This is a genomic window from Arthrobacter sp. H-02-3 (genome assembly GCF_003097355.1).
GTDB classification, from domain to species: domain Bacteria; phylum Actinomycetota; class Actinomycetes; order Actinomycetales; family Micrococcaceae; genus Arthrobacter; species Arthrobacter humicola.
The window spans coordinates 1-57,671 of the sequence record NZ_PYUI01000016.1 but is presented as its reverse complement, the minus strand read 5'-3'; the positions used below and the strand labels follow the sequence as shown (position 1 = coordinate 57,671).

Here is a 57,671-nt window from a genome sequence, read left to right as displayed (position 1 = left end):
AGCGCGGGAATGTCTGCCGACCAGAATTTCATCTGGACTACGCAAGCAGCGGCCACGTCCATCCACTCGGTCCCGCCGCAGGGCGCCATCGCGAACGTCACGATTGTCTATCATTGCAATGTCCAGGTGCTCTGGTGGCTGGAGCCGGGCGACGCCCGAAGGGTGACCGCGGCCCTTTGGGTCAACGGCTCGGCCCCACAGCCCAACTACACCATCGGGCCGAATCAGCCGACGCCTCCGCGGGCCTCACCACCGACGCCGACGCCGACCCCACAGCCAACCGCACAGCCGGCCCCCCAGCCGACCCTACAGCCAACCTCGCAGCCGGCCCCTCAACCGACGTCTCAACCGACGTCTCAGCCCACCCCGCCGCCGGCCTCGCAACCGGCATCTCAGCCACCGGCACACTCTGCCTCGCAACAGGCGTCGCTGCCGGCGTCGCTGAAACCCGCACAGCCTCCACAGCCCGCACAGCCGCTGGCCCCGGAACCGGCACTCCCGCCGACGTCCCAGCCAAGCACACAGCCTCCGGCCGTGCCGACCACGCCACCGACACCGGAACCGACTGCGGAACCAACGTCCCAGCCGAGCACACCGCCGACATCACAACCGACGTCACAACCGACGTCGGATCCGACGCCGGAACCAACCTCAGGAGCGACGACGCGGCCGACGTCTCCGCCGACCTCCCTGCACACGCCCCGGCCAACCCCGTGAGGGGCAGCTACCAGCCGGAAATCACTGCTGGTAGGTGATGTAAGCCTCGTACTGCACCCGCCACTTGTCGGCGGCCTTGGGGTCCGGAACGGTGGTGGTGAGGAACTGGACACTGGTGACTTGGCCCTTGAGGTATTTCAGCCATTTCGTCACCTCTTCGGCGACGTCGCGATCGAACTGGGCTACGTGGTGCACCTGCATTGCCATGACGGCCTCCGGTTGCGCTGGGGTTCGGTGCAGTGACTTTACCGCCAGCGCACTTTCCCGGCCAGAGTCCTCTGTCCGCAGCAGAGGCAGGCGTTAGTCGCCAGCTTCAGCGGCGGCCCTGCCGGTTCCCGGTTCCCCGGCGTCCCGACGGACGCCTCCCGTGGTCGCGCCCGCGGACTGGCTTCCGCCGTCCGCGCCCGCTTCCCAGGTGTCGGAGGTACTGCCCTCCCCCACGATCACTGCCAGCACGCCGAGCCCAGCGTGGGCAGCCAGGACAGCGGGGAGGGCGCTGATCTGGGCCGGCGGGCAGGCCGGCAACGCTGCCGCGAGGCGTCTGGCAAGCTCCTCGGCCTGGGCCTGATTGCCGAAGTGATGCACGGCCAGCCGCGCCTGCCCCGCCGGGCGGGCGGAGGCATCGGCGGCAACGATTTCTTCCAGCCGCGCAATGGCCTTCGCCGCGGACCGGACTTTTTCCAGCGGAATGATGCGGCCGCCGTCAACGGCAAGGATGGGTTTGATGGAGAGCATGGTCCCCCAGAGCGAGGCGGCCGCCCCGATCCGGCCACCGCGGCGCAGCTGTTCCAGGCTCGGAACGTAGAAGTACACTTTGGTGCGGTCCAGCCGGTCCTGCGCGAAGGCCTTCACCTCGGCCGCGTTCCTGCCCTCGGCCGCCGCGACAACGGCGCCCTGCACGCCCATCCCCTGCGCCATGCCGACGGTCCGCGAGTCGATGACCTCCACCGGGATGCCGACCCGTTCGGCCGCCAGCCGTGCTGCGTCGGCGGTCCCGGACAGGTCACCGGAAATATGGATCGAAACCACGGACTGGAAGCCACGCCCGCCGGCCGCCCGGTAGGCGTGTTCAAACTGGCCCGGTGAAGGACGCGAGGTCTTGACGGGCTTTCCGCTGGCCAGGGCCACGGCGATCGTCTCGGCGATGTCGTCCTCGCCTTCGCCGTAGATTTCGGCGCCCACCATGACGGGCATCGGCACCACCGTGAGCCGGCCGTCAGCGCTGAACTCACGGACCCAGTCGGCGGGCAGCGCAGCGGCAGAGTCCGTGACCACCGCAACCTGCACGACGGCGCCCGGTACGGCTTCGGGGCCGACGCCGGCCCGGTGGCCCGGCCGGAGCCGAACGAACCGCTCGCGCAACCACGGCCAGCCTGATTCGCGCTCTGGCACCGGGGACCTCCTGCTGTCGGGACGCCTGGACTGGATCGTTTGGATTGGACCTGCGGCCACGGGGTCCGTGCCCGCCGCGTCGGCACCACGGGCCTTGGCGACACTGGCCGCCGGCATCTGCCGGCGGCCAGTGTCAGGCTAGAGCGACTGGCTGCTGCGTCCGGCTAGGCCGGGACGATGTTGACCAGTTTAGGCGCCCGCACGATCACCGTGCGGAGGGCCCGGCCGTCGAGGGCCCGCTGAACGTTTTCGGAGGCCAGCGCCAGTTCGCGCAGGTCGTCCTCCGAGATGTCCGGGGAAACCTCAAGGCGGTCCCGCACCTTGCCTTGCACCTGGACGACGGCGATGACCGTGTCCTCCACGAGCAAGGCGTCGTCGTGCATGGGCCATCCCGCGTTGGCGACCGACGCCGGGTGCCCCAGGACGTTCCACAGGTCCTCTGCGGTGTACGGCGCAAACAGGCTCAGGATGACGGCGACGGCTTCGACCGCTTCGCGGACCGCAGGGTCCGCCCCGCCAGCACCGGTGGCTGAATCTATGGTTTTGCGGGTCGCGTTGACCAGTTCCATGAGTTTGGCGACAACCACGTTGAACTTGTTGTGATCCAGCAGGGCCTGTGCGTCGGCGATGGTGCGGTGGGTGACGGTGCGCAGGGCACGATCACCCGTGGCGAAGTCGACGCCGGCTTCGCTCGTCACGTCCTGGCCGAGCCGCCAGGCGCGGGCCAGGAATTTCGCGGAACCAGACGGCGAGACATCTGCCCAGTCGACGTCGTCCTCCGGCGGGGAGGCGAAGATCATGGTCAGGCGGACGGCGTCCACGCCATACTTGTCCAGCTGTTCGCCGAGGTCGACGCCGTTGCCCAGGGACTTGCTCATGGCCTTGCCGCCGTTGAGCACCTGCCCCTGGTTCAGCAGCGCACGGAAGGGCTCGTCGGCGTCGATCATGCCGAGGTCGTGGATGACCTTGGTGAAGAACCGTGCATAGAGCAGGTGCAGGATGGCGTGTTCGACGCCACCGACATACTGGCCTACCGGCATCCAGTCGTTGATCTTGGCGGGGTCAAACGGGCCCTCGGTGAACTCCGGGGAGACGAAGCGCAGGAAGTACCAGGACGAATCCACGAAGGTGTCCATGGTGTCCGTGTCGCGCTTGGCCGGGCCGTGGCACTCGGGGCACTCGACGTTGACCCAGGCCTCGGCGGCGGCCAGCGGGGACGTGCCCTTCGGGGACAGGTCCTCGCCGCGCAGGTCCGCCGGCAGGGTCACGGGCAGCTGGTCATCCGGGACGGGGACCTCGCCGCAGGCCGGGCAGTGGATGATGGGGATCGGGGTGCCCCAGAACCGCTGCCGGCTGAGCAGCCAGTCACGCAGGCGGAAGTTCACGAACTTCTCGCCGGTGCCCTGCTGCTCCAGGATCGCGATGGCGGCCGGGATGGCTTCGGCCTTCGCCAGCCCGTCCAGTGCGCCGGAATTGATGAGGGTGCCTTCGCCGGCGGTTGCCGTGCCGGAGACTGCGGGGTCTTCCTCGCCGGTGTCCAGCACCGCCCGGACGGGCAGGTCGAAGGTTTTGGCGAAGTCGAGGTCGCGCTGGTCATGGGCCGGGACGGCCATGATGGCGCCCGTGCCGTAGTCGGCCAGGACGTAGTCCGCGGCCCAGACGGGCAGCTTCTCGCCGTTGAGCGGGTTGACCGCATAGCGGCCGGTAAACACTCCGGTCTTCTCGCGTTCGGTGGACTGGCGCTCGATCTCGGACAGTGCCTTGACCTGTTCGCGGTAGGCGTCCAGGGCCGCGGCGTGCTCGTCGGTGACCAGCTCGACGGCGAGCGGCGCGTCGGCGGCGACGACGAAGAACGTGGCGCCGTAAAGGGTGTCCGGGCGCGTGGTGAAGACCGTGACGTCCTTGGCGGCCTTGCCGCCGTCGGCCTCGATCACAAAGTTGACGTGGGCGCCCTCGGAGCGGCCGATCCAGTTCTTCTGCATGGCGAGGACGCGCTCGGGCCAGTGCCCGCGCAGTTCGTCCATGTCATCGAGCAGCCGGTCCGCGTAGTCGGTGATCTTGAAGTACCACTGGTTCAACGACTTCTTGGTAACGGGCGTGCCGCACCGCTCACAGGCGCCATTGACTACCTGCTCGTTGGCCAGCACGGTCTGGTCCTTGGGGCACCAGTTGACGGGCGAATCCTTGCGGTACGCCAGGCCGCGCTCGTAGAAACGTTTGAACAGCCACTGCGTCCAGCGGTAGTACTCGGGGTCGGAGGTGTGCAGCCGGCGGGACCAGTCCGCGGAGATGGCATAACGCTTGAAGGACGCCGCCTGGGTGTCGATGTTGGCGTAGGTCCACTCGCTGGGGTGCGCGTTGCGCTTGATGGCGGCGTTCTCCGCGGGCAGGCCGAAGGAGTCCCAGCCGATCGGGTGCAGCACATCGTAGCCCTGCTGGCGCAGGTAACGGGCCACCACGTCGCCCATCGCGAATGCCTCCGCGTGGCCCATGTGAAGGTCACCGGACGGGTACGGGAACATGTCCAGCACGTAGCGGCGTTCCTTTGAACCGTCGTCGAGCGGCGTGAAGACCTTCAGGTCTTCCCAGACCTGCGGCCATTTGGCTTCCATCGCCGCGAAGCTGTAGGCACCTTCCTCGGGCCCCTCCGCCGCGGCTGCTGGTGATCCGGTCTGTGTTTCCGGCTGAACGCTCACTGCTGGCCTCTTCTGTTCTATACGGCCTGTTAACTCAAGCCTGTCTACCGTCAGGCCTGCCTGCCGCCAGGCCTGTTTACCTTCAAGTCTGCACTGTCTTCAAGACTGCACCGCCAAAGCCGGTTGCCCGGCCCTGGCTCCTTGCTGTCCGTGCGCGGCGCTTCCTGCCGTTACCGCCTGCCCTGCGTTCCGGAACAGAGCCCGGACACACAAAAGCCCCTCGACATGGAGGGGCCGCCGCTCGGCAATCCGAGGTCTCTTCGGGATCGAGGTCTCGTCGGGATGCCGGGCGGCTAACTAAGCAGGAGCACAGCGCGCATAGGACCACTTTAGCCCCTCGGGCTGATTCGCGCTGAAACGACAGCCCGATGCGGCCCGGGAGTCGCGGGCGCACGGACCGGTCCCCCGCCGTGCGGGCGATTGTGCCCGAAATTGTTATAAATGCCTCACCTGCGGACCCGCGGTACCTACGGTGAGCCCAAAATGGCCGCCGGCAAGTAGTGGAAACGAAAATTCAGGGAGCGACCAAAGGAAAACAAGCAGAAATGCCAACATCACCCGGGTGGGAAGCGGCGGTTTTTGGGCCCCTCCGGGTGGTCGCGAATAAAAAAACGCATTATATGCCGCTTAACTGGGAAATACCCATGAATCCACCCGATGCAGCCTCACAATTTCTGCTTGCCAAACACTTCAAAGGGGAACACCATTCGAGATAGGTCAGCAATTGGGATCTCGCCGGGGGGATTCGCACATGGTCTCGGGTTGAGGAGCCTGTCATGAGTCACTTGCGCACTACTTCTATGCAACCAGCAAAAACCCTCAGTGCCCGCCCGTACCGCGGCGGCCCCCTGGAACAGGCCTAGCCATGTTCGGCTGGATTACCCGTTTCAGTATGCAGTTCCGCATCCTGGTCCTCGCCCTGGCCGCGGGACTCATTGCCTTCGGGGTGGTGAACCTCCCGCATATCGCCGTCGACAGCATGCCCGAGTTCGCGCCCGCGCACGTCGAGATCCAGACCGAGGCCCTGGGCCTGTCCGCCGCCGAGGTCGAGCAGCTCATCACCTCTCCCATGGAAGCCGACCTTCTCAACGGGGTGGCCTGGCTTGATGAAATCCGGTCCAAGTCAGTCCCCGGCCTGTCCTCGATCGAGCTCGTGTTCGAGCCGGGCACCGACCTTCTGCGCGCGCGCCAACTCGTGGCCGAGCGCATGACCCAGGCCCACGCGCTGCCCAACGTCTCGGCGCCACCACTGATTATGCAGCCGATGTCGTCAACCAGCCGCGTGCTCATGGTCCGGATGACCTCCCAGCAGCTCTCCGGCATCGAAATGTCCGTCCTGGCCCGGTGGAAGATCAAGCCGCGGCTCATCGGCATTCCCGGTGTTGCCAACGTGTCCATCTGGGGTCAGCGCGAACAGCAGCTCCAGGTCGAAGTCACTCCCACGCAACTCCGCGACAAGGGCATCACGCTCGAGCAGGTCATCAAAACCACGGGCAACGCCGTCTGGGTGTCTCCGCTGAGCTTCCTTGAGGCATCAACGCCCGGCACGGGCGGGTTCGTGGAGTCGCCAAGCCAACGCTTGGGCATTCAGCACGTCCTGCCCATCCGGACGCCCGCCGACCTCGCCAAGGTGAGCGTCGAAGACTCCGGCTCTCCCATGCTCCTGGGTGAGATTTCCCAGGTGAAGGAGGACCACCAGCCGCTGATCGGCGACGCCGTCGTCGGACAGGATGCAGGCCTGCTGCTGGTGGTGGAGAAGTTCCCCGGAACCAGCGCGCTGCAGGTCACCAGGGATATCGAGGCTGCCTTGAACGACATGCAGCCGGGACTGTCCGGAATCCAGATGGATACGTCCGTCTTCCGGCCCGCCTCGTTCCTGCAGGATGCAGTGGACGGTCTTGGCGTGGCACTGCTCGTGAGCCTCCTGATCGCCATCCTGCTCTTCTGGCTGCTCTTCCGTTCCTGGCGCGTCGCGGTGATCGCCCTTGTGGCCCTCACGACTACCGTCATGGCGGCCGGGGCGGTCCTCTACCTGCTTGACGCCACACTGAACATCTCAATCCTCGCCGGCATCCTGCTGGGCGTGTCCGTGATCGTGGGAGACATTGTGGAGGATGTTCAGGCGCAGCGGCGCCGGCCCCTGCGGGCCACCGGACCCGAGACTGAAGCCACCATCAGGTTCCGCATGGTGCAGCTGGTCCGCAGCGTCCGCACCCCGTTGTTCCACGGGTCCCTCGTCATGGCCATGGCGCTCGCGCCGACGCTGTTCGTCACGGGAGTCGGCGGCGCGTTCTTCCAGCCGTTGTACTGGTCGATGGCGCTGACGCTTGCCGTCTCAATGCTGGTGGGCTTGTCCGTGACGCCTGTCCTGGCGTATCTCCTGCTGCCCCGCGAGAGGGCCCCGCGGCCCGACTCGCCCGTTGTTGTCCGGGCCAAGTCCTACTATGACCGGGCGCTCGAGGGCGCGCGGTCCCGCACCGCGGTCGGCATCGTTGCTGTCGCCGTCGTTGGCCTGCTCGGACTCGCCGCCGCATCCCAGCTGGTCGGAACCCGTGCGGTCGTTCCGACCATTCCGGACCGGACGCTCCTGGTGCAATGGGACTCCATGGCCGGCACGTCCAACGACGAAGTCCGCAGGGTGGCGTCGAAGGCGTCCGAAGAGCTGCGGGCACTGCCGGGCGTTTCGGGAGTCGGCGGACATATCGGCCGCGCCATTTCCTCCGACCAGGTGGTGGGTAACAGCTCCGCGGAACTCTGGGTGTCCATCACACCGGACGCCAATTTCACCGAGACGGAGAAAGCTGTCCGCGACGTCGTCCAAGGCTACCCGGGCATCGCCCACAACGTCGTGAACTACTCCCAGCAGAAGATCGGTGAACAGCGCAGCAGCATGGATCCGGGATTCGCCGTCCGCGTCTACGGCACCGACATGCCGGTCCTGCGCGAAAAAGCCGAAGAGGTCCGCAAGGCCCTTGAGACGGTTGACGGCGTGCAGAACCCGACCATCAACGCCGGCGCCATGACGCCCATCGTCGAAGTCGAAGTCAACCTCGCCGAGGCGCAGAAAGTCGGCATCAAACCCGGCGATGCGCGGCGCGCCGCCGCGGCCCTGATGCAGGGCATTGTGGTCGGCAACCTCTTCGAACAGCAAAAGGTCTTTGAAGTGGTGGTGCGCGGCGCGGTGGACGTCAGGGACGACCTGACCAGCATCCGCGAACTGTTGCTCGACACGCCAAGCGGCGGTCAGGTCCAGCTGGGCCAGATCGCCGACGTCCGGCTCGTACCAAACGAAGTCGTGATCATGCACGATGACACCTCGCGGAGGATCGACGTCGTGGCCGACGTCAGCGGGCGGCCGCTGGCGGATATCCAGCGCGACATCAACGCGGCGATCTCGCAGATCCAGTTCCCGCTGGAATACCACGCCGAAATCCCCACCAAATACAGTGAACAACTGGCCGGAGACTCCCTGGTGTTGTGGATCGGCGCGGCAGCCCTCATTGCCATCCTGCTCCTGCTCCAGGCAGCCGTGCGGAGCTGGAAGCTGGCCCTCGCCGTCTTCCTGTCCCTGCCGGCCGCGCTGGCCGGGGCCGCCATAGCGGCGTGGATCGCGGGGGATGCAATCACCGTGCTGTCGCTCACCGCGTTTGCGGCGCTGCTGGCCGTCGCCGGCCGCAACGCGGCATTGCTCTCGGCCCGTACAGATGAGCTGTGGCGGGCGGCCCCGCAGGAGTCCCGTGAAGAAGCCGTCTTGACTGCAGCGCGGGAGCGGGTGTCGCCCATCCTGAAATCCGCCCTGATCACGGTGGCGATCCTCATCCCGCCGGGACTCTTCGGCGGCGCCGTGGGCGGGGCCCTCCTGGGGCCGATGGCCCTGATCATTGTTGGCGGACTCGTCACTACAACCCTCATCGGGATCTTCGTGCTCCCCCTGCTCGCGCTCTGGTTCGGGCCCCGGTCCGCCCCCGAAGAGTGGGCGGAAGTCTACGAAGCCGAAGTTCCAGTCCAGCCCGTTATGCAGGAAAAGGTGGAAGCAAAATGACCAGCCAACAGCCCCTGCGGCGCCTGCCCCTGGCGGCCGCCGTCTGCGCAGCCCTTCTGTTCGCGTTGCCCTCGTGCGCCCAGACGACGGCGGCAACGCCCGCCGCCGTCTCGGCCAACGAACCCGCCAAGGTGGAGAAGAATGCCGCGACCGGCATCGCGAAACTGACCTTGACCGAAAAGGGAATCGAGCGCCTGGACCTGAAGACCGATACCGTCAAGGCCGGCACGGGGACGGCCGTCCTGCTGCCCTATGCGGCCCTGCTCTACGACGCCGGCGGCAAGACCTGGGTGTACACCAACCCGGCCCCGCGGGTCTACCAGCGGGAACCGGTCACGGTGGCCAAGGTGGAGTCCGGAGTGGTCACCGCTTCGGCGGGGCCCGCGGTGGGCACCGCCGTCGTGACCGTCGGCGCGGCTGAACTGTTCGGCGCCGAGTTCGATACGGCCCATTGACATGCGCCGGATTGTCGCTGCGAGCCTGAGGTTCCGGTCGATCATCATTGCGATGGCCGCCGCCCTCATGATCGTGGGCGGCGCGCAGCTCAGCAGTGCTTCGGTGGATGTTTTCCCGGAGTTCGCGCCGCCCCGTGTCGAGGTCCAGACGGCGTGTCTGGGGCTCACCGCCTCCGAAGTTGAGGAGCTGGTAACGGTTCCGATGGAGGAGGCCTTCAACGGCATTGACGGTTTGGACCAGATGCGGTCGAAGTCGGTGTCGCAGCTGTCCGCTATTGTGCTGGAGTTCAAGCCCGGAACCGACCTGCTCACGGCCAGGCAACTGGTGTCCGAGCGGATGGCAACCGTCATTCCGACCCTGCCCACCTGGGCGGCGCCGCCGCTGATGCTCCAGCCGCTGTCCTCCACCAGCCGCGTCATGAAGATCGGGCTCTCCTCCGATACCCGATCGTTGATCGAGATGTCCATGATTTCCTACTGGAACATCAGGGCGCACCTGCTCCGGGTGCCGGGCGTCGCGAATGTGGCGATCTGGGGTGAACGCCTTCAAATGCTGCAGGTCCAGGTTGATCCGGCCAAACTGGCTGCCAACGACGTCACGCTGGAGAACGTCATGAACTCCACGTCCGATGCCCTGGACGCCGGCCTGCTCAAGTACTCCCCCGGCGCCCTGATCGGCACCGGAGGGGCGCTCGAGACGCCGAACCAAAGCATGGGCATCAGGCACGTCCAGCCCATCACGTCCCCGGCGGACCTTGCCCAGGTGGCGCTGGAGGAGCGTGAAGGGCTGCCCCCGTTGCGGCTCGCCGACGTGGCAAACGTCGTGGAAGACCACCAGCAGCTGATCGGTGACGCGGTGATCAACGGCGGCCCCGGCCTCATGCTGATTGTCGAAAAGCTGCCGTGGGGCAACACGCTCGAAGTCACGCGCGGTGTTGAGGCGGCCCTTCAGGAACTGCAGCCCGGCCTGACCGGGATCGCAGTCGACACCACGTTGTTCCGGCCCGCCTCGTTCATCGAGGAGTCTCTCGGCAACCTGGGCCTCGCGCTCCTGCTGGGCTGTTTCCTGGTGGTCCTGGTGCTGAGCGTCTTCCTGTTCCAATGGCGGACCGCGCTGATCAGCGTCATGGCCATCCCGTTGTCCCTGACAGCCGCCGCCCTGGTGCTCTACTGGACCGGAGGAACGATCAACACCATGGTGCTGGCCGGGCTGGTGATCGCCGTCGGGGTGGTGGTGGACGACGCCATCATCGACGTCGAAAACATCGTCCGGCGGTTGCGGCACCACCGTGCCAGCGGCGGAACCGAAAGCACCGCCCGCGTGGTGGTCAATGCCTCCCTGGAGGTTCGCGGCCCCATCGTCTACGCCACGCTGATCATCGTCGCAGCCACTGTGCCGATCTTCTTCCTGGACGGACTGACAGGCGCCTTCTTCCGGCCCCTGGCCATCTCCTACACCCTCGCCGTGATGGCGTCCATGCTGGTGGCCCTCACGGTCACGCCCGCCATGGCGTACATCTTCCTGCGCAATGCCACGCTGGAAGACCGGGATCCGCCGGTGGTCCGGGTCCTCAAACGCTGGTACGGCGCCGCACTCCGGCCCATTGTGCGGCGGCCGCTCCCCGGCTACCTCGCCGTGGCAGCGTTCGGCGTCGTGGGCATCATCGCGGCCCCGCTACTGGGCCAGTCGCTGCTGCCGTCATTCAAGGAACGCGACTTCCTCATGCACTGGGTCACGCAGCCCGGCACCTCCAACGCCGAAGAAGTACGCGTGAGTCAACTGGCCTGCAAGGAGCTGATGACCGTTCCGGGCGTCAACAACTGCGGGTCCCACATCGGTCAGGCATTCGCCGCCGACGAGGTGGTGGGCGTCAACTTCGGTGAGAACTGGATCAGCGTCGACCCCTCGGTCGACTACGACAAGACCCTGGCCTCCATCCAGCAGATCGTGGACGGCTATCCCGGCATCCACCGGGACGTCCAGACCTACCTCAAGGAACGTGTCCGCGAGGTGCTGACCGGCACGGGCTACTCGATCGTCGTCCGCGTCTACGGCGATGACCTGGACACGCTGAAGAAGCAGGCGGACAAGGTCAAGACGGTCCTCGCCGGCATCGACGGGGCACTCGGGGCCAAGGTTGCCCTGCAGGTCAACGTGCCGCAGGTCAATGTCGAGGTGGACCTGGACGCCGCCAACCGCTACGGGCTCAAGCCCGGTGACGTCCGCCGTGCCGCTGCCACCATGGTTTCCGGAGAGGAGGTCGGCGACGTCTACCGCGACGGCAAAGCCTACGACGTCCAGGTCTGGAGTCCTCCCGAAATCCGGACCAGCGTCACCAGCATCGAAAACCTCCCCCTGGACACCCCGAGCGGACAGCGGATCCGGGTGGCCGACGTCGCCAGGATCTCGGTGAAGCCCACCCCCAACGTCATTGAGCGTTCGGAAGGGTCCCGGCGGCTGGACGTCAGCGCCAACGTCAAGGAAGGCGACCTCGCGAGGGTCGTCGAGAAACTGGAATCCGAACTCAAATCGGTGGAGTTCCCCACCGGCTACAGCGCGGACATCCTGGGCGAATACGCAGAGCGGCAGGCCGCCTCCCAACGGCTGCTCCTCTTCGCGATCGGTGCCGTCGTTGTGGTGTTCCTCCTGCTCCAGGCAGCATTCCGCAGCTGGCGCCTGGCCACGCTCGCCATCCTGACTCTGCCGGTCGCACTGGTGGGCGGGGTAATCGCCGCGCACATGAGCGGCGGAATCCTGTCCCTTGGCTCGCTGGTCGGGTTCCTGACCGTGATGGGCATCGCCGCGCGCAACGGCATCCTGCTCATCAACCATTGCCAGCACCTGGAGCAGTTCGAGGGCGTGCCGTTCGGCCGGGACCTGGTCCTGAGGGGTGCCGCCGAGCGGTTGTCACCGATCCTGATGACCACCCTGGCCACCGCACTGGCCCTAGTGCCGCTGGTGGTGATGGGTACCAGGCCGGGTCATGAGATCGAGCACCCGATGGCCGTAGTGATCCTCGGCGGACTGGTGACCTCGACACTGGTCAATCTGTTCATCGTTCCATCGCTCTACTTGCGGTTCGCCAAGAAGGGTCCGGCACGTGACCGCGAGCCCCGCCAGCCGGAGCCCGTACCCGCCGCATAGCAGCAACCACCAACACTGAGAGGGCAGACAGATGACTCCACGAGGTAAGAGATTCACCGCTTACGGCACGGCGTTCCTGTTGGTGGTGGCGTCGCTGACGGCGGCGACGGCGGCGACGGCGGCAACTGCGGCTGCCGCCGCGCCGGCGGCCACCGGTTCCCAGGAACTGTGCGGCCCCGGTTCGGCGCTGTCATTCAACCGTTCCGCCTTCCCGGCAAAGCCCCTGATCAACAACCAGTGGCTCACGCTCAAGCCCGGCATGCAGTACACCACCACCGGCAAAGTCGTCTCCGCGGACGGGACCACCGTGCGCAAGGTTGTCAGCACCGTCACGGGACTGACCAAGGTGATCGACGGCGTCACGACGATCGCGATTTGGGACCGCGACTACTCCGACGGTGAACTCGTGGAGTCCGAGCTCGCCTTCTTCGCCCAGACGACCACGGGGGCGGTGTGGCTCTTCGGCGAATATCCGGAGGAGTACGAGAACGGCAAGCTTGCCGGCGCGCCCAGCACCTTCATCAGCGGCATCGACAAAGCCCGGGCCGGCATCGCGATGCAGGCCGAGCCGCATCGGAACACGCCTGCCTACGTCCAGGCCTACGCCCCCTCCGTGGACTTCCTGGACTGCGGCGACGTCAAGTACAAGCACCTGTGCGTCTGTGTACCCGCGGGGTGCTACGACGACGTGATGGTGATCGATGAGTTCAATCCACTGGATCCGCCCACCGCCGGCCACCAGCGCAAGTACTACTCGGCCGGGACCGGGCTCATCAAGGTGACGGCTGTCGGCGGGGAAGACCAGGAGTTCCTGGATCTGGTCAACATCAAGAAACTCTCCAGCGCCGAACTTGCAAGCGTCAACGCGCGTGCGCTGGCGATCGACCGCCGGGGCTACACGGTCAGCAAGGACGTCTACGCGAAGACACCGCGCGCAGTCGTCTCGACGCCCTAACGACCTGTCACCGGACACAAAAGAGCTCCGGCCGGGGAATCCTGGCCGGAGCTCTTCCGTGTCCGCCGGAACGACCGGCTGGCGGGTTGGGACGTGGTGCTACTTCACGTCCGCGTCAACCCAGTCCATGGACTTGGTGACGGCCTTCTTCCAGAGGCGCATCTGGCGTTCGCGCTCGGACTGGTCCATTTGCGGCTCCCAGCGCTTGTCCTCGGCCCAGTTGGCCGAGCACTCGCCCAGGTCCTTCCAGAATCCGACGGCCAGGCCGGCCGCGTAGGCTGCGCCCAGCGCCGTCGTCTCGACCACCTTGGGCCGGATGACCGGCACCCCGAGGATGTCCGCCTGGAACTGCATGAGGGCATCGTTGGCGACCATGCCGCCGTCGACCTTCAGCTCCGTCAGCGGAACGCCGGAGTCGGCGTTGACCGCGTCCAGCACCTCACGGGTCTGGAAAGCCGTGGCCTCCAGTGCCGCGCGGGCAATATGGGCCCTGTTCACATAGCGGGTGAGGCCCACAATGGCGCCGCGGGCGTCCGAACGCCAGTACGGCGCGAAGAGGCCCGAGAACGCCGGCACAATGTAGACGCCGCCGTTGTCCTCCACCGAGGCGGCCAGGGTCTCGACCTCCGGGGCGCTGCTGATCATGCCGAGGTTGTCCCGCAGCCACTGGATCAGCGAACCGGTGACGGCAATGGAGCCCTCCAGCGCGTAGTGCGGTGCAGCGTCGCCCAGCTTGTAACCAACCGTGGTCAGCAGCCCGTTCTTCGAGTGGACGATTTCCTCGCCGGTGTTGAAGATCAGGAAGCAGCCCGTGCCATACGTGTTCTTGGCTTCACCGGCATCGAAGGCGGCCTGGCCGAACGTGGCCGCCTGCTGGTCGCCCAGGATCCCGGCGACGGGAACCTCACGCAGCAGCTGGGACGTGTGCACCGTGCCGTAGACCTCGGAAGAGGACTTGATGGTCGGCATCATGGAGGCCGGGACGCCGAACGCGTCCAGGATCTCCTGGTCCCAGGACAGCGTCTCCAGGTCCATGAACATGGTCCGCGAGGCGTTGGTCACGTCGGTGACGTGGACGCCGCCGTCGGTCCCGCCGGTGAGGTTCCACAGCACCCAGCAGTCCGTGTTGCCGAAGACGAGGTCGCCGGCCTCGGCCTTGGCCCGGGCGCCTTCGACATTGTCCAGGATCCACTTGATCTTGGTGCCGGAGAAGTAGGTCGCCAGCGGCAGGCCGACCTTCTGCTTGAAGCGTTCCGGTCCGCCGTCCTTGGCGAGTTCGTCGACGATCGGCTGCGTGCGGGTGTCCTGCCAGACGATCGCGTTGTAGACCGCCTCGCCGGTGGTCTTGTCCCACACAACGGCCGTTTCGCGCTGGTTGGTGATGCCGACGGCGGCGATGTCGTGGCGGGTCAGGTTCGCCTTGGACAGTGCCGAGGCGATCACCTCGCGGGTGTTGTTCCAGATTTCCGCGGGGTTGTGCTCCACCCAGCCGGCCTGCGGGAAGATCTGCTCGTGCTCCATCTGGCCCGAGGAGACAATGCTGCCGCTGTGGTCGAACACGATGGCGCGGGTGCTCGTGGTGCCCTGGTCAATGGCGACTACGTACTGGTTCATATTGACGTCCTTGTCTGTTTGGCGTGGCAGGTGAATTGGCGATTAGTGAGGGATTACCGGGGCGATGATCGGCACGACTGCGGCTACGATGCCGGCCAGTCCGCCGCCGATGAGGGGTCCGACGACGGGGATCCAGGAGTAGCTCCAGTCGCTGGAACCCTTGCCCTTAATCGGGAGCAGGGCGTGGGCGATGCGGGGGCCGAGGTCACGTGCGGGGTTGATGGCGTAGCCCGTGGGCCCGCCGAGCGAGACACCGATGCCGACAACGAGCAGGGCCACCGACAACGGGCCGAGCCCCGAGGGGGTTCCGCCGAAAGTCAGGATGACGAACACGAGGACAAAGGTGCCGATGATTTCGGTGACCACGTTCCACAGGTTGGAGCGGATGGCCGGGCCGGTGGAGAAGACTGCCAGCTGGCTGGCCGGCTCGGGCTCGGCGTCGAAGTGCTGCTTGTAGGCCAGCCACATCACGATGGCACCCAGGAAGGCACCGAGCAGTTCACCGCCGAAGTAGGTCAGTGTCGAGGCGAAGTCGACTGGAACGCCGGGAGCGTACAACTTCTTGCCGTTGAGCAGCAGACCGAAGGTCACCGCAGGGTTCAGGTGCGCCCCTGACTGGGCGGCAACGTAGACACCGGAGAAGACGGCAATGCCCCATCCCCAGGTGACCATCAGGAACCCGCCGTTGTTGCCCTTGGTGCCTTTGAGCGCAACGTTGGCCACCACGCCGCAACCCAGCAGGGTCAGCATTGCGGTGCCGAATACTTCGGACAGGAAAACTATTCCAAGAGACATCTTTGACTCCTCTATTTTCTGTTGTCGGCCTCCGCGAGTTTGGAGGCCGTGGGGCCGGCAGCATGTTGGTGCTGCCGGCCAGCCACTGCGCCGGCCGCCGGGGCGGACCGCGCAGTGCTTGCACCCGGGCTTCCCTGCCCGGGCACGCAAGTCGAATCAGGCGACCAGGCTGTGGACCCGGACGCCGTGGAACCGCTGAAGCACCTCCTGTGCGTGGGTGATTTCCGTGGCGCGGAGTGCCGCATCCCAGCCGAGCGGGCCGGAGAGGATGTCGGCAATTTCGTTCAGCAGTTCGCCGGTCACGAGGCCCCGGAAGGCCAGGGACGTGCGGCGGATGAGGACGTCCACGAGGTGCCCGATCTGCTCGTGTGCCGCCATGAACTCCAGTTCGCGGGTGCTGAGCTCGCGCGTGGAGTGCAGCAGCCTGTCCGCCTCGCCGGCGTTGGCATCATCCAGGAACCGGATGACCTCTTCGGCGCGGGTCCCGTAGCGGGTCAGGAGTCCGGTGACGCGGGCGGCGTCGCGGCCGGCGGACATGTGGGCCTTGATCCAGCGTTGGACGCCGTCCTCGCTGTCGGGGAAGCCCGCGCCGCCGCCGATGGCGAGCTTCGCCGTCGAGAGCTTGCGTTCCATGCCGAGTTCGGCCAGGACGTCGTTGCTCAGGTGCTCGGCGAGGGCACGGAACGTGGTCCACTTGCCGCCCACCAGGCTCAGCACGGCCCCGCCGGCGCCCGCACGGCGTTCGATCCGGTAGTCCCGGCTGACGAAGCCCGGCTGGGTGGCGTCGTGCTTGGGAAGCGGCCGCACTCCGGAGAACGTGTAGACGATTTGTCCCCGGTCCACCGTGATGTCCGGGAAGACGTGGCCGATCAGGTCAAAGAAGTAGTCGATTTCCGCCTCGGTGCAGACGGCGTCCTCCGCCATGTCGGCGTCAACGTCCGTGGTGCCGACCAGGACGCGGTCCCCCATCGGGTAGATCAGCACGATCCGGCCGTCGGTGTGTTCGAAGAAGATTTCGCGCCCGTTGCACGCCGCCAGCAGCTCCGGGTGGTCCAGCACGATGTGCGAACCCTTCGTTCCGCCCATGAAGGACGACGCCGCCCCCATGGCCTCGTTGGTCAGGTCGACCCAAGCGCCCGTGGTGTTCACGATGACGTCGGCGGTGAAGTCAAACACCTCGCCGCTGAGCTCGTCGCGCAGCTGAACGGTGGTTCCGGTACCGGTTCCGGCAGCGCTTCCGGTGCTGCCGCCCATGGAGACGAGCGAAACGTAGTTGCTGGCCCGGGCCAGGTGGCCGGCCGCGCCGCCGGCTTTCTCGCCGTCCTGGAGCACGTCGAGGGTGAGGCGCTCGGGGTTGTGGACCGAGGCGTCGAAGTAGGTGGCCGCGTATTTGATCCCCGGGTGCAGCCGGGGCAGTTCGGCCAGCGCGCGCTTGCGGCCGCGGAACTGGTGGCGCGGCACCGTGCCGCCGTCGCGGGAGAAGAAGTCATACATGCTCAGGCCGAGCTTGATCAGGAATGCGCCGCGTTCCGTGTGCTTGCCCTGCTTGTGGGTCAGGAAGCGCATCGGGGCGGCCAGGACACCGGAGAAGGTGCTGAAGATGGGGATGGTGGTCTGCAGCGGCTTGACGTAGTGCGGTGCGATCCGCAGGAGCCTGTTGCGTTCGACGACGGACTCCTGCACGAGGCGGAACTCGCCGTTTTCGAGGTAGCGGATGCCCCCGTGGATCATGTGGGAGGAAGCGCCGCTGGCGCCCTGGCAGTAGTCGCCGCGCTCCACGAGCGCGACGTCGACGCCCTGGAGGGCCAGGTCCCGGAACGTGCCCACCCCGTTGATGCCGCCTCCGATGATCAGAACCTGCGCGTGCCGCCGCGTCCGCAGCTTCTGCACCGAGGCGCGATCGTTGGCCGGTGTGCGGGCTGAGTCCTTCTGTCCCAAAACTGCTCCCTTGGGTTTGGTTCTGTGCGGCGCGCCCCATGGCGCGGCGCCGTTCAACACTATTCTTTGGAGTAATGGAAAATGGAGTCAAGCACTATGCACAAACGTGCAGACGGGAAATTTCATGACACCTCCACGCCAGTCCGACGCCCTCCGCGCGGCCCAGCTGTATTACCTGCAGGACCTGACCATGGACGCGATTGCCCGGGAGCTCCGGACGTCCCGGTCCACGGTGTCGCGGCTGCTCTCGGCGGCCCGCGATTCGGGACTGGTGCAGATCCAGATCCGCAGCCCGCTGGACACCGGACCTGAGCTTGAAAGCATGATCCGCGCCGAATACAAGGTGGATGTGCACGTTGTTCCCGTGGTGGACACGCTCAATGAGGCGGAAACACTGGACCGTGTGGCCATGCAGGCCGCCAGGACGATCGGGCCCCTGGTGGACTCGAACGCCATCATCGGCGTCGCCTGGGGGTCGACGCTCAGCGCCGTGAGCCGGCACCTGACCCGCAAGATCACGCACGACAGCGTGATCGTCCAGCTCAACGGCGCCGGAAACATGCAGACCACCGGCATCACCTATGCCTCGGACATCATGCGCCGGTTCGGCAGCGCCTACGGTGCACGGGTTGAACAGTTCCCGGTCCCGGCCTTCTTCGACCACGCGGCGACCAAAACGGCCATGTGGAATGAGCGCAGTGTTCAACGCATCCTGGAGCTGCAGTCCCGGATGAGCATCGCGATCTTTGGCGTGGGATCGGTCGACGCCGACTACCCCAGCCACGTCTATGCCGGCGGCTACCTCGATGAGGACGACCTGGACGTCCTCGCGAATTCCGATGTGGTGGGCGACGTCGCGACGGTGTTCTTCCGCGCCGACGGGTCCTCGGACGGCATCACGCTCAACGAGCGCTCCACCGGCCCGGACCTCGCCCAGCTGCGGCAGGTGCGGCGGCGCATCTGCGTGGTGTCCGGCGCCTCCAAGATCAACGGGCTGCGGGGCGCCCTCGCAGCAGGACTGGCCACCGACCTGATCCTGGACGAGGCCAGCGCCCGCAGGCTGGTCCGGTTCGACGGGCCCGCCTGAGCGGGTTCGGGGCAGGCACGGAACGGGTGCGGGGCACGGCGACCCGAAGCTGCGGCCGGCACCTTCGGTCCGCCACTCGGGAGCGCCAGTGGGTAAAGTCAGTGTCATGAGAATCTCCCCCCGGCTGACCCTGAATAACGGCGTGATGATCGACCGGCTGGGATTCGGGCTCTATAAGGTCCCTCCGGCCGACGCCGCCAATCTGGTGACCATGGCGATCGAGGCCGGTTACCGCCACTTCGACACGGCCGCGATGTACGGCAACGAAACCGGTGTGGGCCGCGGCATCGGTGCCCTGTCCGGATTTGAGGGCACCGGCGGCGGTCCCGGGGAAACCGCGCCGTACGTGTCCCGCGAGGACCTGTTCGTCACAACCAAGGTCTGGAATGACGACCACGGCTACGACGCGACGATGCGGGCGTTCGACACCTCGATTTCCAACCTCGGCCTGGAATACATCGACCTGTACCTGATCCATTGGCCGTGCGCCCGGCGGGGCCTCTTCCCGGAAACTTACCGGGCCATGGAGACGCTGTACCGTGAGGGCAAAGTCCGGGCAATCGGCGTCTCCAACTTCCAGCCGCAGCATCTGGACCGGCTCCTGGACACCGCGGAGGTGGTCCCGGCCGTCAACCAGATTGAGCTGCATCCCTGGCTGCAGCAAAGTGAACTGCGCGAAAAGCACGAGCTCCTGGGCATCCGCACCGAGGCGTGGAGCCCACTGGGCCGCGGCCAGGTCCTGAAGGACCCGGTGATCCTGGCCCTCGCCGCCGAACACGACCGCACGCCGGCGCAGGTCATCCTCCGCTGGCACCTGCAGCTGGGCAACATTGCCATTCCCAAGGCCAGCTCGTCGGGGCGGATCCGTGAAAACCACGAGGTCTTCGACTTTGAGCTCTCCCCGCTGGACATGACGGAGATCGCCGCGCTCGAACGCGGCTTCCGGACCGGCTCCCACCCCGACAACGTCACCTAGGATTCGAACCCATGGAACAAGTGGACACCGGGTCCTCACGCACGCCCCTTCTCAGCAACGGACTCGCCGCGCGCACCCGTGCCGCGACCGTCGAGGTTGACGGCGCCTCCATTGCCTATTGGGTCTACGAACCCGCCCAGGTCACGCCCGGGACCCGCACGATCCTGGTGGTGCACGGGTTCCGTGGCGACCACCACGGCCTGCTCCGGGTCGCCGACCAGCTGACGGACATGCGCCTGATCATGCCGGACCTGCCGGGCTTCGGCGGTTCTGCGGCCTTCGAGGACACCGAGCACAGCGTTGACGCCTACGGCCGGTTCCTCAGCGGGTTCATGGCGGCGCTGGGCCTGCGCCCGGACACGGTCCTGCTCGGCCATTCGTTCGGGTCGATCATCGCCAGCCACTTCGTGGCGGCCAACCCCGGTGCGGTATCCGAGCTGATCCTGATCAACCCCATCGCGGCGCCCGCCCTTGAAGGACCCAAGGGCGTCATGACCAAGCTTGCGGTGTTCTACTACGAGGCCGCGGCACGGCTTCCCCGGCGGCTGGGGCTGGCGCTCCTGCGCAGCCAGGCGATCGTGCGGGTGATGAGCGTGGCCATGGCCAAGACCGGGGACAAGGACGTCCGCCGGTTCGTGCACGCCCAGCACAGCGCCTACTTCTCCTCCTTCGCGGACCGCGACAGCCTGCTGCAGGCCTTCAAAGCCTCCGTCGGCAGCAATGTCTCGGAGGTGGCCGGCCACTTGACGCTGCCCGTGCTGCTGATCGCGGGAGAAAAGGACGAGATCGCCATGTTGCCGGACCAGCACAAACTCGCCGCACGGCTTCCGGACGTGACGCTGGAAGTCATTCCCGGCGTCGGGCACCTGATCCACTACGAGACCCCCGAACCCGCCGCCCGCTACATCCGACGCTTCCTGAAGGACCACGCCGCGTGAAGATTCTCATCGATGCCCGCTTCACCCGGCTGGACCACCACGACGGCATCAGCCGCTACGGCGCCAGCCTGATCGCTGCGGCCGCCAAGATCGCAGACGTCTCGATGCTGATCAGCGACCACCGCCAGCTCGCGCTCCTGCCGGACGTTCCGTACACCGTCATCAACAGCCCGCTGTCCCCGGCCGAGCTCTTCGTGGCGGCCCGGGTCAACAAGCTGGGCGCTGACGTGGTGGTGTGCCCCATGCAGACCATGGGCAGCTGGGGCCGCAAGTATGCCCTGGTGCTGACCCTGCACGACCTCATCTACTACGAGCACCCCACGCCTCCGGGGTTCCTGCCGGCCCCGGTCCGGGTCCTGTGGCGGCTGTACCACAAGGCGTTCTGGCCCCAGCGGCTCCTGCTGAACCGGGCGGACATCGTGGCCACCATCAGCTCCACCACCGCGGCCCTGATGGCGAAGTACCGGCTCACCCGGCGGCCGGTCAGGATTGTGGGCAACGCCCCGCAGCACGGCCACACGCCGCGGGATCCCGGGGCCGGGGCCGACAAGACGCTGCTCTACATGGGTTCGTTCATGCCCTACAAGAACGTCGAAACCATGATCCGCGGCATGGCGGAACTGCCGGAGATGACCCTCCACCTGCTCAGCCGCATCACCCCGGAGCGGCGGGCCGAACTTGAGGCGCTCGCCCCGGCGGGTGCAAACATCGTCTTCCACAACGGCGTGACCGATGCCGAATATGAGGCCCTCCTGGCGCGCACCACGGCCTTGATCAGCCTCTCCCGGGCCGAAGGCTACGGACTGCCCCTGGTCGAGGCGATGTCGCACGGCACCCCGGTGATCGCCAGCGACATCCCGATCTTCCGGGAAGTCGGCGATGACGCCGTCAGCTACGTGCATCCTGACTCGCCGGCCGAGTTTGCCGAGGCGGTCCGCCAGCTCGAGGACGCTGACCTCTGGAAGGCCCGGTCACGCCGGTCCGTGGAGCGTGCCGCGGACTTCAGCTGGGACGAGTCCGCGCGGCGGCTTGTGGCCGTCGCGGCCGAGGCCGTCGCACTCCGGAACGGGCACAAGGGCTAGCCCGGGAACTGCAACTAGAGGACGTCGACTCCGTCGAGGCGCAGCTGCACGGGATCATCGCTGCGCTTTGCCGCGGCGGCGGCCTTGACGGCCCGCAGCACGGCCGTGACGTCGGCGGCCTGGGCGTAGGGGATGAACAGCAATGTCCGGACCTCTTCGCCGGAATCGCGCGGCGTCGGGCGGGAGGCGGCCGGCAGCATGAGCGGCGCGGGTCCGGCCGTCCGGAGGACGGTTCCGTGCGCCGCGAGGCGCTGCTGCACGGCCTCAGTGAAATGTCCGACGGCGGTCCGGACCCCGGTGATCGAAGCGACCCGCACGGCGGGCGGCAGCTGCAGTTCCTGCCGCAGCGCCAGTTCCCGGCCGGCGTACCCGGCAGGATCCCAGCGCAGCAGGGCACCGACCCCGGCGGCGTCGTCGGCGGTTATGACTACGAGGCCGCCCTCCGGTGCGGGCCGTACCAGGGCCGCGGCGTTGAACCAGCGGCGGACAGCGTCCTCTCCCGCCCTCAGGTTTTCCCGGCGCAGCAGCGAGTCGCCGTCCAGCAGCAGCGCCGCGGCGTAGCCGCCCGGGGCCACCGGCTCGGCACCGACGGTGGCCACCACGAGGGCCTTCGTGTCCGGGACCGTGGCCTTGACCTGGTCCCCGGACGAGGTGATGACCGGTTTGCCCGGAAACGCCCGGCCCAGTTCCTCTGCCGTGCGGAGGGCGCCCGTGGCGCCGCGCCGGAGCCGGACCCCGTTGCACGTGCCGCACCGCCAGGCCGGGGCCGGCGACGAGCACCAGCGGCACTGCGGCACGGCGGTGCTTCCGCTCGGACCGGCGATCGCCAGGGGCCCGCTGCAGGCGGTGCAGCGCGCCGGTTCGCGGCAGGTTTCGCACACCAGCGACGGCGCGTAGCCGGCACGGGCCACCTGGACCAGGACCGGACCGCGTTCCAGTCCCTCCTTGGCGGCGCGCCAGGCCGCGCCCGGCAGGCGGGCGATGCGGGCCAGCGGATCGTGCTCGAGTTCATAGCTGTCGGCCGTGTTCAGCACGCGCGGCACCGTCCGCCGGATGACCGTCCGCTCCGCTTCTACGGGCCGCGCCCAGCCGGATTCGACCAGCCGCTCCGTTTCGGTGCTGCGTGAATGGGCCGCGAGCAGGCACGCGGCGCGTTCCTGGCCTGCGCGGAGCAGGAGGACTTCGCGGGAGTGCGCGTACGGGGAGCGTTGCTCGATGTGGAGGTCGTCGCCGTCGTCCCAGCAGACCACGAGCCCGAGGTTGTGCACCGGTGCGTAGGCCGCGGAGCGGGTTCCCACGGCTACCCCGGCGGCGCCGCTGAGCACGCGCAGGAAACTGCGGTAGCGCGGTGTCTGGCCGTCATCCGCGGTGAGCCGGGCGACGTCGCCGGCCGGGAGGAGTTCCAGGAGGGCGGACTCGACCCGGTCCAGGTCCCGGTAGTCGGGAACCACCACGACGGCGCCGCGGCCGGAGAGCCGGACCGCGGCCACGGCTTCGGCAACCAGCCGAGGCCAGCCGCCGGGTCCGTACCCCTGCAGTGCGGTCAGCACGGCCCGGGGCGACTCCCCTGCGCCGAGGTGCGCAAGGAACGCCGGACCGTTCCTGTAGGAGGCCCAGACGCTGGCCGCGCCGGGTGAAGGCAGCGACACGCCGGTCGCAGACCCGGACAGCTCAGGACCTGACGGGTCAGGACCGAATAGCTCAGGATCGAGCCGGCCCTCCGGGGCGTATTCCTTTTCGAGTTTGGCCATGCGTGGGGGCACGGCGACGCGCAGGACATCGCTGACGGTTCCGGCGTACCGCGCGGCGATCCGGCCCGCGAGCCCGGCGACGGCGGGAGTCAGGACCGGGACGGGTGAGACGACCTTGTACAACGGCACGAGAGCGTGCCCGGCGTCGGACGTCGCCGTGCGGTCCAGCAAGTATCCCGCCAGTTCCTGGCCGTTGAACTTGACCTTGACCCGGACGCCCGGGCGGGCTTCGGCGTCGAGGGCGGCGGGCACGCTGTAATCAAAGGGCCGGTCCAGGTGCGGCAGGGAGGATTCGATCAGTACCCGTGCCACCGGCAGGTCGGCGGCCAGCGCGGGTCCGGATGCTTGCGCGGCCGAGGCGGGAAAGCCGTGGAGCAGGGACAGTTGCTGGGGTTCGCCGGGCGCGCTGCCGGCAGGCTGAGGACTCACCGCCCGCACCTCCCCTCCGGATCGTTTCGACAACGGCTAAATTGCATGTAGCCAGGCCACCTGACGGCGGCCTGGCTACAGCAGATCACAAGGCACTGACATTTAAGGCACTGACATTTATGGGAGCAGCAATAACGTTTCCATCACCAGTGCGGTCTCGGGCCTTAGGCGTTGAAGAAGGCCTTCAGCTCGTCCACCCGGTCCAGCCGCTCCCACGTGAAGTCCGGGTCTTCGCGGCCGAAGTGCCCGTGGGCGGCGGTCTTGGCGTAGATCGGACGCTTGAGGTCCAGGGCGTCGATGATGGCGCGCGGGCGGAGGTCGAAGATCTCCGCGATCGCGGCGCTGATCCGGGCCGGGTCGACGGTTTCGGTGCCGAACGTCTCAACGTAGGTTCCCACCGGGCGGGCCTGGCCGATCGCGTACGCGATCTGGATTTCGGCGCGCTTGGCGAGGCCGGCCGCTACCACGTTCTTGGCGACCCAGCGCATGGCGTACGCGGCCGAGCGGTCCACCTTCGACGGATCCTTGCCGGAGAACGCGCCGCCGCCGTGACGGGCCATGCCGCCGTAGGTGTCGACGATGATCTTGCGGCCGGTCAGGCCGGCGTCGCCCACCGGGCCGCCAATGACGAAGGCGCCGGCGGGGTTCAGGATGTTGTGCGTCCGCGAGGTGTCCAGGTTGGACAGTGCCATGACCGGATCCACCACGTGCTCGGCGAGGTCGGCACGGAGCTGGTCCAGGCTGGCGCCCTCGGCGTGCTGGCTGGAGATGACGACGGTCTCGACCGAGACCGGGCGGTCGCCGTCGTAGCCCACGGTGACCTGGGTCTTGCCGTCGGGGCGCAGGTACGCGAGCTCGCCGTTCTTGCGGACCTCGGTCAGCCGCTCGGAGAGCCGGTGCGCGAGCCAGATCGGCACGGGCATGTAGGACGGGGTCTCGTCGCTGGCGTAGCCGAACATGAGTCCCTGGTCGCCGGCGCCCTGGAGGTCGTAGTCGTCCTCCTGGCGTCCCTCGCGGGCTTCGAGCGAGTTGAACACGCCGCCGGCGATGTCGTTGGACTGCTGGCCGATGGAGACCGAGACGCCGCACCGGGCGCCGTCGAAGCCGTTGGCCGAGGAGTCGTACCCGATGCCCAGGATGGTCTCCCGGACGATCTGCGGGATCTCGACGTAGGCGTCGGTGGTGACCTCGCCGGCCACGTGGACCAGCCCGGTGGTGGCCAGCGTCTCCACGGCCACCCGGGACTCCGGGTCCTTGGCGAGGAGGGCGTCGAGGATCGCATCGCTGATCTGGTCACAGATTTTGTCGGGGTGGCCTTCTGTCACGGACTCGGACGTGAAGAGCCGGAGCGCGGCGGGCGTAGACCCGTGGAAGTCAGGGATGTGCAGCGGTAAAGTCACTCAACTACCTTACTGGTTGGAAAACGGACGTCCGGCGGCGTGTGTCTCCATGCTAAGGAGACCTTGGTTACGCCGGGCCTAGGCCGGCGGTACAACCCGGCTCAGCTCGGCGCTGACCCGGTCGATCACGGCAGCCGCAACGTCGGATTTGGAACCCGACGCCTCTTGGGGTTCGGAGCCGGCGCGGGAAAGGATGACTACGGAGTTCGTGTCTTCGCCAAAGACCTTGTCCCGTCCCACCTGGTTGACCACCAGCAGGTCACAGGCCTTCCGGTGCAGCTTGGCCAGGGCGTACTCGAGCACGTCACCGCCGGCGTCGCCGGTCTCGGCGGCGAAGCCGACGATCAGCTGGTTCCGGGAGGCGGCGTCGCGGACCTCGACGAGCTCCCGCAGGATGTCGGGGTTGCGCACCAGGTTAATCACGGGGTCCGCGACGTCGTCGCGCTTCTTGATCTTGGTACCGGAAACGTCCGCGGGGCGGAAGTCCGCGACGGCGGCGGCCATGATGACGACGTCGGAGTCCGCGGCCGCGTGCAGCGCCGCCTTCCGCAGTTCCAGGGCCGTCTCCACCTGGACGAGTTCGACGCCGGCGGGCGCCGGGACCTCCATGTGGGCGGCCAGCAGGCGGACCCGGGCGCCGGCATCGAGAGCGGCGGCGGCCAGGGCCACGCCCTGTTTGCCGGAGGAACGGTTGCCGAGGAACCGCACGGGGTCCAGCGGTTCCCGGGTGCCCCCGGCACTGATGGTCACGGTGAGCCCGGCCAGGGGCCGGATCGCCGACGGCACGGCGACGGCCGGGTCCGAAGAAGTGCGCGGCTCCATGTCCGGGGCGGCCGGAGGTGCTGCCGGAGCGGCGGCCGCACCGGCGAGGGCCATGGCCGCGGTGAAGATCGCCCCGGGCTCGGGCAGCCGGCCGGGGCCGGAGTCGGCGCCGGTCAGCCGGCCGCTCGCGGGTTCCAGCACGGTGACGCCGCGGCTGCGCAGGGTTTCGACATTGGCCTGGGTGGCCGGGTGCTGCCACATTTCGGTGTGCATGGCCGGGGCCATGACCACGGGGCAGTCGCCGGCCATGAGCAGGGTGTTGGTGAGGAGGTCATCGGCCTGGCCGGTGGCCGCACGGGCCAGGAGATCGGCCGTGGCAGGAGCCACCACGATCAGCTCGGCCTCGTGGCCGAGCCGGACATGGTTGACGGTGTGGACGGCGTCGAACACGCTGTTGCTCACCGGGTGCCCGGAAAGCGCCTCCCAGGTGGCAACGCCGACGAAGCGGGTGGCCGCCTCCGTGGGGATGACGGTGACGTCATGGCCGGCTTCAGTAAAAAGCCGGAGGAGCGACGCCACCTTATAGGCGGCAATCCCTCCCCCGACTCCGAGGACTATGCGCACGTGATCTCCGTCTGCGTCTGCGGAACTACTCTGCAGGCTGGATCGGCGTGGAAACGAGCTTGCCTTCGTTGATTTCGCGCAGGGCGATCGAGAGTGACTTCTCGTTGAGCTTGGTGTCGACCAGCGGACCGACGTACTCAAACAGGCCCTCGTGCAGCTGGGCGTAGTACGCGTTGATCTGGCGCGCGCGCTTGGCACCGAAAATCACCAGTCCGTACTTCGAGTCGGCGGCCTTCAGCAGCTCGTCGATCGGCGGGTTGATGATGCCTTCAAGGTTCGTGGACACGAATTCTCCAAATTCTAACGGGCCGGTACGTCCCGGCGCCTGAGCTACGGGTTCGGGGTCAGCCCCATGAGTGAAACAAGCTCGTCCGCTGCCCGACGAACGTCATCATTGATGACGGTGTGGTCGAACTCCGGTTCAGCGGCAAGTTCTAGTTTAGCGGTTTCCAGCCTCTGCCGCTGTTCTTCGGCGCTTTCGGTGCCGCGGCCGACCAGCCGGCGGACCATTTCGTCCCAGCTCGGAGGCGCCAGGAAGACAAACTGGGCGTCCGGGACGGCCTCCTTGACCTGCCGCGCGCCTTGCAGGTCGATCTCCAGCAGCACGGAGCGGCCCTCCGCGATGGCGGCTTCCACCGTGCTGCGCAGCGTACCGTAGCGATTGCGGCCGTGGACCACGGCCCATTCGAGCAGCTCGCCGTTTTCGATCAGGGAATCGAATTCCTCGGCCGACTTGAAGAAGTAGTGGATGCCGTCCTGCTCCCCCGGCCGCGGCGGGCGCGTCGTGGCCGATACGGAGAGCCAGACGCCGGGATAGTTGTCCCGGATGTAGGTGGACACGGTGCCTTTGCCAACAGCCGTCGGTCCGGCGAGGACTGTCAGTCCCGGTTTCTTGCTCACATATTCCTTTGGGCGGTGGTGGGGCAGCTCGGCGGAGCGAACTATTTGTCGTCAATAAAATCTACCAGCGCCCGGCGCTGGTGGATTCCCAGGCCGCGGACCCGCCTGGACTGGGCGATGCCGAGCTGCTCCATGATGGCCGCCGCCCGGACCCGGCCGATCCCGGGGAGGGCCTCCAGCAGCTCGACGATCCTCATGCGGGCAATGGCGTCGTCGGTTTCGGCGGAACTGATGACGTCGGCAATGCTCAGCTCCCCCGTCTTGAGCCGCTCCTTGGCCGCGGCCCTGGTGGCCCTGGCTGCAGCGGCCTTGCGAAGGGCGTCGGAACGCTCCTGCGGAGTGAGGGGTTTCAAACTCATTGAAGTCCTCCCTGCATGGCCGGACTGCCTAGCCGGACGGGCACCGTTGCCCATGCCGCAGTCCTGTCCTGAACCTACCGTCTGGTGACCGCAGAAATCAATGGAAAACTCTGGACGACCGGGACGGGACAGCTCCCGAAGGGGAAAGCCCGCGTCCCGGGACCGGCGGCGCCGGGCCCGGGACGGTCCCGGCGGCGGTGTCAGGCCGCGAGGAGCTCCTCGAGGGTACGCCGCGCGGCGTCCTGAAGGGCCGACACCGACGGCCCGGCGCCGAGGATGTCCCGGCTGGAGGTGCCCAGGACCTGGGGATACGCCGCACCGAAGGTGCGCCGCAGGTCCGCGGCCGTGGCCCCCTGCGCGCCCAGTCCGGGGGCAAGGATGGGCCCGCGGACCGCCGCGAGGTCGAGACCGAGCTCGGTGAGGGCCGTGCCCACCGTGGCTCCGACCACGAGTCCCACCGAACCGAGGGATCCTTCGTAGCGCCGGTTTTCCGCCGCGGCAGCCTCCGTGATCCGCCGCGCAACGGAGTCCGCCCCGCCGACATGCTGCACGGACGCGCCTTCCGGGTTGGAGGTCAGCGCGAGCACGAACACGCCCCGCCCGGCCCCGGCCGCCAGGTCCAGGGCGGGCCGGAGCGACTCGAAGCCCAGGTACGGGCTCAGCGTGACCGAATCCGCGGCCAGCGCAGAGCCGTCCCTCAGCCAGGCGTCGGCATAGGCGGCCATCGTGGAGCCGATGTCGCCGCGTTTGGCGTCCGCGATGGTCAGCACGGAGGCTTCCGCCGCCGCGGCCAGGGTGCGTTCGAGCACGGCGATCCCGGCCGAGCCGTGACGTTCGTACAAGGCCACTTGCGGCTTGACCGCGGCAGCGAGGGAGCCCACGGCCTCCAGAACGGTCAGCGAGAAGCGCTCCAGCCCGGCGGCGTCGTCCGTCAGGCCCCACTGCTGCAGGAGGGCCGGGTGCGGATCAATGCCGACGCACAGCGGGCCGCGGGCCGCCATGGCCCGCCCCAGCCGGGAGCCGAAGGACTCCCGGCCGGACGGTGCTGCGGTGCCTGCCTCAGGCATCCTGGAGGGCCTTGAGGTAGGCGGCGTGCTCCTGCAGGCTCGTGACGGACCATTCGTAGGTGCGCAGCGCCTCGATGGCCTGGACCGCGGCGTTGAATTCCGCCACAGTGGTGATGCACGGGATGCCGATCGACGTTGCCGCCGCACGCAGTTCGTAGCCGTCGCTGCGGGCTTCGCCGCCGGAGGGCGTGTTGAAGACCATGTCGATTTCGCCGGCGACGATCAGGTCCGCGATGGTGCCTTCGCCCTCGGCGCTGGAGCCCTCGGCAACCTTCCGGACGGGGGTGGCCTGGATGCCGTTGCGGCGCAGAACGTCCGCCGTGCCGCCGGTGGAGACGATCTCGAAGCCGAGGTCGGAGAGCCGCTTGACGCCCATGATCACCGAGCGCTTGTCCCGGTTCGCCACGGAGACGAAGATCTTGCCCTCGGTGGGCAGGGCGTTGTTCGCGGCGGCCTGGCTCTTGGCGAAGGCCGTGTCGAAGTGCTTGTCAATGCCCATGACCTCGCCGGTGGACCGCATTTCGGGGCCGAGCAGGGAGTCCACCACCTTGCCCTCGGGGGTGCGGAAGCGGCTGAAGGGCAGCACGGCTTCCTTGACCGAGACGGGCGCTTCCAGCGGCAGGGTGGAGCCGTCGCCGGTCTCCGGCAGCATCTTGTATGCGCTGCGGAGCTGGTTGATGGTGACGCCGGTGCCGATCAGGGCCGCGGCCTTCGCCATCTGGACGCCGGTGGCCTTGGAGACGAACGGCACGGTGCGCGAGGCGCGCGGGTTGGCTTCCAGGACGTACAGGACGTCGGAGGCCAGGGCGAACTGGATGTTGATCAGGCCGCGGACGCCGACGCCTTCGGCGATGGCGAGGGTGGCGGTGCGGACCCGCTCCAGGACGTTGTTCCCGAGCGTGATCGGCGGCAGGACACACGCGGAGTCGCCGGAGTGGATGCCGGCTTCCTCAATGTGTTCCATGATGCCGCCGAGGTACATCTCCGTGCCGTCGTACAGGGCGTCGACGTCGATTTCGACGGCGTCTTCCAGGAACCGGTCGATCAGCACCGGGTGCTCCGGGGTGATCTCGGTGGCGTTCGCGATGTAGCGGGAGAGGTTGGGCTCGTCGTAGACGATCTCCATGCCGCGGCCGCCCAGGACGTAGGACGGGCGCACCAGCACGGGGTAGCCGATCTCGTCGGCGATCTTCTTGGCGTCCTCGAAGGACACGGCGGTGCCGTTCTTGGGCGAGATGAGCCCGGCCTTGTCGAGGACCTGGGAGAAGGCGCCGCGGTGCTCGGCGAGGTCGATCGCCTCCGGGGACGTGCCGAGGATGGGCACGCCGGCATCGGCAAGCTGCTGGGCGAGCTTGAGCGGGGTCTGGCCGCCGAGCTGGACGAAGACGCCCATGACGCCGCCGGTGCGTTCCTCGGCCGCGATGACCTCGAGGACGTCCTCGAGGGTGAGCGGTTCGAAGTACAGGCGGGTGGAGACGTCGTAGTCGGTGGAGACGGTTTCGGGGTTGCAGTTGACCATGACGGTCTCGTAGCCGGCCTTGCGCAGCGCCATGGAGGCGTGGACGCAGGAGTAGTCGAACTCGATGCCCTGGCCGATCCGGTTCGGCCCGGAGCCGAGGATGATGATCGACGGTTTGGCGTGCAGCGCCACCTCGTCCTCCTCGTCATAGGACGAGTAGTGGTACGGGGTGTAGGCGGCGAACTCGGCGGCGCAGGTGTCCACGGTCTTGTAGACCGGGCGGATGCCCAGGGCCTGCCGGACGCCGCGGACGACGGCCTCGGAGTTGTGCGTCAGGGCACCGATCTGTTCGTCGGAGAAGCCGTGGCGCTTGGCGCGCTGCAGCATCTCGTGGGTCAGGGCGCTGGACTTGCGGATCTCCCGGGAGATCTCGTTGAGCAGCTGGAGCTGGTCCAGGTACCAGGGATCGATCTTGGTGGCCTCGAAGAGCTGCTCCACGGTGGCGCCGCCGAGCAGGGCGCGCTGGACCTGGTGCAGGCGTTCGGTGGTGGGCCGCTTGGACTTCTCGATCAGCTCCGCGACTTCCCATTCCGGGACGTGGCTGAAGTCCAGCTGGGAGCCCTTCTGCTCCAGGGAGCGCAGGGCCTTCTGCAGGGCCTCGGTGAAGTTCCGGCCCATGGCCATGGCTTCGCCCACCGACTTCATGGTGGTGGTCAGGGTGGGGTCGGCTGCCGGGAACTTCTCGAACGCGAAGCGCGGAACCTTCACGACGACGTAGTCCAGGGTCGGTTCGAAAGACGCCGGGGTCTTCTGGGTGATGTCGTTGGGGATCTCGTCCAGGGTGTAGCCGAGGGAGAGCTTGGTGGCGATCTTGGCGATCGCGAAGCCGGTGGCCTTCGAGGCAAGGGCCGAGGAGCGCGAGACGCGCGGGTTCATTTCAATGACGACGACCCGCCCGGTGTGCGGTTCGACCGCGAACTGGATGTTGCAGCCGCCGGTGTCGACGCCGACTTCGCGGATGACGGCGATGGAGATATCGCGCAGCCGCTGGTATTCGCGGTCGGTGAGGGTCAGGGCGGGAGCGACCGTGATGGAGTCACCGGTGTGGACGCCGACGGGGTCGAAGTTCTCGATGGAGCAGACCACCACGACGTTGTCGTTCTTGTCCCGCATCATCTCGAGCTCGTATTCCTTCCAGCCGAGGATGCTCTCTTCGAGCAGCACCTCGCTGGTGGGGCTGTACTGCAGGCCCTGGCCGACGATCCGGCGGAGGTCGTTCTCGTCGTAGGCCAGGCCGGAGCCGAGGCCGCCCATGGTGAAGGAGGGCCGGACGACCATCGGGTAGCCGAGGTCCTCTGCGGCGGCGAGTGCCTCGTCCATGGTGTGGATGATGTGGCTGCGCGCCGACTCGGCGCCGCAGCGCTCCACGACGCCCTTGAACTTCTCACGGTCCTCGCCCAGCTCGATCGCGGCGATGTTGGCACCGATCAGCTCGACGTTGTACTTCTCCAGGACGCCGTTCTTGTCCAGCGCGATGGCCGTGTTGAGGGCCGTCTGCCCGCCGAGGGTGGGCAGGAGCGCGTCGGGGCGCTCTTTGGCGATGATCTTCTCGACCACCTCGGGGGTGATCGGCTCCACGTAGGTGGCGTCGGCGAACTCGGGGTCCGTCATGATGGTGGCCGGGTTGGAGTTGACGAGGATGACCCGCAGGCCTTCCTCCTTGAGGACGCGCAGTGCCTGGGTGCCGGAGTAGTCGAATTCGGCCGCCTGGCCGATCACGATCGGGCCGGACCCGATGACCATGACGCTCTTGAGGTCAGTTCTCTTGGGCATTACTTCTTGTCCTCAGTCTTGTGTTCGGTGGCAGTCTTTGTGTCTGTTGCTGTCTTTGCAGAAGCGTCCGCCATCAGATCGATGAAGCGGTCGAAGAGGTAGGCGGCGTCGTGGGGGCCGGCGGCCGCTTCGGGGTGGTACTGCACCGAGAACGCGGGGATGTCGAGGCAGGAGAGTCCCTCGACGACGTCGTCGTTGAGGCTGACGTGGCTGACCTCGACGCGGCCGTAGCGCTCCTCGGGTGCCTGCGTGGCGCCGTCGAGCGGGGCGTCGACGGCGAAGCCGTGGTTCTGCGAGGTGATTTCCACCTTGCCGGTGCGGCGGTCCATGACCGGCTGGTTCAGGCCGCGGTGGCCGTAGCGCAGCTTGTAGGTGCCGAAGCCGAGAGCGCGGCCCAGGATCTGGTTGCCGAAGCAGATGCCGAAGTACGGGATCTTCTCATCGAGCACCGAGCGCAGCAGTTTGACCTGGTTGTCCGCGGTGGCGGGGTCGCCGGGGCCGTTGGACATGAAGAAGCCGTCGGGGTTGACGGCCTGGACGTCGGCGAGGGTTGCAGTGGCGGGCAGCACGTGCACCCGGACGCCGCGTTCGGCGAACCGGACAGGGGTCATCCGCTTGATGCCGAGGTCGATCGCGGCGATGCTGAAGCGGGGTTCGCCGTCCCAGCCGAAGTCCTTGGGTTCCACCGTGTACGCGGCGTCAACGCTGACTTCCTCGGCGAGCCGTGAGCCTTCCATCGGGGCGCTGGCCAGGACGGCGTCGACGAGTTCCTTGTCCGTGGCGCGGGCGGCGTCTCCGGAGAAGATGCCGGCGCGCATGGTCTTGTGTTCGCGCAGGTGGCGGGTGATGGCGCGGGTGTCCACGCCCTGGATGCCGACGATCCCCTGCTCGACGAGTTCGTCGTCCAGGGACCGCTCGGAGCGCCAGTTTGAGGGCCGGCGGGCGGCGTCGCGGACGATGTAGCCGGCCACCCAGATGCGGCGGGATTCGGCGTCGTCGGAGTTGACGCCGGTGTTGCCGATGTGCGGCGCGGTCTGGACCACGAGCTGGCGCGCGTAGGAGGGGTCCGTGATGGTCTCCTGGTAGCCGGTCATTCCGGTTGCGAAGACCGCCTCGCCAAGCGCGGTTCCGGTGGCGCCGTAGCTGGTGCCGCGGAATATCCGGCCGTCTTCGAGCACGAGGACTGCGGGGGTGGATGCTGCCGCGGCAGCGGTTGCTGGCTCTGCAGCTTCTGTCACTGTTTTCTCAATCACTTCGTTGGGGTCCGTCACGTCGTTACTTTCCACTATCGGCGTTGGCCTGGGGGGCTGCGGAGATCAATTTTTGCAGCGCGTTGAGCAGGGTCGTTTTGTCGTCGGCATGCCGGGTCCGGAAGCCGGTGTCCAGTTCGCGGGAGCCCAGCATCCAGCTGAGCACCAGCAGGCCGTCCTTTTCCACAAACTTTCCGGCCATGCCGCTTTCCAGGCGCACGCCGGTGAGTCGTCCGGCCGGGATGAATACCGGGCCGGCACCGGCGCGCTCGAACAGCGCGCCTTCGGGGTGCACGCTGAGGTCGGCGTTGGTGCGGATGCCCAGGTGGTGGACCGCGATCCGGTCCAGCCAGTCCCCGGCGGTGGTGGAGGCGACGTACTGGCCGTCGGCGGCGGCCAGCGGGGCGCCGAGGTCGGCGGGAACCTCGGGAAGGGGCTCGACGTCGGCCTGGCGGCGCAGGCGGTTCCGCCAGCCGAGCGCCAGCAGCACAAACGCCGCAACGAGGAGCACCGCGGTGGCAATGCCGAGGACGAGCAGCCGGTCCATCAGGGCCGGCCCGCCGGTGCGGCGTCGACAGCATCCGCCGGCCACCGGTACGGGGTGTTGAGTTTGCCGTCCAGGACGGTGGGGTGGCCCTTGAAGAACGTCGCCACCACCCGGCCGGGAAGTTCCCGGCCCGCGAACGGAGAGTTACGGCCCATGGTTGCCATCTTAGAAGGGTCCACGGTCCAGCGCGCAGCCGGGTCGACGAGTATGACGTTGGCGGGTTCTCCGGCTTCGAGCGGTCGGCCCTGGTCCTGGAGCCGGCCGATGGCGGCCGGGGCCGTGGAGGTGACGCGGGCGAAGTCTTCCCAGCCCATGAGCCCGGTTTCGATCATGGTGTGCTGCACGACCGAGAGCGCCGTTTCGAGGCCGGTCATGCCCATGGCCGCCTGGGCCCACTCGCATTCCTTGTGCTCGCTCGGGTGCGGGGCGTGGTCGGTGCCGACGACGTCGATCGTGCCGTCGGCCAGCGCGGCGCGGAGGGCCTGGACGTCGGCGTCGGTGCGCAGCGGCGGGTTGACCTTGTAGACGGGGTCATAGCTGCGGGCGAGCTCGTCGGTGAGCCAGAGGTGGTGCGGGGTGACCTCGGCGGTGACGTTCACGCCGCGGGATTTGGCCCAGCGGATGATCTCCACCGAGCCGGCCGTGGAGACGTGGCAGACATGCAGGCGGGACCCGACGTGCTGGGCGAGCAGCACGTCGCGGGCGATGATGCTCTCTTCGGCGACCGCGGGCCAGCCGGTCAGGCCCAGGACGGCGGAGACCTCGCCTTCGTTCATCTGGGCGCCGGCGGTGAGGCGGGGTTCCTGCGCGTGCTGGGCGACGACGCCGTCGAACGCCTTGACGTATTCCAGGGCGCGGCGCATCAGCACGGGGTCGTGGACGCAGATGCCGTCGTCGGAGAAGACGCGCACCCGGGCGCGGGAGTCGGCCATGGCGCCGAGTTCGGCCAGCTGCTCCCCGGCCAGGCCCACGGTGACGGCGCCCACGGGGCGGACGTCCACCCAGCCGGCGGTCCGGCCAAGGGTCAGGACCTGTTCGACGACGCCGGCGGTGTCCGCCACGGGGGTGCTGTTGGCCATCGCGTGCACGGCGGTGTAGCCGCCCAGTGCGGCGGCGCGGGTGCCGGTTTCCACGGTTTCGGCGTCTTCGCGGCCGGGTTCCCGCAGGTGGGTGTGGATGTCGACCATGCCCGGGAGTGCGACGAGGCCGGCGGCCTCGATGATGGTGGCGCCGTCGGCTGAGAGGTTCTGGCCGCGTGCGGCGATGACGCCGTCGCGGATCAGGAGGTCCTCGGCGGCTCCGCCCAGGATCGCTGCGCCGCGGATGAGGTAGGCGCCGCTGGTGCTTGCATGCTGTTGCTGTTCGGCCATCAGTGGCTCTCCTTGGAGTAGGCGGCGGTGGAGGTTGCTTGTTCGCGGGTCTCCCCGGAAAGCAGCAGGTACAGTGCCGCCATCCGGATGGAGACGCCGTTGCGGACCTGCGCCAGCACGGTGGAGCGGGGCGAGTCCGCCGCGGCCGAGGAAATTTCCAGGCCCCGGTTCATGGGACCGGGGTGCATGATGATGGTGTCCTTGAGTCCGAGGGTGTCGAGGGCGCGCAGCCGGTTGTCATCGAACCCCCACCGGCGCGAGTACTCGCGGGTGGTCGGGAAGAAGGACGCGTTCATCCGCTCGCCCTGGACGCGGAGCATCATCATCGCGTCCACGCCCTGCGCCATGGTCTCGTCGAGGTCGAAGCTGACCGCGCAGGGCCATTTTTCGACGCCGATGGGCAGCAAGGTGGGCGGCGCGACGAGCGTGACCTCGGCGCCCAAGGTGCGCAGCAGCCAGACGTTGGAGCGGGCCACACGTGAGTGCAGGACGTCGCCGGCGATGGCGACGCGCATGCCTTTGAGGTCCGCCCCGGCGGACGCTGTCCCGGCCAGTTGCGACCAGTGCCGGCGCATCGTGAAGGCGTCCAGCAGGGCCTGGGTGGGGTGTTCGTGGGTGCCGTCGCCGGCGTTGATGACGGCGGCGTCGATCCAGTCGGTCGCGGCGAGCCGGTGCGGGGCGCCGGAGGCCCAGTGCCGGATGACGACGGCATCCGCACCCATCGCGGCGAGCGTCTGGGCCGTGTCCTTGAGCGACTCGCCCTTGGAAACGGAGGAACCCTTCGCGGCGAAGTTGATGACGTCCGCGGAGAGCCGCTTGGCGGCGGCCTCGAAGGAAATGCGGGTCCGGGTGGAGTCTTCGAAGAAGAGGTTGACCACGGTGCGGCCGCGCAGCGCGGGCAGTTTCTTGACCTCGCGCTCCCCCACGGCCGCCATTTCCTCGGCGGTGTCGAGGATGCGGACGGCGTTGGCCAGGCTGAGGTCCTCAGTGGAGAGCAGGTGCCTCATGCGGTGGCCTCGATGACCACTTCGTTGACGGGGGCGCCGCTATTTTCCCCGCCAGCGGCGGAATCGGTTTCCTCGAGCCGGACACGGACCTTCTCGGCGGATGAGGTGGGGAGGTTCTTGCCCACGTGGTCGGCGCGGATCGGCAGTTCCCGGTGGCCGCGGTCGATGAGGACGGCGAGCCGGACGATCCTGGGCCGGCCGAGGTCGATCATGGCGTCCAGGGCGGCGCGGATGGTCCGTCCGGAGTAGAGGACGTCATCCACGAGGACAACGACTTTGTTGTCGATCCCGGTGCGCGGGAGCTGGGTGGGGTACGGGGGCCGCGTCGGCTGGTGCGAGAGGTCGTCGCGGAACATCGTGACGTCGAGCTGGCCGACAATCGCGGCGGCGTCCACAGCGGGATCAGCGGCGGCGATCTTGGCGGCGAGGCGCACGGCGAGGGGGTAGCCCCGGCGCGGGATGCCCAGCAGGACGAGGTCCTGGGAGCCCTTGTTGGCCTCAAGAATTTCATGGGCGATACGAGTAAGCGCGCGGTCAATGTCAGCCTGGTTGAGGACAACCCGGGTGAGCACAACGTTCGCCGGACCCGGTGCTGATGGCACGGAAGTCAAAGCTCGTCTCCCCTTTCCCCGCCTCACGGGACGGAATTAAAAAAGGATTATTTGCTCTTTCAAATTACCACAGCCGGAGTTGCCCCTGCCGCCGCCGGAATGCGTTTAACCTCACACGGCCATAGGCTCGATGCCATGACGACGAACGAGCCGCAGCCGGGGCCGGACCAACGGACCAACCCGACGTGGTTGGGGCAGATCCGGCCGGAGGATTACCGGCAGGCCCCGGCCAACGTCGGCGGCCGGTTCCAGCCGGCGCTCCCGCCCGGCCCTGCGCCGGTCCGGGACCGCCGGAGTACCGCCGGCGCGCAGGGGCTCGTGCTGGCCGGCGGACTCCTCGCCTTCGCCAGCCTCTTCCTGGTGCTGCCCTTCCTTCTGGCCAGCACCGGAGTCTCCGGCTTCGTCGTCGGTTTCATGGCCTCGCTGGTTCCGCTGGGGACCGTGCTGCTGACGGTGCGCTTCATCGACCGTTGGGAGCCGGAGCCGAAACCGCTGCTGCTTTTCGCGTTTGCCTGGGGAGCGCTTGTCTCCATAGCGGTGACGATGCTGATCCAGCCCTATTTTTCGTTGGTGGCCGGGCCCGCCTCGGGGCTGGACTATACGACGTTCGCCGTGACCGTCCAGGCCCCGGTGGTGGAGGAATTCGCGAAGTCCCTCGGGCTGCTGTTGCTCCTGCTGTTCGCCCGGAAGGACATCGACGGGCCGGTCGACGGCGTGGTGTTCGCCTTCACGATCGCGGCAGGCTTCGCGTTCACGGAGAACATCCTGTACTTCGGCCGCGCCATCGCCGACTCCAGCGATCCCGGCACGGACCTGGCGGTGGTCTTCTTCCTCCGCGGGGTGATGTCGCCGTTCGCCCACGCCGTCTTCACGGGTACCACCGGCATCATCATGGGATTCGCCGCGCGGCGCGGGAACAACGGGCTCGCCGCCCTGGCGTTTATCGCCGGCCTTGTCCCTGCGATGCTGCTGCACAGCGGCTGGAACAGCATGGGCCAGGATTTCCTGGCCCAGTACGTGTTCGTGCAGGTGGCGATCTTCCTCCTGGCGGCACTGGTCATCGTGCTGCTGCGGGTGGCGGAGCGCAGGCTCACCCGGCAGCGGCTCAGGGAATACGCGGCCGCGGGCTGGTTCACCGCGGCCGAGGTGGACATGCTGGCCACCGGCAGCGGCCGCCGTGCCGCACTGCGCTGGGCCAAGTCCGTGGGCCGGGGCGCACAGATGAAGGCTCTGTTCGATGCCGCCACCCGGCTGGCTTTCACCCGACAGCGGATCCTCAGCGGCCGGGACGTGCCGGCCCGCCAGCGCGACGAGCAGCACCAGCTCGCCGAAATCGCCGCCCTGCGTGCCGCCGTCGTCGGCTAAGTCTTTCCGGAGAACGAAAGAACCCCGTCCAGGCGGTCCTGGACGGGGTTCTTCGCTGCGACGGGAGCCTTAGGCCAGCAGGGAAGGCTTCAGCTGCTGGAGCCGGCCGAGCAGGCCGTTGATGAACGACGGCGATTCGTCGGTCGAGAGCGTCTTGGCCAGGGCCACGGCCTCGCTGACGGCTACGCCGTCCGGGACGTCGTCGTTGTAGAGCAGTTCCCAGGTGCCGATCCGCAGGATGATGCGGTCCACCGAGGGCATCCGCTCCAGGGTCCAGCCCTGCGAGTAGGTTTCCAGGAACTCGTCGATGGCGGCCTGGTGCGAGACCACGCCTTCGACGATTTCGAGGGTGTACGGGTTGACGATCTGGTCTGTCTGCTCGCGGCGCGACTTCAGTACGTCGAACGCAGAGGCGGAGCGCTGCTCGGCCTCAAAGAGGACATCGAGGGCCCGGTTCCGGGCCTTACCGCGGGCACTCACTAGTCGTTGACCCGGCCGAGGTAGCTGCCGTCACGGGTATCGACCTTGACCTTGGTGTTGTTCTCGACGAACAGCGGCACCTGGATCTCGTAGCCGGTTTCGAGCGTGGCGGGCTTGGTGCCGGCCGAGGAGCGGTCGCCCTGCAGGCCCGGCTCCGTGTAGGTGATCTCGAGAACGACGCTCGGGGGCAGCTCGATGTAGAGCGGGTTGCCCTCGTGGATGGCGATGTTGACCATCTGGTTTTCGAGCATGAAGTTGGTGGCGTCGCCGACGGTGGCGGCCGGGACGGTGAGCTGGTCGAAGTCAGAGGTATCCATGAAGACGAAGTCCGCGCCATCCTGGTACAGGTACTGGTAATCGCGGCGGTCAACCGTGGCGGTCTCGATCTTGAGCCCGGCGTTGAAGGTCTTGTCGACGACCTTGCCGGACATCACGTTGCGCATCTTGGTGCGTACGAACGCGCCACCCTTGCCGGGCTTGACGTGCTGGAACTCGATGATGTTCCAAAGCTGGCCCTCAAGCTTAAGGACGGTTCCGTTCTTGATGTCGTTAGTGGTTGCCACTGTATCCTCTTAGTTTCTATCTGGTTCTTGTCGGCCGGTGCGATCGGCCGGACGTCGTATGCCGGGCCGGCATGCCGAGCGGCCGCCAGCGCGTGTTTGTCAAAAATCCAAGTTCTATTCTACCGGTTCCCGTGGGCAGCTGCCCGACGGAGGCTCAGGACTGCTGTTCCAGCACTTCCCGGGCACGCTGCAGCGCGACCGTGGAGGCGTAGATGAGGGCCGCGTCGGCCGAGCCGGCCACCCGCAAATCGAGGGCCTTGGCGAAGGATTCGACGGCGGCGCCGACGTTGCCGCCGGCGAAGTAGGCCCGGCCCAGGTGCTGGCGGACGGCCGCCTCTTCCAGGGTGCCCTGGGTTTCGGCGAGGAGCTGGCGGAACACCTCCACGGCCCGGTCGAACCGGTTCGAAACCCGGAGCACATCCGCCTCGAAGATCCGCAGCCGGAGCGAGCCGGGGTCTTTGTACCGGGCTTCGGCGAGGAGTTCGGCGGCCTCGGCCGCATGCCCTTCAACGAGCCGGACGAAGACCAGGTCCCCGGGGTCGGTCGAGGCCGCCAACGCCTCGGCCATGGCGTCTTCGTTGACGATCTGGGGCATCAGGCTTTGCGGATTGATCCGGATGCCGGGAAACCCGGCATCCGGCCACTCGCTCGTGCCGCCCTTGACCATCATCATCAGGAGGCAATCTCCTGGTAGGCGGCGAACAGAAGCGACGTGTCCGGGACGTCGAGGATGCCGGGCCGGCCGATGCCGTCAAGGACCACGAACCGCAGCAGGTCGCCGCGGGATTTCTTGTCCCGCCGCATGCCGTCGAGGAGGGCCTGCCAGCGGTCCCGGCGGTAGGTGATGGGAAGCCCGAGGCTTTCCAGGATGCTGCGGTGCCTGTCGGCGTCGGCGTCGCTGAGCCGGCCGACGCTGCGGGCGAGTTCGGCTGCGAACATCATGCCCACGGAGACGGCGGCGCCGTGGCGCCAGGAGTAGCGTTCGGCGAGTTCGATCGCGTGGCCCAGGGTGTGGCCGTAGTTCAGGATCTCGCGCTGGCCGGTTTCCTTCAGATCGGCGGAGACCACCCGGGCCTTGACGGTGATGGCGCGTTCGATCAGTTCCCGCAGGATGTCCGAGCGCGGATCGGAGACCGCGGACGGGTCCTTTTCGATCAGTTCAAGGATGGCGGGATCGGCGATGAATCCGCACTTGATGACCTCGGCCATGCCGGAGATGATCTCGTTCTTCGGCAGGGTCTCGAGCGTGTCGAGGTCCGCGAGGACACCGGCGGGCGGGTGGAATGCGCCCACCAGGTTCTTGCCCTCGGCGGTGTTGATGCCGGTTTTGCCGCCGACGGAGGCGTCCACCATGCCCAGCAGGCTCGTGGGCATGTGGATGACCTTGACGCCGCGGAGCCAGGTTGCGGCGACGAAGCCGGCGAGGTCGGTCACGGCGCCGCCGCCGACAGCGACGACGGCGTCGGACCGGGTGAAGTCGTTCTGCCCCAGCACCTGCCAGCAGAAGGACGCCACTTCGATGTGCTTGCCTTCTTCGGCGTCCGGGATCTCGGCGGTCAGCGCGGTGAAACCGGCGGCGGCCAGTTCTTCCCGGACGGTGTCGCCGGTGAGCCGGAGCGCGCGGGGGTGGATGACGAGGACGCGCTTGACGCGCTCGCCCAGGAGCCCCGGAAGGCTTGCCAGGAGGCCGCGGCCCACCACGACGTCGTAGTTCTCACCGGGCGTCTGTCCGGTGACTTTGATGACGGTTGATTCGGTACTCACTATTCAACTTCCTTTGTCGCCGCCGGGGCGGGCACGGCAGCGGTTTTCGCCGCGGCATACTCCCCCAGCGCATCTTCCAGCCGGTGAGCCAGTTCCGGAACGCTGCCGCTCCGGACATCCAGGACCAGGTCGGCGAGCCGTTCGTAGACCGGCTGCCGGGTGGCGAAGAGGGTCCGCCACCGGCCCATGGCGTCGCCTGCCAGCAGCGGCCTGCCCGAATTCCTGGCGATGCGTTCCGCCACGGTCTCGGCGTCGCATTCGAGGTACACCACGGTACAGCGGCCCAGGAGCTGCTGCGTGCCGGAGTCAAGGACCGCACCGCCGCCAAGCGAAATCACGGCGTTGCTGCCCTGTGCCTCTTCGATAGCGTGGGCCACGGCCCGGGCCTCCAGCTCACGGAAGGCATGCTCCCCCCGGCTGGCGAAGATCTCGGCGATCGTCCCGTGCTGGGCCACCACCACGGCGTCGGTGTCCACGAAGGCGGATCCCAGGTGCTGCGCGAGCTGCTGTCCGATCGCCGATTTGCCCACGGCCATCGGACCGATCAGGACAACCGGGCCGAGGTGTTTTGCCGCGGGCTTCGCCGCGGCGGAGCGCCCGTCGGTGTTCCAGGCCGGCACTAGTGGCCGATCGAGTCCAGGGACGCCGGAATGTTGTCCAGGTAACCCTTGATGTTGCGGGCGGTCTCCTGAACGGAGTCGCCGCCGAATTTTTCTGCGACCGCTTCGGCGAGCACGAGGGCCACCATGGCCTCGGCTACGACGCCGGCGGCCGGAACGGCACAGACGTCGGAACGCTGGTGGTGGGCCTTGGCGGCTTCTCCCGTGCTGACGTCCACGGTCTTGAGCGCGCGGGGCACGGTGGCGATCGGCTTCATGGCCGCGCGGACGCGCAGGACGTCGCCGATGCTCATGCCGCCCTCGATCCCGCCGGCGCGGTTGGATGTGCGGATGATCTTGCCGTTCGCGTCCTTGACGATCTCGTCGTGGGCGGCCGAACCGCGGCGGGCCGCCGTGAGGAAGCCGTCGCCGACCTCGACGCCCTTGATGGCCTGGATGCCCATGAGGGCCGCGGCCAGGCGCGAGTCGAGGCGCCGGTCCCAGTGGACGTAGCTGCCGAGTCCGGGCGGGAGGCCGTAGGCGAGCACCTCGACGACACCGCCCAAGGTTTCGCCTTCCTTGTGTGCGACGTCGACTTCGGCCACCATGGCGTCGGAGGTTTCGCGGTCGAAGCAGCGCAGAGGATCGGCGTCAAGGGCCAGCACGTTGGCGGGGACCGGCAGGGGCCGGCCTTCCGGCACCGCAACGCTGGCGATCGACACAGTGTGGGAGACGAGTTCGATCCCGAGCTGCTTAAGGAAGGCGGAGGCGACCGTGCCGAGCGCGACCCTCGTGGCCGTCTCGCGGGCGCTGGCACGCTCCAGGACCGGGCGGGCCTCGTCGAAGCCGTATTTCTGCATGCCGGTGAAGTCGGCGTGGCCGGGCCGGGGCCGGGTGAGCGGGGCGTTCCGGGCCTGGTCGGCCAGGACTTCCGGGGCCACGGGATCGGAGGACATGATCTGTTCCCACTTGGGCCACTCGGTGTTGCCGACCTGGATGGCGACGGGACCGCCCTGGGTCAGGCCGTGCCGGACGCCGCCGAGGATCGTGACGACGTCCTGTTCGAATTTCATCCGGGCGCCGCGGCCGTAGCCGAGCCGGCGGCGGGCCAGCGCCTCGCTGATCTGGGCGCTGGTGAGTTCCACACCGGCGGGCACGCCTTCAATTATTCCGACCAGTGCCGGGCCATGGGATTCTCCGGCAGTCAACCAACGCAACATAAATTCCATCCTGCCATGTCGGGAGCTTAGAACACCCGTCGGGGCGCCCCGACTGCGTCACACATCACATCTATGACTCCGGCCGGCATGGCCTCGCCCAGCCCGGTGAAGAGCCGCACCTGCTCCACTGCCTGGTAGATGAGCATTTCAAGGCCGGGGACCACGGCCCCGCCCGTGTCCTGCCAGACGGCGGCAATCCTGCTGGGCCAGGGATCGTAGGCGACGTCCAGGAGCACGCCGCGGCGTCCCGCCTCGGCGTGCCGGGGCGGCTCGGCCGCCAGTTCGCCGGCCAGCGCGTCCGCCGCGCGGGGCGGCAGCGTGGAGATGACGACGTCGGCCGCGGCCACCGCGGCGGCCGCGCCGGCGAGCGGAAGCACCCGGACGGGGAGTTTCACTGCCGCGGAGGCGGCCCGGGCCTCGGCGGCGCGGCTGACGTCCCGCACGAAGACATCGGCCGATGCAGCCCCGAGTTCTTTGAGCGCGGCAATGGCCGCCGCCGAGGTGCCGCCGCCGCCGAGCACGGCAGCGGTGGGCGCCGTGGCCGCACCCGCGTGCCGGAGCGCGTTGACGATGCCGGCAACGTCGGTGTTGTACGCGACCAGCCGGGTATGGTCAGCACTACCGCCGCCGGATTCGAAGGCGACGGTGTTGACGACGCCGAGAGCGCGTGCCACGCCCCGGACCTCGTCCACTTCGGCCACCATCGCAGTTTTCAGCGGCATGGTGACCGAGAGCCCCCGCCAGCCGCCGTCCGCTCGCGCTTCATCCCTGACCTGCCGCATGAATTCCGGCAGCGCGGCCTCCGTCACGTCGATGGCGGAGTACGCGAAGTCCACGCCCAGGTGGGCGTAGGCAGCCCGGTGCAACGCAGGCGACTTCGAATGGCTGATGGGATGCCCGAGCACGGCCGCCCGCAGCATCATACGCAGCGTCCCGGGTTGGCCGAGCACCACGCGTTGTACTGCTCCACGTAGCCGAGGTGCTCGGCCAGTGTCTTGGAGAACTTGGTCTCCTTGGTGTCCAGGTTGATGGTGACCCAGTAGAGGTAGTCATTGGTCTTGGGCTTGGCGGCGGCGTCGATCGCCGTCTTGCCGGGAGAGCCGATGGGCCCGGCGGGCAGGCCCGGGTTGGCGTAGGTGTTGTACGGGTTCGACTTGTCCGCCTTCTGGGCTTCATCGATGTGGAAGCTCCGGATGCCCAGACCGTACGTGACCGTGGCATCGGACTGGATGAGTCCGTTGGTCTCGGTGTTGTTGGGCTTGAGGCGGTTATAGATGGCACCGGCGACGTCGCCGTATTCGGCCTGGCCGCCTTCAGCCTGGACGATGCTGGCGACCGTCACGACGTCGTACTGTTTGGCGGGATCGGTGATGCCCTGGGCCTTGAGCTCATCCAGGGTGGTGCCGACGAGCTTCTGCAGGATGTCCTTGGCGGAGGTCCCCAGGGGGAAGCGGTACTCCCCCGGGGCCAGGAAGCCCTCAAGGTTTTTGGCCTTGGCCGGGACGCCGAACTGCGCGGGCGCGTCGCTGAGCGCCTTCAGGTCGGGGACCGAAATCCCGGTGCCCTCAGATATGGCCTGGAGGGATTCGCTGATCCGCAAGCCGGCATTGAGTGCAAAGTACATCACCTTGCCCTGGCCCTTGTTGAGCAGGATGGCCACGGCATCGGAGTTCTTCATTTCCTGGCGCATCGTGAAGGTGCCCGGGCTCAGGGACCCGCCGGCGGCGTTGAACTCCTTGAGGAACGTGTCAGCGTTGGCCACGACCTTCTTCGATTGCAGATCGGTGGCCACGGACTTCGGCCCGGCGCCGGGTTCGACAGTGACGGTGACGTCGCCGGTTCCCGGTCCGGGGTAGTCTGCCGCGGTGTCGGCGCCCAGCAGCGGTTTGAGGAACTGGGCGCCGACGGCGATGGCAATAACGAACACGGTCAGCGTCAGCACCAGGGCCAGGAAGCGGCGCCGGCGGCGGATCTTTTTGGACGGAACCTTGTCATAGCGGATGGCTCCGGCCATCAGGTCGTGGCCGGCGTCGCTGTGGTCTTCGGCTTCCGGGTGCGCCTGGGCGTGGGCGTCGTCGTAAACATGGTGGGCCTCATCGTGGGGGTGCAGCGCGTAGCCGTCATGAGGGCCGGCATACTGGGCAGCCGCATCGTGGTGGCTTGCGTAGCCGTGCTGGCCTGCCGCCGCATAGATGGCGTCATCGTGGGCGGGCTCGTCATGGCCCACGTCCTCGCGGGCGGGCAGATCGCGGATGGGGATGATCTGCGTGAAGTCTTCGCGGGCCGGCTCTTCGCGGGCGGGCTCTTCGCGGCTGAGGTGCTCGCGGGCCGGCGCGTCGTCGGCAGCGATGTCAGGCACGGTTTCCTCGTGCACTGTCGGGGCGGATTCGGGGAGTTCCGGGGCCGTTTCGGGAAGTTCGGGGCCGGCCTGCGGCGGGACGCTCGCCGGCGTCGGGGCTTCTGGGTCTTGGGGCCGGATCCGGGCCGGCGGCGCGGGATCCGGCGTCGGATCATCCTGTCCCGTCTCAAAAGCCTGAGGCGGGATCACGCTGTGTCCCTGCGTCGCCAGGAGCTTTTCCCGGGCCCTGATCTCTTTGCGCGTCAGCGGTCGGCCGGCACCACTCAGGGCGTCACCGGAGGAGTCATCACTGTTGACCGGGCTCACTGTAGCCTTCCATGTTCTGAAGAGTGCGTCTGTACTGCCGGGCCGGTCTGTGCGCCGCCTCCGGTCGGCCCCGGCGCAGACTCCGCGTACACGCGGTTTCCGACCTCCGTTCCCCTGGCCTTTTGCATATCAATCGCATGTTGCAGAATACCTGCCGCCGCAACCTGATCAACTACTGTACGGTGATCGCGGCTGCTCATGCCAGCTTCGTGCAGGGCGCGGTGGGCGGACACGGTGCTGAGCCGCTCGTCGATCAGGCGCACCGGAATAGCAGATCCGGCGTCCTGCAGGGCACCGGCCAGCAGCCGCGCATACTCTGTGGCCATGCGGGCAGAGGCGTGCTCTTCGCCCTTCATGGTCCGCGGGAGTCCTACGAAAATCTCCACCGCGTCCAGCTCCTCTGCCAGGCCGGCCAGGATGCGCACGTCAGTGTTCTTTTTCACGTTCCGCTGCAGGGTGCGCAGCGGAGTCGCCAGGATTCCGTCGCGGTCACAGACCGCGACGCCCACGCGGACGGTGCCGACGTCGACCCCGAGCTTTACGCCCCGGGGATAGACGCCGGCTACAGCACCTTCAGTCATGTAGGGATCCGCTTATCGCCGGGTAATGGCATCCACGACGGCGCTGAGGGCAGCACCGACCTTGGCGGCGTCCGTGCCGCCGCCCTGGGCGACGTCGTCCTTGCCGCCACCGCCGCCGCCTAGGACTCCGGCGGCCAGGCGCACGAGGGCACCGGCCTTTACCCCGGCGGTCCGGGCCGCTTCGTTGGTGGCGATGAGGATCACCGGGCGGTCGTTGGTGACGCCCGCGACGGCGACGGCCGCGGCCTCGGAGCCGAGGCGGGTCCGCAGGTCCAGGGCCAGGCCGCGCAGGTCATCCGCGCCGCTGACCTGGCCGGCGTCGTGCGCAATGACCTTGATGCCGGCGGCGTCTTTGGCAGTGCCCACCAGCTGGGCCGCGGCAGCCGTGAGCTGCTCTTTGCGGAGCCGCTCGAGTTCCTTTTCGGCGGTCTTGAGCTTGGTCAGGGTGGTGGCGATCCGGTCCGCGAGGAGCCCGGAGGGGACCTTCAGCATTTCCGTGAGCTCGGTGACAAGGGCGCGCTCGGCGGCGAGGTGCCGGAAGGCGTCCATGCCCACGAAGGCTTCCACCCGGCGGTTTCCCGAGCCGACGGACTGTTCGCCGAGCAGGGACAGGCTGCCGATCAGCGAGGTGTTCTCAACGTGGGTTCCGCCGCAGAGCTCGCGGGACCAGGCGCCGTCGATCTCCACGACCCGGACCTCGTTGCCGTAGTTCTCGCCGAACAGCGCCATGGCGCCGAGGGCCTTGGCCTCGGCGAGCCCCATGACTTTGGTTTCCACCCGGAAGTTGTTGCGGATGGCGATGTTGGAGACTTCTTCAATCTCGGACCGGGTGGCGGCGCTGAGGCCCTCGCCCCAGGCGAAGTCGAAGCGCAGGTAGCCGGCCTTGTTGAAGGAGCCGCGCTGCAGGGCCTCCGGGCCGAGGATCTGGTGCAGGGCCGCGTGGACAATGTGCGTGCCCGTGTGGGCCTGTTCGGCGGCGTGGCGGCGTTCCCGGTCGACGGCGGCCTGGACGAGGGCGTCCGAGCCGATTTCGCCTTCGCGGACAATGGCCTTGTGCACGCTCAGGCCCTTGATGGGACGCTGGACGTCCAGGACCTCGACGACGAAGCCGTCGCCGGTGATGAGCCCGGTGTCGGCGGCCTGGCCGCCGGCCTCGGCGTAGAACGGCGTCTCGGCCAGGACCAGTTCGATTTCGTCGCCCGTGGAGGCCTGCGAGACCTTCTGCCCGCCGGCCAGGATGCCGCGGACCTTGGATTCGCCCTGGAGTTCGGTGTAGCCGGTGAAGACGGTCTCGCCCTGGGCGAGGAGCTCCTGGAACGCGCTGAGGTCGGCGTGGGCGCCCTTCTTGCCTTTCGCGTCGGCCTGGGCGCGCTGGCGCTGTTCGAGCATGAGTTTGCGGAACTCGGGCTCGTCGACCTTGAGCCCGGCTTCCTCGGCCATCTCGAGGGTGAGATCGATCGGGAACCCGTAGGTGTCGTGCAGGGCGAAGGCGTCGGCGCCGGAGAGCGGCCGGCCGGCGGACTTGGATTCCTTGACGGCGTCCTCGAGCCGGGCGGTGCCGGAGGCGATGGTGCGCAGGAAGGCCTTCTCTTCGGCGTAGGCGATCCGGCTGATGCGATCGAAGTCGGTCTCCACGATCGGGTAGACGCCCTTCATGGCATCCCGGGAGGCCGGGAGCAGTTCCGGCAGGCATGCCTTTTCGACGCCGAGCAGGCGCATGGAACGCACGGCGCGGCGGATCAGGCGGCGCAGGACGTAGCCGCGGCCCTCGTTGGAGGGGGTGACGCCGTCGGCGATCAGCATGAGGGCCGAGCGGATGTGGTCGGCGACGACTCGCATGCGCACGTCATCGGTGTGGTGGGGGTCCTCGGGCGTCTCGGCCGAGGTGTATTCCTTGCCGGAGAGCGCTGCGGCCTTGTCGATCACGGGACGGACCTGGTCGGTCTCGTACATGTTCTCGACGCCCTGCAGGATCATCGCGAGGCGCTCCATGCCGAGGCCGGTGTCGATGTTCTTCTTGGGCAGCTCGCCGGTGATGTCGAAGTCCACCTTCGAGCGGACGTTGTCGATCTGGTACTGCATGAAGACGAGGTTCCAGATCTCGATGTACCGGGTCTCGTCAGCGATCGGGCCGCCGTCGACGCCGTACGCGGGGCCCCGGTCGTAGTAGATCTCCGAGCAGGGACCGGCCGGGCCGGGCTGGCCGGTGGACCAGTAGTTGTCGGCCTTGCCCATCCGCTGGATGCGTTCGGCGGGCACGCCGGTGTTCTTCAGCCACAGCTCCTTGGCCTCGTCGTCTTCCTCGTAGACGGTGACCCAGAGCCGCTCCGGCGGCAGGCCGTAGCCGCCGTCGGCCACGCTGGTGGTGAGCAGTTCCCACGCGAACTTGATGGCGTCTTCCTTGAAGTAGTCGCCGAAGGAGAAGTTGCCGCACATCTGGAAGAACGTGCCGTGGCGGGCGGTCTTGCCGACTTCCTCGATGTCGCCGGTACGGATGCACTTCTGCACGCTGGTGGCCCGCTGGTAGGGTGCCTCTTCACGGGCGGTCAGGTACGGGATGAACGGCACCATGCCCGCCACCGTGAACAGCAGGGAGGGGTCGCTGGAGACCAGGGAGGCGGAGGGCACGGCGGTGTGTCCCTTGCTGACAAAAAAGTCGATCCAGCGCTTGGTGATCTCCTGCGACTTCATGAGCTGATTTCTTACCCTTCAATATTCACTGCGGTGTGTGGCCCGCGGCTGTGCTGCGCGGGACAAGTTGGGGTCCGGCACCGGTCCGGGCCCTGATCTTCCAAGACCTTTCGAGGAGGTGCCGAGGTGCTGGCGTGCCCGTGACGGGCACCGTACTTCCTAATTCTCTCCCGACTAGCGCCGGACTGCATCCCGGCGGGCAACGATGCCATCGGTGCCCGTAGCCAGGGCCGTGTCCACGCCGAGCGCGGCGCGGAGTTCAGCTTCCCGCTCGCCCATGCCTTCGCGGACGGCGTCGGCGAAGTCGTACAGGCCGTCGGCCAGACGCCCGACGGCCCGGTTGAGTCCCTCGGGCCCGACGGCGGACCGGGCTTCGGTGATCTTTCGGAAGGCGATGACGCCGATCGCGACGCCGATTCCCATCCAGATGATTCTGTTCATGTCAGGTTCTCCAGGTGGGCTTAGCGGCTACGGCGGCCGGTGGCGGGCTTTTTGCGGGCGGTGAACGCGGAGCGAACGCCGTAGCTGAAGGACGCCACCTTGATCAGCGGCGAGCCGACGGTGGCGGCCATGAGCGAGGACAGCGCCGAAATGTTGGCGGAAGCGTCGGAGACGTTCGAGGCGATGCCGTCCACCTTCTTCAACTGCTCGTTGGTGGTGGACACCGTGGCGGTGACTTCGTCCATGAGCGGGGTGGCGCCGTCGCTGATCGAGCGGATGGAGGTCCGGACTTCGTCAAACACTCCCCCGAGTTTCAGGATCGGCACGGCGAGCAGCAGGACCAGCAGTAAAAACACTCCAGCCGCGATCAGGCCGGCAATATCGCCACCAGACATAGACAATCATCTCCTTGAACTGCAGTGGATACCTGCTCGTTGCGTCGGGCCCCGACGGTTTCAGCCGGCGGTTTGAACCGGCAAGCAGGGCTGGCTCCCGGGGAACTCCCCCAAGTACCTTACATACAAAGAAGCCCGCGGCGCTTGCCACGGGCTTCTTTGGAGGTGTTGCGTTTATTTAGCGTGCGTAGAATTCCACGACGAGCTGCTCTTCGCAGGTCACGGGGATCTCGGAACGCTTGGGGCGGCGCACCAGGCGGGCCTGCAGGGCGTCAAGCTTGACGTCCAGGTAGGCCGGAACCATCGGCAGGACGTCGCGGTGAGCGCCGGCTGCTGCAACCTGGAACGGAGGCATGGTCTCGCTGCGGCTGTGGACGTGGACCAGCTGGCCCTCGCCGACGCGGAAAGACGGGCGGTCAACGCGGATGCCGTCAACCAGGATGTGGCGGTGCACAACCAGCTGGCGGGCCTGGGCGATGGTGCGGGCGAAGCCGGCACGCAGCACGAGGGCGTCGAGACGCATTTCGAGCAGTTCGATCAGGTTTTCACCGGTCAGGCCCTTGGTGCGGCGTGCTTCTTCGAAGGCACGAGTCATCTGGGCTTCGCGGATGCCGTACTGGGCGCGCAGACGCTGCTTTTCGCGCAGACGTACGGCGTAGTCGGAGTCCTGCTTCTTGCGGGCACGGCCATGCTCACCGGGGCCGTACGGGCGGCGCTCCATGTACTTGGCGGCCTTGGGGGTCAGAGCGATGCCGAGTGCGCGCGAAAGGCGTGCGGTACGGCGAGCACGAGTGTTGTTAGCCACTAGTGTCCTTCCAATATCTGCGGTGTGTCAGTGTTACTGGCCTCCACGATGGAGAGCATCGGCCAACCGCTGCCTTTTGCTACTGGGCACAGGGCAACCCTCACTAAACCGAAGTTTTCAATGGATTGTGCGTCCGTGCCTTGCCAGACAACGAACAAGCCTACCATGAAGGGCCCATGGCCCGAAGTCAGACCCTGGCGTGCACGCCCCGGCTGCCCCGCCGCCCGAATGACGCGGCACCCAGGAATTCCACGGCCACGAACGGTTCCGGGCCCACCACCCACTCGTCATGACCCGGCGGGATCGCGTAGGTGTCGTTGGCGTGGATCGTGGAGCGCAGCCCTTCGGCCGTTTCGACCTCCAGCACACCGGAAATGCAGAAGCCCAGATGGTGGTGCTGGCAGGCGTCGGTCTGCTCGTAGGGTTTGGTGCTCTCCGACCACCGCCAGCCCGGGTCGAGGATCAACTTGGCCACCGAGTAGTCGTCCACGGTGCAGAGGTCGAATTCGGCCTTGTCCGGGCACCGCTTCCGGTCGGGCACATCAAAGGATTTGACTGCCATGGCTGTAACGAAATTAATGCTCATGGGACACTACCTGGGGACTGAGCGGGGACGCTCGCAGTGGAAGACCTTGAATGGAGCGAAGCCGGCCGTCGTTCGGGGGTCCGGGTAATCGATTGCCGGCGGTGTGAGCCGCGCTGTCCCCTGCGCCGCACGGATGGTCAGCAGGTCAATGCTGGCGTATTTCCACGTTAGACCTCTTGGCCCCTATGTCAACGGCGGATTCCAGCGCTGAAGGGCGGCGCCAGAGCAGCCGCTGGTCAGCGACAGATCACGTGCCGCGGATGATCTTCCGGAGCCGCTCAAGCCGAGTGCCGATGTCCCGTTCAGCCCCGTTGGCGGTGGGTTCATAGTAATTGCGGCCCACGAGATCGTCCGGCGGATACTGCTGGGTGGCCACGCCATGCGGCGCGTCGTGGGAGTATTTGTAGCCCTTGCCGTGGCCCAGCTGTTTTGAGCCCGGGTAGTGGGCGTCGCGCAGGTGGGCGGGGATCCCGTTCCCGAGCCCCGCGCGGACGTCGGCGATTGCCTGGTTGATGCCCATGTACGCGGCGTTGGACTTCGGCGCGGTGGCCAGGTGCACCACGGCTTCGGCCAGGATGATGCGGCCTTCCGGCATACCGATCAGCTGGACGGCCTGGGCCGCCGCGACGGCGGTCTGGAGCGCCGTCGGGTCCGCCATCCCGACGTCCTCGGCGGCGGAGATCACGATCCGCCGGGCCACGAAGCGCGGGTCCTCCCCCGCCTCGAGCATCCGGGCGAGGTAGTGCAGCGCCGCGTCGACGTCCGAACCCCGGATCGACTTGATGAACGCGCTGGCGACGTCGTAGTGCTGGTCGCCGGCGCGGTCGTAGCGAACCGAGGCAACATCCAGCGCCCGTTCCGTGTGCCGCAACTGGATGGTCACGGGCTTCGGCGCAACAGCGCCGGCGGCGTCCGCGGCGTCAATGTCGGTTACGTCAATGTCGGTTACGTCAATGTCGGTTGCGTCAATATCGGTTGCGTCAATGTCGGTTGCGTCAATGTCGTCCGCGTCCCCGAAGGCGACGCCGGCGGCGGCCTCGAGCGCCGTCAGTGCACGGCGGGCGTCCCCGCCGGAGAGCCGGACAAGGTGTGCCAGCGCGTCGGCGCTGAGCTCGGCTTTGCCATTCAGGCCGCGGACATCCGTGACGGCCCGTTGGAGGAGGCCCTCGACGTCGGCGTCGGTCAGCGGCTTGAGCGTCAGCAGCAGCGAGCGGGACAGCAGCGGGGACACCACGGAGAATGAGGGGTTTTCGGTGGTGGCGGCCACCAGCACCACCCAGCGGTTCTCGACGCCCGGTAGCAGCGCGTCCTGCTGGGCCTTGTTGAAGCGGTGGATCTCGTCGAGGAACAGGACGGTGGTGGTCTTGAACAGATCGCGCGCGGTCAGGGCCTCGTCCATCACACGGCGCACGTCCTTGACGCCGGCGGTGATGGCGGAGAGTTCGACGAACTTCCGGCCGGGACCCTTGGCGATCACGTGCGCAAGGGTCGTCTTGCCGGTGCCGGGGGGACCCCAGAGGATCACCGAACTTGGCCCGGCGGGGCCGGTCGCGTCGGAGCCGGCGGCGAGCTGGCGCAGCGGGGAGCCCTGGCCGAGCAGGTGCTGCTGGCCCACCACGTCATCCAGGGTGCGGGGCCGCATCCGGACGGCGAGCGGACTCCGCGGCGAGCCGGCCCCGGCCGTGCGGGCACCGGAGCGGGCGCGGCCGGTATCGTCGGCGCCGCCGTTGCCGCCGTCGTCGTCGCTTCCGTCGGCGTCGTCCCGCCCTGCGCCAAAGAGATCATCCACATAGATAGGCTACTTCTAGTTCAGGTCCGCCCTGCCACCGCTAAGCCGTCCCCCTTATCCCCGCAACGGAAGAGCCCGCCAATGCCCAGCCCCGAGTCCCGTGTGGCCTTCGTTTCAGCTGCCCGGCTGCCCGGCTGGGTGGAGCGCTTTGCCTCAAGCCATGGCGCCCTGGTGGAGGAAGAGCTCGACGCCGGTCTGCAGCTGCGCGCCGCGGACGGCGCCGTGGCGCTGCTGCAGGCGCCGTGGCCCGTGGATGGCCGGCCCGGGCGCGGGGGCGACGCGGTGTCGCGGCTGGCGTCCCTGGCCGGGCAGCCCCGGAGCCTCGGCACCGTGCTGGTCCGCCGCGGCGGCTATTCGGTGGCGGTCGTCAGCGGCGGCGCCGTGGTCGCGTCCAAGACCGGCACCCGCCACGTCCAGTCGCGGACCGCTGCCGGCGGCTGGTCCCAGCAGCGCTTCGCCCGGCGTCGCGCCAACCAGGCTGATGCCCTCGTGGAGGCCGTGGCCGAGCACGCCGCGAGGATCTTCACGGAGCACCGGATCGAGTACCTGGCGCCGGGCGGCGACCGGACGCTGGCCGACCAGGTCCTCGCCGAGCCTGTGCTGAAGCGCTACGCCGGCGTGGCCCGGCTGGCGTTCCTGGACGTTCCGGATCCGCGTGCCGCGGTCCTCAAGAAGGCTGCGGCGGAGCTGTGTTCGGTGCGGATCCTGGTGACGGATCCTGCGTCGTAGGAACCGGCGGCCGTTTCATCCCCCAATATATGCAGATGGAACGACGGCCTCGTCGCTATCCGGCGGCCGGACGCCGCGGCTATTCTTCGGGCGCCAGAGTGACGGTGACTCCGTTGAGGTCCTGGCTGAAGGCAAGCTGGCAGGAGAGCCTGGAGCCGCATTCCTGGTAGCCCTCGGCATCGACCAGCAACTCGAGTTCGTCCTCGCTGCGCTCGGCCAGGGTGTCGAAGACCTCCTTTTCCAGGAAGACGTGGCAGGTGGCGCAGGAGGCGGTGCCGCCGCAGGATGCCAGGACCGGGAGGTCGTTGTCCCGGAGGGCCTCCATCAGGGTCTGGTCCGGCTCCCACTGCAGGTCGTGGGTGGAGCCCTCGCGGTCGATCACGGTGAGTTTGTTGTTGCTCATGGTGGTTCCTTCGGTTTCAGGACGCTGCGAACGCGGCGTCGGTCAGTGGGGTGCCGGGATCGGCGGCGAGTAGCGGATCGATCCGTGTTTTCTGTGCGATCAGTTTCTTGGCCGGACGGAAGTCGGTAAGGCCTGCGATGGTGTCGACGGCGGCGAGGCGCCCGTCGCGGAGGTAGACCACCGAGAACTTGACCTCCGCCGGGGTGCCGCGCACGATCACGTCGTCGTCGGGGTGCCGGACGCCGGCCGTCTGGAGCCGGACGCCGTGCTGGACGGTCCAGAACCAAGGGATCTCCGGATCCGCGGGGGCCTGGCCCGTGATGTCAGCTGCCACCCTGTCGGCCTGCGCCATGGCGTTCTGGATGCATTCGAGGCGCTGGCTGGCGCCGTCGATGGTGCTGGTGAAGCGCGTGACATCGCCCGTGGCGTAGATGCCGGGGACCGAGGTCCGCCCGTCGTCGTCCACGAGGATCCCGTCCTGGCACTGGAGGCCGGCCTCGGCGGCAAGTTCCTGGTTGGGCACCACGCCGATTCCGGCGAGGACGACGTCGGCCGGGTAGGCCGCGCCGTCGGCGGTGACGACGCGCTCGGCCCGGTCAGACCCCTCGACGGCGGTCACCGCGGCGCCGAAGACGAACCGGACACCGTTCTGTTCATGGAGCCGCTCAAAGAAGCGGGATACCGGCTCGGAGGTCACGCGGCTCATCACGCGGTCCTGGAATTCGAGCACCGTGACGTCGCAGCCTTTCGCGGCTGCGGCGGCCGCGACTTCCAGGCCGATGTATCCCGCGCCGATGATGGCGACCCGGGCGCCGGGGACGAGGGCGCGTTTGAGTTCAAGGGCGTCGTCCCGGGTCCGCAGGGCCTGCACCCCGGGGAGTTCCGCCCCGGGGACTGTCAGGGACCTGGCGCGGGAGCCGGTGGCGATGACGAGGCGGTGGTAGCCGTGGCGGCTGCCGTCGGACAGCTCGACGGTCCTGCCTGCCGGGTCGATGGCGTCGACGGTGAGCCCTGCCCGCCGGTCAATGCGCTTGTCGTGGTAGAACTTTTCTTTGCGCAGCACGGTGGACTCATCCGGAGCGCCGGCCTTCAGGAGTTCCTTGGACAGTGGAGGGCGTTCGTAGGGCGCCTCCTTTTCCGCTTCGAGCAGCAGGATGTCCCCCTCCCAGCCGCGGGATCGCAATCCTGCGGCCACCGCGACTCCGGAGTGGCCGGCGCCGACGATGACGATTGGATTCAGGACGGACTCAGTGGGCTGCTGACTAGGCATTGAACTTCTCCAGCTCGACGTAAAGGTGTTCCGGACCTGAGTTGGTCAGGTTGTTGCCCCGGACGTATTCGATCGGCTTGTCGTTGTTGAGGGTCAGGGAGCCGAGCTTCGCGGCGAGGAGTTCCACCGTTACGACCGTTTCCAGCCTGGCCAGCGGGGCGCCGAGACAGCTGTGCACACCGTGGCCGAAGCCGAGGTGGCCGTCGGTGTTGCGGTCGATATTGAAGGTCTCGCCGTCGGGGTACTTGGCGCTGTCGCGGTTCGCCGCTGCCGGCAGCAACCGGACGATGGCGCCGGCAGGGATGCGCACGCCGGCAACCTCGACGTCTTCGGTGGTGATCCGGCTGGCGCGCTGCACCGTTCCGCGGAAGCGGGCCAGTTCCTCGACGAAGAGGTTCGCGTCGGCGGGGTTCTGCCGGATCCGGTCCAGCAGCTCGGGTTGCTCGCTGAAGACCCGGAAGGCGTTGGCCAGCAGGATGGTGGTGGTGTCATGGCCGGCAACGAAGACGAAAGCGCAGAGTTCCTTGGCTTCCTTCTCGCTGAGGAGGCCTTCCTTCCACATCCGGGCGATATGGCCGCCCACGGACTCGCTTTCCTCGCGGTAGAGCCGTTCCATGGTGTCCTTCAGGTACGCGAAGAACTCGAAGGTGCTCTGTTCGTCGGTTCCCGTGCCCTGCGCATTGCGGGCCAGCCTGCCGAAGTAGCTGAAGGTCTCATCCGACCAGAACTTCATTTTCTCGAAGTCCGACGCCGGGACATCCAGCAGGGCGCTGATGGTGGACATGCTCAGCGGGATCGCGTAGTCATCGACGGCGTCGCCGCCGCCGGCTGCGATCATCGGGTCCAGATATTTGTGGGCGTTTTCGCGGACCCGGTCTTCAAAGCGGGCAATCGCCTTTGGAGTGAAGGCCTGCGCAACGACCTGGCGCAGCCGTGTGTGGTTCGGGGCATCGAACAGGGTCAGGAAGGTCAGCGGCACCGGGTCCACCACCTGGGAGGAAAAGACCTTGGGGGCGCGCATGGCCTTGCGGACATCGTCATAGCGGGAGATGAACCAGACGTCCGAGACCGGCGAGGCGGCGCGGAGAACCGGAGCGTTGTCCCGCATCCATGCGTAGTGCGCGTACGGGTCACCCTGGGTTCCGTCGTCGACGACCTTGAACGGCGCCATGCCATCCGGCCAGGCGAGCTCATGGGAGTAAGGCGGCAGTGCGGCCGGCCCGGAGAGTGACTCGTCCACGGGCGTTAGTTCTGTGGTGGCGGCAGACATCATTGTCCTTCTTTCATGCGTGACTGTCGTGGGAGACTCACGTAGGTGAATTCCCCGGGTGAGCCGACGTGATCCACGTCTCAATCAAGAGTGCCCACCGGCCACGCGTCAGCCCCATAGGGCTTCCGTTCATCGGTTGTGAAAGTCGCCCGGTGGCGCTTGTCCGCAGGCGAGCGTGACGGTGAAACCGGAGCCGATTGTCAGGGGCAGGAAGTGTGGCAACAACGAGGTTCGATTACCGCGCTAAACCGGCCCGCGACTGGTCGTTCAGGCGGATTGGTACAGGGCGCATTCGGGGAGGGGGTCGTCGAGGGGTGCCGGCCAGCCGGGGTCGTAGGTGTTTGCGGCGGGGAATGGGTGCCCGGCCGTGAAGTGGTGCCAGTCGGGGAAGGGGTCCGGGGGCAGTTCCGGTTCGGGATCCGCGGGCACGCCTCGCTCCGCCCGTGGGTCTGTGTCTGTAGCCGTGATCGGGAGGTGGTCCGGCCAGCGGGGCGGTTCCCAGTCCTGATGCTCACTCGGATAATAGCGTTTTGCCGGCGAAAGCCAGCCCGGCGGGCTCGTTGTGCTGGCCCCGCTCGGTGTCCAGGCGGAGGCGTGTTTGAGGCAGTGGTGTTTCGGGCAGGGCTGGCCCAGGTTGGAGATGCCCGTGGTGCCTCCGTCGGCCCAGGCCAGGAGGTGGTCCGCGTCGTTGTCCAGGGAATGGTTGTTGCAGCCGGGGAACGGGCATCTGCCGTCGCGGAGCCGGAGCCAGTGCCGCTGCGCCGCCGTCAGGCGGTAGCTGCTCCGCCCGATTTCCAGCGGCGCCCCGTCCCGGGGATCGGTCAGGACCCGGTAGAAGGAACCCGCGCCGCCGG

48 protein-coding genes and 1 pseudogene are annotated in these 57,671 nt (G+C 67.7%); 11 read left to right on the top strand and 38 right to left on the bottom strand.

From position 1 onward, the window contains the following. Window positions 1–134: 134 nt before the first annotated feature. Window positions 135–755 carry a hypothetical protein gene (locus C9424_RS15100; RefSeq protein WP_161958236.1) on the top strand — a complete coding sequence of 207 codons (621 nt, stop codon included), beginning with the start codon at window positions 135–137 and terminating at the stop codon, window positions 753–755. Here the strand turns inward: C9424_RS15100 and C9424_RS15095 are convergent. From C9424_RS15095 to leuS, 3 genes are all read right to left on the bottom strand, one after another. Continuing rightward, the gene (locus tag C9424_RS15095; protein WP_090581036.1) at window positions 739–924 is read right to left on the bottom strand and encodes a hypothetical protein; all 186 of its coding nucleotides are present in this window, start codon (window positions 922–924) and stop codon (window positions 739–741) included. The two genes, C9424_RS15100 and C9424_RS15095, sit on opposite strands and share 17 nt — an antisense overlap. A 93-nt stretch (window positions 925–1,017) precedes the next feature. Then, on the bottom strand, window positions 1,018–2,109 hold the full coding sequence (locus C9424_RS15090) for a DegV family protein (RefSeq protein ID WP_237563481.1): 1,092 nt from the start codon (window positions 2,107–2,109) through the stop codon (window positions 1,018–1,020). A 164-nt stretch (window positions 2,110–2,273) separates the two neighbouring features. Then, window positions 2,274–4,805, bottom strand: a complete 2,532-nt coding sequence (gene leuS / locus C9424_RS15085; protein WP_116767652.1) for a leucine--tRNA ligase — start codon at window positions 4,803–4,805, stop codon at window positions 2,274–2,276. 892 nt (window positions 4,806–5,697) lie between these two features. Between leuS and C9424_RS15080 the strand changes: the two genes are divergently transcribed. From C9424_RS15080 to C9424_RS15065, 4 genes are read left to right on the top strand one after another with little or no spacing between them, the layout of a single operon-like run. Next, a complete protein-coding gene (locus C9424_RS15080) occupies window positions 5,698–8,847 on the top strand; it encodes an efflux RND transporter permease subunit (RefSeq protein WP_237563480.1) in 3,150 nt (1,049 codons plus the stop codon). Further along, the gene (locus tag C9424_RS15075; protein WP_116767648.1) at window positions 8,844–9,302 is read left to right on the top strand and encodes a hypothetical protein; all 459 of its coding nucleotides are present in this window, start codon (window positions 8,844–8,846) and stop codon (window positions 9,300–9,302) included. The genes C9424_RS15080 and C9424_RS15075 overlap by 4 nt, the downstream gene beginning before the upstream one ends. Window position 9,303: 1 nt before the next feature. Then, window positions 9,304–12,447 carry an efflux RND transporter permease subunit gene (locus C9424_RS15070; protein ID WP_116767646.1) on the top strand — a complete coding sequence of 1,048 codons (3,144 nt, stop codon included), beginning with the start codon at window positions 9,304–9,306 and terminating at the stop codon, window positions 12,445–12,447. 31 nt (window positions 12,448–12,478) lie between these two features. Further along, the gene (locus C9424_RS15065; RefSeq protein WP_202615890.1) at window positions 12,479–13,402 is read left to right on the top strand and encodes a hypothetical protein; all 924 of its coding nucleotides are present in this window, start codon (window positions 12,479–12,481) and stop codon (window positions 13,400–13,402) included. Between the two features lie 99 nt (window positions 13,403–13,501). On the opposite strand, the gene glpK is transcribed toward C9424_RS15065, so the two are convergent. From glpK to C9424_RS15050, 3 genes are all read right to left on the bottom strand, one after another. Further along, window positions 13,502–15,016: a glycerol kinase GlpK gene (gene glpK, locus C9424_RS15060; protein ID WP_116767644.1), complete on the bottom strand. Its 1,515-nt coding sequence runs from the start codon at window positions 15,014–15,016 to the stop codon at window positions 13,502–13,504. Window positions 15,017–15,058: 42 nt separating this feature from the next. Next, complete coding sequence (locus C9424_RS15055) at window positions 15,059–15,811, bottom strand: MIP/aquaporin family protein (RefSeq protein WP_116767642.1); 753 nt, start codon at window positions 15,809–15,811, stop codon at window positions 15,059–15,061. Between the two features lie 156 nt (window positions 15,812–15,967). Next, window positions 15,968–17,749 carry a glycerol-3-phosphate dehydrogenase/oxidase gene (locus C9424_RS15050; RefSeq protein WP_116767640.1) on the bottom strand — a complete coding sequence of 594 codons (1,782 nt, stop codon included), beginning with the start codon at window positions 17,747–17,749 and terminating at the stop codon, window positions 15,968–15,970. Window positions 17,750–17,873: 124 nt separating this feature from the next. On the opposite strand from C9424_RS15050, the gene C9424_RS15045 reads away from it, so the two are divergent. The 4 genes from C9424_RS15045 to C9424_RS15030 all read left to right on the top strand — a co-directional run bounded on the left by C9424_RS15045 (window position 17,874) and on the right by C9424_RS15030 (window position 21,832). Next, window positions 17,874–18,836, top strand: a complete 963-nt coding sequence (locus C9424_RS15045; protein WP_091251872.1) for a sugar-binding transcriptional regulator — start codon at window positions 17,874–17,876, stop codon at window positions 18,834–18,836. A gap of 106 nt (window positions 18,837–18,942) precedes the next feature. Next, on the top strand, window positions 18,943–19,812 hold the full coding sequence (locus C9424_RS15040) for an aldo/keto reductase (RefSeq protein ID WP_116767638.1): 870 nt from the start codon (window positions 18,943–18,945) through the stop codon (window positions 19,810–19,812). An 11-nt stretch (window positions 19,813–19,823) separates the two neighbouring features. Then, complete coding sequence (locus C9424_RS15035; protein WP_116767636.1) at window positions 19,824–20,750, top strand: alpha/beta fold hydrolase; 927 nt, start codon at window positions 19,824–19,826, stop codon at window positions 20,748–20,750. Further along, entirely contained in the window at window positions 20,747–21,832 is a 1,086-nt protein-coding gene (locus C9424_RS15030) for a glycosyltransferase family 4 protein (protein WP_116767635.1), read from the top strand. The genes C9424_RS15035 and C9424_RS15030 overlap by 4 nt, the downstream gene beginning before the upstream one ends. Window positions 21,833–21,846: 14 nt before the next feature. Here the strand turns inward: C9424_RS15030 and C9424_RS15025 are convergent, their stop codons facing one another. The 13 genes from C9424_RS15025 to pyrR all read right to left on the bottom strand — a co-directional run bounded on the left by C9424_RS15025 (window position 21,847) and on the right by pyrR (window position 37,201). Continuing rightward, entirely contained in the window at window positions 21,847–24,012 is a 2,166-nt protein-coding gene (locus tag C9424_RS15025; protein ID WP_116767739.1) for a primosomal protein N', read from the bottom strand. 164 nt (window positions 24,013–24,176) lie between these two features. Next, window positions 24,177–25,412 carry a methionine adenosyltransferase gene (gene metK / locus C9424_RS15020; RefSeq protein ID WP_116767633.1) on the bottom strand — a complete coding sequence of 412 codons (1,236 nt, stop codon included), beginning with the start codon at window positions 25,410–25,412 and terminating at the stop codon, window positions 24,177–24,179. Between the two features lie 78 nt (window positions 25,413–25,490). Continuing rightward, complete coding sequence (locus tag C9424_RS15015) at window positions 25,491–26,798, bottom strand: bifunctional phosphopantothenoylcysteine decarboxylase/phosphopantothenate synthase (protein WP_116767631.1); 1,308 nt, start codon at window positions 26,796–26,798, stop codon at window positions 25,491–25,493. A gap of 25 nt (window positions 26,799–26,823) precedes the next feature. Then, the gene (rpoZ, locus tag C9424_RS15010; protein WP_091251816.1) at window positions 26,824–27,084 is read right to left on the bottom strand and encodes a DNA-directed RNA polymerase subunit omega; all 261 of its coding nucleotides are present in this window, start codon (window positions 27,082–27,084) and stop codon (window positions 26,824–26,826) included. Between the two features lie 44 nt (window positions 27,085–27,128). Next, a complete protein-coding gene (gene gmk / locus C9424_RS15005; protein ID WP_116767629.1) occupies window positions 27,129–27,698 on the bottom strand; it encodes a guanylate kinase in 570 nt (189 codons plus the stop codon). Window positions 27,699–27,739: 41 nt separating this feature from the next. Next, entirely contained in the window at window positions 27,740–28,057 is a 318-nt protein-coding gene (gene mihF / locus C9424_RS15000) for an integration host factor, actinobacterial type (protein ID WP_091251818.1), read from the bottom strand. A 200-nt stretch (window positions 28,058–28,257) separates the two neighbouring features. Further along, window positions 28,258–29,124: an orotidine-5'-phosphate decarboxylase gene (pyrF, locus tag C9424_RS14995; RefSeq protein ID WP_116767627.1), complete on the bottom strand. Its 867-nt coding sequence runs from the start codon at window positions 29,122–29,124 to the stop codon at window positions 28,258–28,260. After that, entirely contained in the window at window positions 29,117–32,416 is a 3,300-nt protein-coding gene (carB, locus tag C9424_RS14990; RefSeq protein WP_116767625.1) for a carbamoyl-phosphate synthase large subunit, read from the bottom strand. The genes pyrF and carB overlap by 8 nt, the downstream gene beginning before the upstream one ends. Beyond that, window positions 32,416–33,654 carry a glutamine-hydrolyzing carbamoyl-phosphate synthase small subunit gene (gene carA, locus C9424_RS14985; protein ID WP_116767737.1) on the bottom strand — a complete coding sequence of 413 codons (1,239 nt, stop codon included), beginning with the start codon at window positions 33,652–33,654 and terminating at the stop codon, window positions 32,416–32,418. The genes carB and carA overlap by 1 nt, the downstream gene beginning before the upstream one ends. Window positions 33,655–33,691: 37 nt before the next feature. After that, window positions 33,692–34,213: a PH-like domain-containing protein gene (locus C9424_RS14980; protein ID WP_116767623.1), complete on the bottom strand. Its 522-nt coding sequence runs from the start codon at window positions 34,211–34,213 to the stop codon at window positions 33,692–33,694. Next, window positions 34,213–35,583: a dihydroorotase gene (locus C9424_RS14975; protein WP_116767621.1), complete on the bottom strand. Its 1,371-nt coding sequence runs from the start codon at window positions 35,581–35,583 to the stop codon at window positions 34,213–34,215. Before C9424_RS14975 ends, C9424_RS14980 begins: the two co-directional genes overlap by 1 nt. Beyond that, window positions 35,583–36,590, bottom strand: a complete 1,008-nt coding sequence (locus C9424_RS14970) for an aspartate carbamoyltransferase catalytic subunit (RefSeq protein WP_116767619.1) — start codon at window positions 36,588–36,590, stop codon at window positions 35,583–35,585. Before C9424_RS14970 ends, C9424_RS14975 begins: the two co-directional genes overlap by 1 nt. Beyond that, window positions 36,587–37,201, bottom strand: a complete 615-nt coding sequence (pyrR, locus tag C9424_RS14965) for a bifunctional pyr operon transcriptional regulator/uracil phosphoribosyltransferase PyrR (RefSeq protein ID WP_116767617.1) — start codon at window positions 37,199–37,201, stop codon at window positions 36,587–36,589. Before pyrR ends, C9424_RS14970 begins: the two co-directional genes overlap by 4 nt. A gap of 135 nt (window positions 37,202–37,336) precedes the next feature. Here pyrR and C9424_RS14960 point away from each other — a divergent pair, with 135 nt between their 5' ends. Further along, on the top strand, window positions 37,337–38,566 hold the full coding sequence (locus C9424_RS14960; protein ID WP_202615889.1) for a PrsW family intramembrane metalloprotease: 1,230 nt from the start codon (window positions 37,337–37,339) through the stop codon (window positions 38,564–38,566). A 69-nt stretch (window positions 38,567–38,635) separates the two neighbouring features. Here the strand turns inward: C9424_RS14960 and nusB are convergent, their stop codons facing one another. The 15 genes from nusB to C9424_RS14885 all read right to left on the bottom strand — a co-directional run bounded on the left by nusB (window position 38,636) and on the right by C9424_RS14885 (window position 53,145). Continuing rightward, window positions 38,636–39,046, bottom strand: coding sequence for a transcription antitermination factor NusB (nusB, locus tag C9424_RS14955; RefSeq protein WP_091251831.1), 411 nt, complete (start codon window positions 39,044–39,046; stop codon window positions 38,636–38,638). Next, entirely contained in the window at window positions 39,046–39,609 is a 564-nt protein-coding gene (efp, locus tag C9424_RS14950) for an elongation factor P (RefSeq protein ID WP_056739180.1), read from the bottom strand. Before efp ends, nusB begins: the two co-directional genes overlap by 1 nt. Window positions 39,610–39,763: 154 nt before the next feature. Then, window positions 39,764–40,282, bottom strand: coding sequence for a tetratricopeptide repeat protein (locus tag C9424_RS14945; protein ID WP_116767615.1), 519 nt, complete (start codon window positions 40,280–40,282; stop codon window positions 39,764–39,766). Then, window positions 40,282–41,373 carry a 3-dehydroquinate synthase gene (gene aroB / locus C9424_RS14940; protein ID WP_116767613.1) on the bottom strand — a complete coding sequence of 364 codons (1,092 nt, stop codon included), beginning with the start codon at window positions 41,371–41,373 and terminating at the stop codon, window positions 40,282–40,284. The genes C9424_RS14945 and aroB overlap by 1 nt, the downstream gene beginning before the upstream one ends. Further along, complete coding sequence (locus C9424_RS14935; RefSeq protein ID WP_425547233.1) at window positions 41,373–41,921, bottom strand: shikimate kinase; 549 nt, start codon at window positions 41,919–41,921, stop codon at window positions 41,373–41,375. Before C9424_RS14935 ends, aroB begins: the two co-directional genes overlap by 1 nt. A gap of 71 nt (window positions 41,922–41,992) precedes the next feature. After that, a complete protein-coding gene (aroC, locus tag C9424_RS14930; protein ID WP_116767611.1) occupies window positions 41,993–43,192 on the bottom strand; it encodes a chorismate synthase in 1,200 nt (399 codons plus the stop codon). Window positions 43,193–43,218: 26 nt separating this feature from the next. Continuing rightward, a complete protein-coding gene (locus tag C9424_RS14925; RefSeq protein WP_116767731.1) occupies window positions 43,219–44,115 on the bottom strand; it encodes a shikimate dehydrogenase in 897 nt (298 codons plus the stop codon). Further along, on the bottom strand, window positions 44,112–45,857 hold the full coding sequence (mltG, locus tag C9424_RS14920) for an endolytic transglycosylase MltG (protein ID WP_116767609.1): 1,746 nt from the start codon (window positions 45,855–45,857) through the stop codon (window positions 44,112–44,114). The genes C9424_RS14925 and mltG overlap by 4 nt, the downstream gene beginning before the upstream one ends. Then, a complete protein-coding gene (gene ruvX, locus C9424_RS14915; RefSeq protein WP_116767607.1) occupies window positions 45,854–46,438 on the bottom strand; it encodes a Holliday junction resolvase RuvX in 585 nt (194 codons plus the stop codon). The genes mltG and ruvX overlap by 4 nt, the downstream gene beginning before the upstream one ends. A 12-nt stretch (window positions 46,439–46,450) precedes the next feature. Then, window positions 46,451–49,129, bottom strand: coding sequence for an alanine--tRNA ligase (alaS, locus tag C9424_RS14910; protein WP_116767606.1), 2,679 nt, complete (start codon window positions 49,127–49,129; stop codon window positions 46,451–46,453). Window positions 49,130–49,303: 174 nt separating this feature from the next. Further along, window positions 49,304–49,570, bottom strand: a complete 267-nt coding sequence (locus C9424_RS14905) for a hypothetical protein (protein ID WP_237563479.1) — start codon at window positions 49,568–49,570, stop codon at window positions 49,304–49,306. 20 nt (window positions 49,571–49,590) lie between these two features. Further along, the gene (locus C9424_RS14900) at window positions 49,591–49,965 is read right to left on the bottom strand and encodes a DUF948 domain-containing protein (protein ID WP_091251846.1); all 375 of its coding nucleotides are present in this window, start codon (window positions 49,963–49,965) and stop codon (window positions 49,591–49,593) included. Window positions 49,966–50,143: 178 nt separating this feature from the next. Beyond that, a complete protein-coding gene (gene rpsD, locus C9424_RS14895; protein ID WP_091251848.1) occupies window positions 50,144–50,770 on the bottom strand; it encodes a 30S ribosomal protein S4 in 627 nt (208 codons plus the stop codon). A 187-nt stretch (window positions 50,771–50,957) separates the two neighbouring features. Further along, window positions 50,958–51,356 (bottom strand): cupin domain-containing protein, encoded by a 399-nt coding sequence (locus tag C9424_RS14890; protein WP_116767604.1) that lies wholly within the window; start codon window positions 51,354–51,356, stop codon window positions 50,958–50,960. A gap of 247 nt (window positions 51,357–51,603) precedes the next feature. Continuing rightward, entirely contained in the window at window positions 51,604–53,145 is a 1,542-nt protein-coding gene (locus C9424_RS14885) for a replication-associated recombination protein A (protein WP_116767602.1), read from the bottom strand. 81 nt (window positions 53,146–53,226) lie between these two features. On the opposite strand from C9424_RS14885, the gene C9424_RS14880 reads away from it, so the two are divergent. Next, a complete protein-coding gene (locus tag C9424_RS14880; protein ID WP_116767600.1) occupies window positions 53,227–53,874 on the top strand; it encodes an acVLRF1 family peptidyl-tRNA hydrolase in 648 nt (215 codons plus the stop codon). Between the two features lie 79 nt (window positions 53,875–53,953). Here C9424_RS14880 and C9424_RS14875 read toward each other — a convergent pair whose 3' ends face one another. The 4 genes and pseudogenes from C9424_RS14875 to C9424_RS21940 form a co-directional block, all read right to left on the bottom strand. Continuing rightward, a complete protein-coding gene (locus tag C9424_RS14875; RefSeq protein ID WP_116767598.1) occupies window positions 53,954–54,277 on the bottom strand; it encodes a 2Fe-2S iron-sulfur cluster-binding protein in 324 nt (107 codons plus the stop codon). A gap of 16 nt (window positions 54,278–54,293) precedes the next feature. Beyond that, window positions 54,294–55,547: an NAD(P)/FAD-dependent oxidoreductase gene (locus C9424_RS14870; RefSeq protein ID WP_116767596.1), complete on the bottom strand. Its 1,254-nt coding sequence runs from the start codon at window positions 55,545–55,547 to the stop codon at window positions 54,294–54,296. Further along, on the bottom strand, window positions 55,540–56,820 hold the full coding sequence (locus C9424_RS14865) for a cytochrome P450 (RefSeq protein WP_116767594.1): 1,281 nt from the start codon (window positions 56,818–56,820) through the stop codon (window positions 55,540–55,542). Before C9424_RS14865 ends, C9424_RS14870 begins: the two co-directional genes overlap by 8 nt. A 264-nt stretch (window positions 56,821–57,084) precedes the next feature. Then, a pseudogene (locus tag C9424_RS21940) lies at window positions 57,085–57,671 on the bottom strand (HNH endonuclease signature motif containing protein); the annotation flags it as partial.

Excerpts from the sequence above, each read along its gene's own strand:
- aroC (WP_116767611.1), bottom strand. The coding sequence starts at position 43,192 with ATGTTGCGTTGGTTGACTGCCGGAGAATCCCATGGCCCGGCACTGGTC.
- C9424_RS15035 (WP_116767636.1), top strand. The coding sequence starts at position 19,824 with ATGGAACAAGTGGACACCGGGTCCTCACGCACGCCCCTTCTCAGCAAC.
- C9424_RS15080 (WP_237563480.1), top strand. The coding sequence starts at position 5,698 with ATGCAGTTCCGCATCCTGGTCCTCGCCCTGGCCGCGGGACTCATTGCC.
- glpK (WP_116767644.1), bottom strand. The coding sequence starts at position 15,016 with ATGAACCAGTACGTAGTCGCCATTGACCAGGGCACCACGAGCACCCGC.
- C9424_RS15095 (WP_090581036.1), bottom strand. The coding sequence starts at position 924 with ATGGCAATGCAGGTGCACCACGTAGCCCAGTTCGATCGCGACGTCGCC.
- C9424_RS15075 (WP_116767648.1), top strand. The coding sequence starts at position 8,844 with ATGACCAGCCAACAGCCCCTGCGGCGCCTGCCCCTGGCGGCCGCCGTC.
- C9424_RS14880 (WP_116767600.1), top strand. The coding sequence starts at position 53,227 with ATGCCCAGCCCCGAGTCCCGTGTGGCCTTCGTTTCAGCTGCCCGGCTG.
- C9424_RS14975 (WP_116767621.1), bottom strand. The coding sequence starts at position 35,583 with ATGGCCGAACAGCAACAGCATGCAAGCACCAGCGGCGCCTACCTCATC.
- ruvX (WP_116767607.1), bottom strand. The coding sequence starts at position 46,438 with ATGACTGAAGGTGCTGTAGCCGGCGTCTATCCCCGGGGCGTAAAGCTC.
- alaS (WP_116767606.1), bottom strand. The coding sequence starts at position 49,129 with ATGAAGTCGCAGGAGATCACCAAGCGCTGGATCGACTTTTTTGTCAGC.
- C9424_RS14870 (WP_116767596.1), bottom strand. The coding sequence starts at position 55,547 with ATGCCTAGTCAGCAGCCCACTGAGTCCGTCCTGAATCCAATCGTCATC.
- C9424_RS14970 (WP_116767619.1), bottom strand. The coding sequence starts at position 36,590 with ATGAGGCACCTGCTCTCCACTGAGGACCTCAGCCTGGCCAACGCCGTC.
- C9424_RS14925 (WP_116767731.1), bottom strand. The coding sequence starts at position 44,115 with ATGATGCTGCGGGCGGCCGTGCTCGGGCATCCCATCAGCCATTCGAAG.
- C9424_RS14945 (WP_116767615.1), bottom strand. The coding sequence starts at position 40,282 with ATGATGATGGTCAAGGGCGGCACGAGCGAGTGGCCGGATGCCGGGTTT.
- mihF (WP_091251818.1), bottom strand. The coding sequence starts at position 28,057 with ATGAGTTTGAAACCCCTCACTCCGCAGGAGCGTTCCGACGCCCTTCGC.
- carB (WP_116767625.1), bottom strand. The coding sequence starts at position 32,416 with ATGCCCAAGAGAACTGACCTCAAGAGCGTCATGGTCATCGGGTCCGGC.
- C9424_RS14865 (WP_116767594.1), bottom strand. The coding sequence starts at position 56,820 with ATGATGTCTGCCGCCACCACAGAACTAACGCCCGTGGACGAGTCACTC.
- C9424_RS15055 (WP_116767642.1), bottom strand. The coding sequence starts at position 15,811 with ATGTCTCTTGGAATAGTTTTCCTGTCCGAAGTATTCGGCACCGCAATG.
- C9424_RS15040 (WP_116767638.1), top strand. The coding sequence starts at position 18,943 with ATGAGAATCTCCCCCCGGCTGACCCTGAATAACGGCGTGATGATCGAC.
- C9424_RS14875 (WP_116767598.1), bottom strand. The coding sequence starts at position 54,277 with ATGAGCAACAACAAACTCACCGTGATCGACCGCGAGGGCTCCACCCAC.
- C9424_RS14905 (WP_237563479.1), bottom strand. The coding sequence starts at position 49,570 with ATGAACAGAATCATCTGGATGGGAATCGGCGTCGCGATCGGCGTCATC.
- C9424_RS14960 (WP_202615889.1), top strand. The coding sequence starts at position 37,337 with ATGACGACGAACGAGCCGCAGCCGGGGCCGGACCAACGGACCAACCCG.
- C9424_RS15070 (WP_116767646.1), top strand. The coding sequence starts at position 9,304 with ATGCGCCGGATTGTCGCTGCGAGCCTGAGGTTCCGGTCGATCATCATT.
- pyrF (WP_116767627.1), bottom strand. The coding sequence starts at position 29,124 with ATGCCTGAGGCAGGCACCGCAGCACCGTCCGGCCGGGAGTCCTTCGGC.
- C9424_RS15065 (WP_202615890.1), top strand. The coding sequence starts at position 12,479 with ATGACTCCACGAGGTAAGAGATTCACCGCTTACGGCACGGCGTTCCTG.
- C9424_RS14980 (WP_116767623.1), bottom strand. The coding sequence starts at position 34,213 with ATGGACCGGCTGCTCGTCCTCGGCATTGCCACCGCGGTGCTCCTCGTT.
- C9424_RS14900 (WP_091251846.1), bottom strand. The coding sequence starts at position 49,965 with ATGTCTGGTGGCGATATTGCCGGCCTGATCGCGGCTGGAGTGTTTTTA.
- C9424_RS15045 (WP_091251872.1), top strand. The coding sequence starts at position 17,874 with ATGACACCTCCACGCCAGTCCGACGCCCTCCGCGCGGCCCAGCTGTAT.
- C9424_RS14890 (WP_116767604.1), bottom strand. The coding sequence starts at position 51,356 with ATGAGCATTAATTTCGTTACAGCCATGGCAGTCAAATCCTTTGATGTG.